This window comes from Pedobacter sp. SYP-B3415, from assembly GCF_004138205.1.
Lineage (GTDB): Bacteria > Bacteroidota > Bacteroidia > Sphingobacteriales > Sphingobacteriaceae > Pedobacter.
Genome location: NZ_RXNQ01000004.1, coordinates 1 through 57,671, shown reverse-complemented (window position 1 = coordinate 57,671; position 57,671 = coordinate 1). Strand labels below are relative to the sequence as shown.

Annotated in this window: 41 protein-coding genes, 1 tRNA gene and 1 riboswitch (1 of these 43 running past the window's edge); of the genes, 20 read left to right on the top strand and 22 right to left on the bottom strand. The window is 49.6% G+C overall.

Features of this window, described 5'->3' with window-relative positions:
* From EJV45_RS02785 to EJV45_RS02735, 11 genes are all read left to right on the top strand, one after another.
* Window positions 1-603: the 3' portion of a glycoside hydrolase family 172 protein gene (locus EJV45_RS02785; protein ID WP_129714123.1), read on the top strand. It extends 594 nt beyond the left edge of the window; the window shows 603 of its 1,197 coding nt (coding positions 595-1,197); its start codon lies off the left edge, out of view; its stop codon occupies window positions 601-603.
* Window positions 604-672: 69 nt separating this feature from the next.
* Window positions 673-3,831, top strand: coding sequence for a TonB-dependent receptor (locus EJV45_RS02780; protein WP_129714122.1), 3,159 nt, complete (start codon window positions 673-675; stop codon window positions 3,829-3,831).
* Window positions 3,832-3,841: 10 nt separating this feature from the next.
* Window positions 3,842-5,596, top strand: coding sequence for a RagB/SusD family nutrient uptake outer membrane protein (locus EJV45_RS02775; RefSeq protein ID WP_129714121.1), 1,755 nt, complete (start codon window positions 3,842-3,844; stop codon window positions 5,594-5,596).
* A 10-nt stretch (window positions 5,597-5,606) separates the two neighbouring features.
* The gene (locus EJV45_RS02770; RefSeq protein WP_129714120.1) at window positions 5,607-6,020 is read left to right on the top strand and encodes a DUF4945 domain-containing protein; all 414 of its coding nucleotides are present in this window, start codon (window positions 5,607-5,609) and stop codon (window positions 6,018-6,020) included.
* Between the two features lie 38 nt (window positions 6,021-6,058).
* A complete protein-coding gene (locus EJV45_RS02765; RefSeq protein ID WP_129714119.1) occupies window positions 6,059-7,300 on the top strand; it encodes a DUF6786 family protein in 1,242 nt (413 codons plus the stop codon).
* 41 nt (window positions 7,301-7,341) lie between these two features.
* Window positions 7,342-9,105, top strand: a complete 1,764-nt coding sequence (locus tag EJV45_RS02760; protein WP_129714118.1) for an L-fucose isomerase — start codon at window positions 7,342-7,344, stop codon at window positions 9,103-9,105.
* A 4-nt stretch (window positions 9,106-9,109) separates the two neighbouring features.
* Complete coding sequence (fucP, locus tag EJV45_RS02755) at window positions 9,110-10,444, top strand: L-fucose:H+ symporter permease (RefSeq protein ID WP_129714117.1); 1,335 nt, start codon at window positions 9,110-9,112, stop codon at window positions 10,442-10,444.
* Between the two features lie 9 nt (window positions 10,445-10,453).
* Window positions 10,454-12,148, top strand: a complete 1,695-nt coding sequence (locus tag EJV45_RS02750; RefSeq protein WP_129714116.1) for a ribulokinase — start codon at window positions 10,454-10,456, stop codon at window positions 12,146-12,148.
* The gene (locus EJV45_RS02745) at window positions 12,145-14,733 is read left to right on the top strand and encodes a GH116 family glycosyl hydrolase (RefSeq protein ID WP_129714115.1); all 2,589 of its coding nucleotides are present in this window, start codon (window positions 12,145-12,147) and stop codon (window positions 14,731-14,733) included. The genes EJV45_RS02750 and EJV45_RS02745 overlap by 4 nt, the downstream gene beginning before the upstream one ends.
* Before the next feature lie 142 nt (window positions 14,734-14,875).
* Window positions 14,876-18,019: a TonB-dependent receptor gene (locus tag EJV45_RS02740; RefSeq protein ID WP_240755174.1), complete on the top strand. Its 3,144-nt coding sequence runs from the start codon at window positions 14,876-14,878 to the stop codon at window positions 18,017-18,019.
* Between the two features lie 10 nt (window positions 18,020-18,029).
* Window positions 18,030-19,862, top strand: a complete 1,833-nt coding sequence (locus EJV45_RS02735; protein WP_240755173.1) for a RagB/SusD family nutrient uptake outer membrane protein — start codon at window positions 18,030-18,032, stop codon at window positions 19,860-19,862.
* 1,641 nt (window positions 19,863-21,503) lie between these two features.
* On the opposite strand, the gene EJV45_RS02730 is transcribed toward EJV45_RS02735, so the two are convergent.
* Window positions 21,504-22,811 (bottom strand): OmpA family protein, encoded by a 1,308-nt coding sequence (locus EJV45_RS02730; RefSeq protein ID WP_129714114.1) that lies wholly within the window; start codon window positions 22,809-22,811, stop codon window positions 21,504-21,506.
* 274 nt (window positions 22,812-23,085) lie between these two features.
* On the opposite strand from EJV45_RS02730, the gene dinB reads away from it, so the two are divergent.
* Entirely contained in the window at window positions 23,086-24,249 is a 1,164-nt protein-coding gene (gene dinB / locus EJV45_RS02725; protein ID WP_129714113.1) for a DNA polymerase IV, read from the top strand.
* 8 nt (window positions 24,250-24,257) lie between these two features.
* Complete coding sequence (gene dnaE / locus EJV45_RS02720) at window positions 24,258-27,260, top strand: DNA polymerase III subunit alpha (protein WP_129714112.1); 3,003 nt, start codon at window positions 24,258-24,260, stop codon at window positions 27,258-27,260.
* Here dnaE and thiH read toward each other — a convergent pair.
* The 7 genes from thiH to thiS are packed head-to-tail and all read right to left on the bottom strand — an operon-like array spanning window position 27,257 to window position 33,155.
* Window positions 27,257-28,384 (bottom strand): 2-iminoacetate synthase ThiH, encoded by a 1,128-nt coding sequence (gene thiH, locus EJV45_RS02715; protein ID WP_129714111.1) that lies wholly within the window; start codon window positions 28,382-28,384, stop codon window positions 27,257-27,259. The genes dnaE and thiH overlap by 4 nt on opposite strands.
* A gap of 11 nt (window positions 28,385-28,395) precedes the next feature.
* Window positions 28,396-29,163 (bottom strand): thiazole synthase, encoded by a 768-nt coding sequence (locus EJV45_RS02710; protein WP_129714110.1) that lies wholly within the window; start codon window positions 29,161-29,163, stop codon window positions 28,396-28,398.
* Window positions 29,148-29,780, bottom strand: coding sequence for a thiamine phosphate synthase (thiE, locus tag EJV45_RS02705; RefSeq protein ID WP_129714109.1), 633 nt, complete (start codon window positions 29,778-29,780; stop codon window positions 29,148-29,150). The genes EJV45_RS02710 and thiE overlap by 16 nt, the downstream gene beginning before the upstream one ends.
* Complete coding sequence (locus EJV45_RS02700; RefSeq protein ID WP_129714108.1) at window positions 29,773-30,528, bottom strand: hydroxymethylpyrimidine/phosphomethylpyrimidine kinase; 756 nt, start codon at window positions 30,526-30,528, stop codon at window positions 29,773-29,775. The genes thiE and EJV45_RS02700 overlap by 8 nt, the downstream gene beginning before the upstream one ends.
* Window positions 30,501-31,079 carry a thiamine phosphate synthase gene (locus EJV45_RS02695; protein WP_165304965.1) on the bottom strand — a complete coding sequence of 193 codons (579 nt, stop codon included), beginning with the start codon at window positions 31,077-31,079 and terminating at the stop codon, window positions 30,501-30,503. The genes EJV45_RS02700 and EJV45_RS02695 overlap by 28 nt, the downstream gene beginning before the upstream one ends.
* 11 nt (window positions 31,080-31,090) lie before the next feature.
* Complete coding sequence (thiC, locus tag EJV45_RS02690) at window positions 31,091-32,908, bottom strand: phosphomethylpyrimidine synthase ThiC (protein ID WP_129714191.1); 1,818 nt, start codon at window positions 32,906-32,908, stop codon at window positions 31,091-31,093.
* A gap of 43 nt (window positions 32,909-32,951) precedes the next feature.
* Window positions 32,952-33,155 (bottom strand): sulfur carrier protein ThiS, encoded by a 204-nt coding sequence (gene thiS / locus EJV45_RS02685; protein ID WP_129714106.1) that lies wholly within the window; start codon window positions 33,153-33,155, stop codon window positions 32,952-32,954.
* Between the two features lie 55 nt (window positions 33,156-33,210).
* Window positions 33,211-33,300: riboswitch (TPP riboswitch) on the bottom strand.
* A 241-nt stretch (window positions 33,301-33,541) separates the two neighbouring features.
* Between thiS and gyrA the strand changes: the two genes are divergently transcribed.
* The 3 genes from gyrA (at window position 33,542) to EJV45_RS02670 (ending at window position 38,539) form a co-directional block, all read left to right on the top strand.
* Window positions 33,542-36,145 carry a DNA gyrase subunit A gene (gyrA, locus tag EJV45_RS02680; RefSeq protein WP_129714105.1) on the top strand — a complete coding sequence of 868 codons (2,604 nt, stop codon included), beginning with the start codon at window positions 33,542-33,544 and terminating at the stop codon, window positions 36,143-36,145.
* Between the two features lie 31 nt (window positions 36,146-36,176).
* Complete coding sequence (locus tag EJV45_RS02675) at window positions 36,177-37,268, top strand: tetratricopeptide repeat protein (RefSeq protein ID WP_240755172.1); 1,092 nt, start codon at window positions 36,177-36,179, stop codon at window positions 37,266-37,268.
* A gap of 125 nt (window positions 37,269-37,393) precedes the next feature.
* Window positions 37,394-38,539: a lipopolysaccharide assembly protein LapB gene (locus EJV45_RS02670; RefSeq protein ID WP_129714104.1), complete on the top strand. Its 1,146-nt coding sequence runs from the start codon at window positions 37,394-37,396 to the stop codon at window positions 38,537-38,539.
* A 770-nt stretch (window positions 38,540-39,309) separates the two neighbouring features.
* On the opposite strand, the gene hemF is transcribed toward EJV45_RS02670, so the two are convergent.
* Window positions 39,310-40,203: an oxygen-dependent coproporphyrinogen oxidase gene (hemF, locus tag EJV45_RS02665; protein ID WP_129714103.1), complete on the bottom strand. Its 894-nt coding sequence runs from the start codon at window positions 40,201-40,203 to the stop codon at window positions 39,310-39,312.
* A gap of 68 nt (window positions 40,204-40,271) precedes the next feature.
* A complete protein-coding gene (locus tag EJV45_RS02660; RefSeq protein WP_129714102.1) occupies window positions 40,272-41,495 on the bottom strand; it encodes an MFS transporter in 1,224 nt (407 codons plus the stop codon).
* A gap of 75 nt (window positions 41,496-41,570) precedes the next feature.
* Between EJV45_RS02660 and EJV45_RS02655 the strand changes: the two genes are divergently transcribed.
* Complete coding sequence (locus EJV45_RS02655; RefSeq protein ID WP_129714101.1) at window positions 41,571-41,840, top strand: hypothetical protein; 270 nt, start codon at window positions 41,571-41,573, stop codon at window positions 41,838-41,840.
* A 72-nt stretch (window positions 41,841-41,912) separates the two neighbouring features.
* Here the strand turns inward: EJV45_RS02655 and EJV45_RS02650 are convergent, their stop codons facing one another.
* The 12 genes from EJV45_RS02650 to EJV45_RS02595 all read right to left on the bottom strand — a co-directional run bounded on the left by EJV45_RS02650 (window position 41,913) and on the right by EJV45_RS02595 (window position 54,542).
* Window positions 41,913-42,527 carry a fasciclin domain-containing protein gene (locus EJV45_RS02650; protein WP_129714100.1) on the bottom strand — a complete coding sequence of 205 codons (615 nt, stop codon included), beginning with the start codon at window positions 42,525-42,527 and terminating at the stop codon, window positions 41,913-41,915.
* A 476-nt stretch (window positions 42,528-43,003) separates the two neighbouring features.
* A complete protein-coding gene (locus EJV45_RS02645) occupies window positions 43,004-44,965 on the bottom strand; it encodes a glycoside hydrolase family 97 protein (RefSeq protein ID WP_129714099.1) in 1,962 nt (653 codons plus the stop codon).
* Window positions 44,966-44,998: 33 nt separating this feature from the next.
* Complete coding sequence (locus EJV45_RS02640; protein ID WP_129714098.1) at window positions 44,999-46,009, bottom strand: LacI family DNA-binding transcriptional regulator; 1,011 nt, start codon at window positions 46,007-46,009, stop codon at window positions 44,999-45,001.
* Between the two features lie 100 nt (window positions 46,010-46,109).
* The gene (locus EJV45_RS02635; RefSeq protein ID WP_129714097.1) at window positions 46,110-46,892 is read right to left on the bottom strand and encodes an SDR family oxidoreductase; all 783 of its coding nucleotides are present in this window, start codon (window positions 46,890-46,892) and stop codon (window positions 46,110-46,112) included.
* 3 nt (window positions 46,893-46,895) lie between these two features.
* On the bottom strand, window positions 46,896-47,711 hold the full coding sequence (locus EJV45_RS02630) for an amidohydrolase (RefSeq protein WP_129714096.1): 816 nt from the start codon (window positions 47,709-47,711) through the stop codon (window positions 46,896-46,898).
* Window positions 47,708-48,040, bottom strand: a complete 333-nt coding sequence (locus EJV45_RS02625; protein WP_129714095.1) for an L-rhamnose mutarotase — start codon at window positions 48,038-48,040, stop codon at window positions 47,708-47,710. The genes EJV45_RS02630 and EJV45_RS02625 overlap by 4 nt, the downstream gene beginning before the upstream one ends.
* A 12-nt stretch (window positions 48,041-48,052) precedes the next feature.
* The gene (locus tag EJV45_RS02620) at window positions 48,053-48,904 is read right to left on the bottom strand and encodes a fumarylacetoacetate hydrolase family protein (RefSeq protein WP_129714094.1); all 852 of its coding nucleotides are present in this window, start codon (window positions 48,902-48,904) and stop codon (window positions 48,053-48,055) included.
* Between the two features lie 20 nt (window positions 48,905-48,924).
* Window positions 48,925-49,689 (bottom strand): SDR family NAD(P)-dependent oxidoreductase, encoded by a 765-nt coding sequence (locus EJV45_RS02615; protein ID WP_129714189.1) that lies wholly within the window; start codon window positions 49,687-49,689, stop codon window positions 48,925-48,927.
* Between the two features lie 48 nt (window positions 49,690-49,737).
* Complete coding sequence (locus tag EJV45_RS02610; RefSeq protein ID WP_129714093.1) at window positions 49,738-50,385, bottom strand: LUD domain-containing protein; 648 nt, start codon at window positions 50,383-50,385, stop codon at window positions 49,738-49,740.
* Window positions 50,382-51,770 carry a lactate utilization protein B gene (locus EJV45_RS02605; protein WP_129714092.1) on the bottom strand — a complete coding sequence of 463 codons (1,389 nt, stop codon included), beginning with the start codon at window positions 51,768-51,770 and terminating at the stop codon, window positions 50,382-50,384. The genes EJV45_RS02610 and EJV45_RS02605 overlap by 4 nt, the downstream gene beginning before the upstream one ends.
* A gap of 5 nt (window positions 51,771-51,775) precedes the next feature.
* Window positions 51,776-52,561, bottom strand: a complete 786-nt coding sequence (locus EJV45_RS02600; RefSeq protein WP_129714091.1) for a (Fe-S)-binding protein — start codon at window positions 52,559-52,561, stop codon at window positions 51,776-51,778.
* A gap of 295 nt (window positions 52,562-52,856) precedes the next feature.
* Window positions 52,857-54,542, bottom strand: coding sequence for a sodium/solute symporter (locus EJV45_RS02595; RefSeq protein ID WP_129714090.1), 1,686 nt, complete (start codon window positions 54,540-54,542; stop codon window positions 52,857-52,859).
* Between the two features lie 416 nt (window positions 54,543-54,958).
* On the opposite strand from EJV45_RS02595, the gene EJV45_RS02590 reads away from it, so the two are divergent.
* From EJV45_RS02590 to EJV45_RS02580, 3 genes are all read left to right on the top strand, one after another.
* On the top strand, window positions 54,959-55,339 hold the full coding sequence (locus EJV45_RS02590; protein WP_129714089.1) for a nuclear transport factor 2 family protein: 381 nt from the start codon (window positions 54,959-54,961) through the stop codon (window positions 55,337-55,339).
* 179 nt (window positions 55,340-55,518) lie between these two features.
* Window positions 55,519-55,591: transfer RNA gene (locus EJV45_RS02585), tRNA-Lys, on the top strand.
* A gap of 1,041 nt (window positions 55,592-56,632) precedes the next feature.
* A partial coding sequence (locus EJV45_RS02580; protein ID WP_129714088.1) for an IS256 family transposase occupies window positions 56,633-57,671 on the top strand: 1,039 nt, incomplete at its 3' end.

Here is a 57,671-nt window from a genome sequence, read left to right as displayed (position 1 = left end):
TACTACCAGGTAGACTACACCCTCACAGATGTAGGCGAGGACGAAGCTTATTTCCATGCGCAGTTCCGCAGAAGCCGTCATAATGCCAGTTCACTGCATACGATTGTCGATGGGATAAAAGGCAAAGGCCATTATGTAGGAACCTATATGGGTATCGGAGTGACTAACAACGGCTGGTGGGGAGAAGGTGAGCTGAAGTTTTTCATGGATGGTGACAAAGATTATGCAACCATTGTTGGTACCGGTACCGAAGATTATTTCTGTGGCTCGTACAATTTTGACAGCCGGAAGAAAACAGCCTCGGGCGTAGAGATTGTTGACTACACTGAATTCACTACGCCTTTTGCCGGCCTGCACCAGGTCTTACGCGGCGACGGTCATTACGAGGTGTCACAACGATTTGGCATGTACCGCTGGCATGTTATGGATCCCATCCGCTTCGACAAAGACCTGAAGATAACGGTTCAGGACCTTGGCTGGCGGTCGGAGGGACGCTATCTCGCGCAACGATCAGATATCATTACGGTTGCCTACTGGTATCAGCGCGAGCCGCATGCGCGTTTCCCAAAACTTCCTTCGAAAGATGAGCTTGAAGTAAATTAACGGAGCCGTTGCCTGACCAGCAACACTTTTCCGGAAACCAGATACAAACAACTTAAACACTAAACCACTATGAAAAGTAAAGTACAGGCCCTGGCTATGAGGCAGTACGACGAAATGCGAAGGTTTCTGCCGGCAGCCTTCCTGCTTTTGTCGCTGCTGGTTGCCTGGCCGTCTCTGGTGCAGGCACAGGCCCAACAGGGACGAAAAGTTGGCGGGGTTGTCAGAGATGCACAAGGTGAAGCGCTTCCGGGAGTCGGCGTGCAATTGAAAGGCAGCGCTACCCGGGTGGCCACCGATGGTCAGGGACGCTTTGAAATCGGCGTGCCTGAAACAGGAGGCGTGCTTGTTTTCACCTTTGTTGGTATGCAAACCCGCGAGCTTACGCTGGGATCAGGAACGACCTATAATGTGCGTCTGGAATCGGCAGCGAACGAACTCGAAGAGGTGCGCATTTATACCGGTTACATGACGCAGAAAAAAGCAGACCTCACGGGTGCGGTGACCGCCGTTACACGCGATGACTTCGCTAAGAACCCCAGCGCAAACGTACTCCGTTCACTGCAGGGCAAAGTGCCGGGGGTAAATATTACAACAAATGGCAACCCGGCAGAAGAAATCGGTATCCAGGTACGCGGTATCACTTCAATCAACTCATCACCGCCCCTGATCGTTTTAGACGGGCAGCCCGTTAGCATCAACCTTCGCGACATCAACCCAAATGATATCGAGGGAATTCAATTTTTGAAAGACGCTTCCTCAGCTTCGATCTACGGTTCGCGTGCAGCGGGTGGTGTGATCCTGATCAACACCAAGAAGGGAAGAAAAGGTGAAAATGAAATCAGCTACGAAACCTACCTCGGTCTTCAGAAAATAAATGGTGTGCCCGATATGTTAGATGCCGAACAATATGGCCGCGGCCTCTGGCAGGCAACTGTAAATGATGGTATCGATCCCTCGACCATCCGCATTTACAATTATGACTGGACCACGAACGCGCAGGGCATTCCGGTACTCAATAGCGTGACAGCTGTTCCGTGGCTGAACAATCAGAAAACAATGCCCTCGGCAAACACAAACTGGTTCGAAGAGGGTACCCGTACCGGTTTACAGCAGAATCACCAGGTTACCATTTCAGGCGGACGGGAACGTTCATCGAGCCTGCTCTCCCTGAACTACTACAACAATGACGGCACGCAGATCACATCACAATTCAGACGTTATTCAGCCAGATTTAATAATGAGTATGACCTGATCAAAGGCAGGCTAACTGTAGGGGAGAACCTGACACTGACCAACCTGAAGGTACGCAGTGTAAACAGTACTTACCAGTTTCTCGTCATGCCGCCAAACGTTCCTGTATATGATAACAATGGCGGCTGGGGCGGTTCGGCGATGGGTCTTGGCATGGACGATTTCAACAATCCGATCCGCGAGCTTGAACTTAGTAAAGACAATGGCTTTAACTTCATGAAGGTGCTGGGTAATGCCTATGTCAACCTCAAAATTCTTGATAACCTCAACTTCAGAAGCCAGTTCGGCGTAGATTACAGCATGTCTTACCTGCGCGATATACAACGTAAATGGCAGGAAGGCGGCGGGCGCGGCAGCGATATCAACGGCGTAAGACAAACCAACAACCAAAACCTCGGCTACACCTGGACCAACACGCTGACGTATAACCTGACGCTTGGTAAAAGCGTGATTGACGCACTTGCGGGTGTAGAGACATACCGTTTTGTCGCAGAAGATGTAAATTCCTACCGCGACGGCCTCGAGGCAGAAGATCGTGACTTTGCGTATATCGGCGCCGCTACCGGCGACAGGAAGGAACAGTTCGGCGGCGGAGATGAACGCCGGCTTGCGTCTTTCTTCGGAAAAATCAACTACGCTTTCGATTCGAAGTACCTGCTTTCTGCCACCATCAGGCAGGACGGCTCATCGGTGTTTGGAGCAAATAACCGTTACGCCATATTCCCGGCATTTTCCGGTGGCTGGCGCATCAGCGAGGAGAAGTTCATGAAAGATCTGAAGATTTTTGACGATTTGAAGTTCCGCGCCAGCTGGGGACAAAATGGCAACTCAGAACCGCTGGGAGCCGGCCGCCTGGTTAACATTTATGCTACAGACTTTAACGGAACCTCATATCCCATTGCGGGAAACCCCTCGGGCAGTATCCCAAGCGGATTGCTTCGTCGCCGCCTTGGTAATGCAGATTTGCAGTGGGAGGCCACGACACAAACCAATCTTGGTGTCGACTTCGCATTGCTGAAAAATCGGTTGAGCGGCTCATTTGACTGGTTTGATAAGACAACGACCAACATGCTTTTCGAACCTCCTTATCCTGCGGCACTTGGTGAAGGCGGCTATCGTTTCATCAACGCCGGCAACATGAATAATAAAGGTATCGAACTGGTTTTGAGCTGGGCAGGACGAGCGAAAGACTTCAGTTACACGATAACCGGTAACGTAGCGGCATACAGAAACAAAATCGTTTCAGTGCCTGAAAGTTTTAAATACGTGTACGCCGGCAACGGTCTGCTTGACAACATTATAGGCCGCTCGCGAAACTCGCATTATGGCCTGGTGGCAGACGGTATTTTCAAAACACAGGAAGAAGTTGATAATTCAGCCCGTCAGAACGGAAAAGGACTGGGACGCATCCGGTATAAAGACCTTGATGGCGATGGCGTAATTAATGAAGTGTATGACCGTACCTGGCTGGGCACTTCAGACCCTAAAATGACCGCCGGTCTGAACTTCGCTGCAACTTATAAAAACTTTGACATCACCTTTTTCTTCCAGGGATTTTTTGGCAACACGGTATACAACGCCTGGAAAGAGTCGAGCGATTTCTGGAACATAGGTATCCAGAAAGACCGCAACCACCCTGTGCGTATTCTCGACGCGTGGTCGCCGCTCAATCCCGATTCAGATATCCCGGCCTTATCGCGCGGCGACGCAAACGGCGAAAAAAGGTTTTCATCCTATTATCTTGAAAACGGCTCGTACATCAAACTACGCACGCTTGATATCGGCTACTCGCTGCCGGGCCGGCTGGTTGAGCGGCTGAGTATGAAAAGACTAAGGGTGTATGTATCCGGTCAAAATCTCCTCAATATAAAAAAATCCTGGGGCGATGACCGCTTTACCGCAGGAGATCCGGAAAACCCCGGCACGGGTTACCCAATGCCAATTACCGGCTTCCTTGGTCTAAACGTTACTTTTTAAAATGCTAACCATGAAAAATATCAGATTTATACTATGCATCCTCGTTTTATTGGGGATATCAGGATTGGCGGGCTGTAAAAAATTCCTTGAAGTAAATCCAAAAGGCGTGCTTTCTGAAGAGCAGGCGCAGGATCCGGCACAGATCGAAAAATTTGTTATCGCAGCTTACTCGCACATGGCGGGGCTGGGCTATGGCGACACGCACAATCCATGGATACAAAGCGTCCGTTCAGACGACGCATACAAAGGCGGAGGTGGCCTCAACGACCAGACGCCCTGGCACGAAATGGAGCTGTTTGCACCGGTCACATCAAACACCGGAAACAACGACGGTCCCTGGTTTGCCGGCTATCGCGGTATCAGCCGTGCAAACACGGCGCTAAGCATTCTCTCCAGGATCGATGCGAACGCGTTCCCGGCTAAAGAACAACGGGTTGCGGAGATGAAATTTATCAGGGGCTGGATTTACCTCGGAATGAAGTTGCGGTGGAAATATGTGCCCTACATTACCGAACTAACGCCAAATGATGCAGACAGTGTAGCACGGGTGCCAAACCGTGTTCCCAACCAGAACGATCTGCCGCTTTGGGACAAAATAATCAAGGATTTCGAAGATGCGGCAAATGTGCTGCCCGAAACCCAGGCCGAGAAAGGCCGGCCTACGCGCTATGCTGCCCACGCTTTCGCAGCCAAAGCTCTGTTATTTCGCGCTTATGAAAAAGACGACCGGCACCAGGTTATAAACATCAACAAAGAGACGCTGAACAAGTCGCTTGCGCACATTGATCTGATCATGGCAAAAGACGGCTCGACTTACGACCTCGAACCTGATTTCGCCAATAATTTCCTGATCGAGTATGACAATAACACCAAAGAGTCGCTCTGGGAGGTACAGTACTCGATCGATGACGGCACAACTGATGGACGCCTGAATCGCGGCGATGAACTGAATGCGCCATACTGGGCACCATATTTTGCCTGCTGTGATTTTCATAAACCTTCACATACGCTGGTCAACGCATTTAAAACCGATAATACCGGGCTGCCTGATTTTGTAAATTACAACAACACCGAGATGCGCGGTAATACCTATGTTGCCTACTTCAAAAGCCACAGTTTTGATCCGCGCCTTAGTCATACCGTTGCCATTCCGGGCTATCCGTTCAAGTACAACAATCAGCTTTTATATGAAGAGGCCGCTACGCGTGATGCCGCTCAGTACGGCTACTTTAAATCGCTTAAAGAGCAGGTACAACCGGATTGTAATTGCGTATTCAAACCCTTCTTTGTCTACAATTCGATGAACAAAAAGGAAATCCGGTATGCAGAAGTGATCCTCTGGAAAGCAGAAATACTGATCCAGCTTGGTCGGGAACAGGAAGCGTTACCGCTCATCAACAGGATACGAACGCGTGCTGCCAACAGCACAGCCCGGCTGAAAAAACAAGATGGCACACTGTGGATGGATTACCGCGCCGAAACCTACAAACCGGGTGTAAACTGCACCTGGACAAAAGAGTTCGCCCTGCAGGCGCTCATCTGGGAGAACCGCCTGGAACTGGCCAACGAGGGCCGGCGCTTTTTTGACCTGATGCGCTGGGGAATCCTTGAACCGACAATGAACGCATATTTCTCAAAAGAGGGCGACCGTTTTGCCTGGAACCGCCAGGGCCGGTTTGTAGCAGGCCGGGATGAGTTCCTGCCTGTTCCGCAGCCACAAATGAATTATTCTCAAGGCAGTTACACCCAGAACCCGGGCTATTAATTTGACGACCATGAAAAAGTATCTTTCCATTTGTCTGTTGTTTCTTGCTTTCGCGGCCTGTAAAAAGTCAGACGAGTACAGCAAACCGGGTGTCAGCCTGCCGGCTGTGAACAACTTGAGCTTACAGAAAACACAGGCGCAAAAAATTACGCTGGGCTGGACAGTACCGAACGCCATTCCGGCAGAAATTGAGCAGCCGCTGAGTATCAACATACAGGTTACCGAGGTCATAAGTCCGACTCGAACCATCGTTATTAATGAATTTACCGTACCAGCGTCGCCGGCAAGTTTTGTATATGATATTCCGAACGCAACCAAAACTTATCGATTTATCGTGAAACTCTTTGGCAGAACCAGGAATAAGGATGTAAATTATGCTTCGAGTATCTATTCGCTCGGGCAGACCGTGCAATACAACCCCTGAGCCGGAAAACCAAACCGACCTATACAAAATCAAAATAAATGAACAACCTACACACAAAAACCATTGCCGCCGGCTTGCTGGGCATTTTTCTGGCCAGCTGCAGCGGCAACAAAAAAGAAAACGATCAGAAAACAATGAGCGAATTTGAAAAGGGAACTTTTGGCTACGACCTGACCTTCCTGAAAGACAGGGACAGCCTGGTGGTATTGAAAGACAGCTCAGGCCGGGGCCAGCTGATCATTTCTGCTAAATACCAGGGCAAGGTCTTTACCTCTACTGCTGACGGCATGGACGGCAAAAGTTTTGGCTGGGTAAATTACAAAGCGTTTGACCAGCCTGTAGATCCGCACATGAATGCCTACGGCGGTGAAGACCGCTTATGGCTCGGGCCGGAAGGCGGAAAGTTCTCACTGTTCTTCAAACCCGGAGCGAAGATGGACTTCGACAACTGGCATACGCCGCCGGGCATTGACAGTGAAAGCTGGCAGCTCACCGCCTCAACAGAAAAAAAGGCTTCGTTGCGAAAAGACATGGAACTTCAGAATTATGCCGGAACACCGATCAAGCTGGGCATTGAGCGTGATATTGAAGTGATAGAGACCGGAAGCATACCAGGCCTGCTGGGCATCAAACCGGCGGCCGGTGTCAAATCAGTAGCATTCCGTACAACCAATGTTCTGATCAACAAAGGGAGCAATACCTGGGATGAACAAAGCGGCGCGCCATGTATGTGGAGCCTCGATATGTTCAGCCCCTCACCGGGCACGGTCATCGTTATTCCGTATGTAGAATCTGCGGCCGGTAAAGTAGCCACAACCGATTACTTTGGTGAAATCGAGAAAGACCGTATCAGCTTCAAAGATGGTGTGTTGTTTTTCAAGGCGGACGGAAAGTCCCGCGGAAAACTCGGTATTCCTCCCGCCCGGGTTAAAAATGTAGCGGGAAGTTATGCTTCAGACAGCAAAGTACTCACTATTACGCTGTTTGACATAGACAACAACGCTAAGTATCTGAACCAGGAGTGGCGTACCGACCGCGAACCCTACAGCGGCGATGCCATGAATGCCTACAACGACGGCCCGCTTGCAGACGGCAGCCAGATGGGACCATTTTATGAGATCGAAAGCGTGTCGCCACCGGCCTTCCTGAAACCAGGTGCAAAACAGACACACCGGCATAGCGTATTCCATTTTACCGGAGACGCGCAGGGTCTTAACGCGATCGCACAAAAGGTACTGGGTGTATCACTCTCACAAATCGAACAAACATTCAAAAAATAATACGCAGCGATCATGCTGCAACCTATAGCATAAAACCTTCTATGAGCAAATATCCTAAGATTGGCATTCGCCCGATCATTGACGGACGCCTTGGCGGTATCCGCGAATCCCTTGAAGATACCACAATGAATATGGCCCGGGCTGTAGCCGAATTGTACAACAGCACCCTGAAGTATCCCGACGGCTCTCCTGTAGAATGTGTCATTGCAGACACCTGCATTGGTGGCGTGAAGGAAGCTGCCGCCTGCGCAGACAAGTTTGAAGCAAACAATGTAGGTGTCTCACTTTCTGTTACGCCCTGCTGGTGCTATGGATCTGAGACAATGGACATGAATCCGGTTACGCCGAAAGCCATCTGGGGCTTTAACGGAACCGAGAGACCAGGCGCCGTTTACCTGGCCGCTACACTGGCCGCACACAACCAAAAGGGCTTGCCGGCGTTTGGAATCTACGGCAGCGATGTGCAGGACATGGGCGACGCTGTTATACCTGACGACGTAAAAAGCAAGCTGCTTAGCTTTGCCAAAGCGGGACTCGCTGTAGCCATGATGCGCGGCAAGTCGTACCTCGCTATTGGCTCGGTATCAATGGGTATTGTCGGTTCAATCGTCGATCCAGACTTTTTTCAGCAATACCTCGGTATGCGCAACGAATATGTAGATTCTTCTGAGGTCTTGCGCCGTATTGAACAGGAAATATACGACCGCGAAGAGTTTCAGCGCGCTATTGAATGGACCCGCAGCAATTGCCGCGAAGGTCAGGATCTGAACCGGGAAGAAAAGATAAAATCCCGCGAGGAGAAAGACAGCGACTGGGAGTTCGTTGTTAAGATGACCCTGATCATCCGGGACCTGATGACCGGCAATGATAAGCTGCATGAAATAGGCTTTAGTGAGGAGGCTCACGGACACAATGCCATTGTATCCGGTTTCCAGGGACAGCGGCAGTGGACGGATTTTTTGCCGAACGGCGATTTCTCTGAAGCGATACTGAACTCATCATTCGATTGGAACGGCATCCGGGCGCCCTACATGGTTGCAACCGAAAACGATGCGCTCAATGGCGTTTCTATGCTCTTCAATTATCTGCTTACCAACACGGCACAAATCTTTGCCGATGTGCGTACTTTCTGGAGCCCCGAGGCGGTAAAACGCGTTGCCGGCTGGGAAACCAGCGGCAGGGCCAAGGATGGCTTTATTCACCTGATCAATTCAGGATCAGCAACGCTCGATGGTTCCGGCCGCCAGCAGCTTGGCGGCAAACCGGCTATGAAACCTTTCTGGGAAATCAGCGAACAGGAAGCTGCCGATTGCCTTGATGCCACAACCTGGTATCCCGCCAACCGGGATTATTTCAGAGGCGGCGGTTATTCATCAAAGTTCCTCACGAAAGGCGAAATGCCTGTAACCATGTGCCGTCTCAACCTGGTACGCGGTATCGGGCCGGTATTGCAGATTGCTGAAGGCTGGGCCATAGATCTGCCTGAAGAAGTTCATGAAACCCTGGACAAAAGGACAGACTTTACCTGGCCAACCACATGGTTTGTTCCAAGGCTTACCGGCAACGGCGCTTTCCGCGACGTGTATGCCGTTATGGCAAACTGGGGCTCAAACCATGGAGCGATCAGCTTCGGTCATATGGGAGCCGATCTGATTACAATGGCAGCGATGCTGCGCATTCCGGTAAACATGCACAACATAGACCCGGCGAACATCTTCCGGCCGTCGGCATGGGCATCATTCGGTATGGATCCCGAAGGTTCAGATTACAGGGCTTGTCAGGTTTACGGATCACTTTACAAATAGAAACATGAAAAAAAATAAACCGGCTTCTTTATTCCGTACAGAAAACGGAACAAACTATGTCGTCCCTTTTATATTTATCTGCAGTCTCTTCTTACTATGGGGTTTTGCCCATGGCTTACTTGATGTATTGGATAAACACTTTCAGGATATCCTGCACGTTTCCAAAGCTCAATCCGGATTTATCCAGTTTTCGCTTTACATTGGTTACCTCGCTATGGCCGTGCCGGCCGGGCTTTTTATGAAACGGTACGGCTACCAGCGCGGAATTATCCTTGGGTTGATCCTGTTTGCAATTGGTGCATTCCTATTCTATCCTGCGGCAAAAATTGCGTCTTTTTTGCCATTCCTCCTGGCGCTATTTGTCCTGGCCTGCGGACTGGCTTGCCTCGAGACGGCGGCAAACCCGTATTCGACAATCCTCGGACCAAAAGAATATGCTGCCCGCCGTATCAATATCTCGCAATCATTCAACGGTCTTGGCTGGATCCTCGGTCCGCTGATGGGCGGCCTGTTCATTTTCGGCGCCGAAAGTTCGCCTGAGACGAATAAGTTCGACTCGCTGCTTAAACCTTATATGATGATCGGCATGGTCGTGGTGGCGGTGGCGGTATTGTTTATGATCATCCGCCTGCCGGAAGTCAAAGAAGACAGCGATACTGAAGTGACTGAAGATCCGCCTATGCGGAACCTGTTGAAACATCCGGCCTTTGTACTCGCCGTGATCGCCCAGTTTTTGTATGTCGCTGCGCAGACCGGTGTCAACTCCTTTTTCATCAATTATGTAACAGAGACTATTCCTGATGTACGCACACCTGTTGCCGGTATCATGGAGAACCTCGGTTGGTTTGGCGAGGTGTTTATGCCCAAAAACCCGGAGCAGGCCGCTTCGCTGATCCTGGCAATAGGAGGGATGGGCCTTTTCTGGATCGGACGGCTCTCCGGCTCATATATGATGAAATTCATCCTGCCGCAGCGGCTGCTCGGGTTTTATGCCGTTATGAACACGATCCTCGTCGGAATCGTGCTGATGGAATGGGGCTGGGCATCAGTTATCGCTTTGTTTCTTACCTACTTCTTCATGTCGGTCATGTTTCCGACCATTTTCGCCCTGGGCGTCTTTGACCTGGGGCCGCTTACCAAAAAAGGTGCCTCATTCCTTGTTATGGCCGTTGCCGGCGGCGCCTTTTGTCCACCGGTCATGGGAGCTATCGGCGACAACTTCGGTATGTCGATCGCCTTCGTCATCCCCATGGTTTGCTTTGCCTTTATTGCCTGGTACGCCATCTGGGGAATCGGCAAAAAGATAGAGGCGAAAGATATGGCCGTTCATCATCACTAAAATTAAACAATGACATCAAACGATTTTTGTATAGGTGTAGACTTCGGTACCGATTCAGTGCGCTCCATTATCGTGGATGCGCACTCGGGCACCGAATTGTCGAGCGCCGTTTTTGTGTATCCCCGCTGGGCCGACGGATTATATTGCGACCCTTCGCAAAACCAGTTCCGCCAGCATCCCCGCGATTATATTGAAGGATTGGAGCAGACCATCAGAAAATGTCTGCTGCAGGCAGGTCCTGCCGTTCAAAGTAAAATCCGCGCAATATCGGTAGACACAACAGGTTCAACACCGGTTGCAGCAGATGAATCGGGTACACCGCTGGCTCTGCTCAGTGCTTTTGAGAACAACCCGAATGCCATGTTTGTGCTTTGGAAAGACCATACTGCTGTTGCAGAAGCCATGGAGATCAACCGGCACGCCCGTAGTCTCATTCCTGATTATACGGCTTATTCCGGCGGTATCTACTCATCAGAATGGTTCTGGTCTAAGTTACTGCACGTGCTGCGCCAAGACGATACGGTGCGCAAAGCCTGTCATACCTGGGTAGAGCACTGCGACTGGGTTCCATTTCTGCTCACCGGTGGAAAGCGCGCGGCAGAGATTCGCCGGGGTGTTTGTGCCGCCGGCCATAAGGGTCTCTGGGCCGCCGAACACGGGGGGTTTCCTCCTGATTCGTTTTTTTCTTCGCTGGATCCGCTTCTTTCGGGGTTTGCGGCCGGTATGCAGAAAACGCTCTACACATCTGACCAGCCTGCCGGCCGGCTTTCTGAAGAGTGGGCACAGCGTCTGGGTCTTTCCACCCAGGTGGTTGTCGGGATCGGGGCAATTGACGCACATATGGGGGCGGTAGGGGGAGAAATTGAACCGTATCACCTTAGCAAGGTGATCGGAACCTCAACCTGCGATATGCTCGTTGCGCCCGTCAAAGAAGTTGAAGACACACTTGTTCGCGGTATCTGCGGACAGGTGAGGGGCTCCATTATTCCGGGTATGATCGGTATGGAAGCCGGGCAGTCTGCTTTTGGCGATGCCTATGCCTGGTTCAAAAACCTTCTTACCTGGCCGCTGCAAAATCTGCTGGCAAAAACAGACCGGTTAAATGCAGACGAGGCGAGGATACTGATTAAAGACCTGTCAGATCATATCCTTACCGAACTGAGCCGCCAGGCAGAACAGCTTGAACCAGAAGCGGACGCAGAGATTGCGACCGATTGGCTGAACGGCCGGCGTACGCCCGATGCCAACCAACTGCTTAAGGCGTCTGTGGGCGGCTTAAGCCTTGGCAGCGACGCCCCGCGCATCTTCCGTGCACTTGTAGAATCGACATGTTTTGGTTCCCGCAAGATCAGCGACCGCTTTATCTCGGAAGGAATTCCAGTAAAAGGGCTGATCGGTGTGGGCGGGATTGCAAAAAAATCGCCCTTCGTCATGCAGATGCTTGCCGACGTCATGGGTATGCCTATCCGCATTCATCAATCAGAACAAACCTGTGCTCTTGGCGCTGCCATGTTCGCGGCTACAGCCGCCGGCATTTATCCCCGGGTTGAAGAAGCTATGGCGGCGATGGGCAAGGGCTTCGACCTTGAATACAAACCAGAACCGAAACGTGTACGGATGTACGCGGAGCGGTACAAAAAATACGAGGCGCTCTGCGCCTTTAGCGAAACGCAAACACATGGACCAATAAACATTGAACAATGAAAAATAACCGCAGATCGTTTCTCCGCAACGTAGCCATTGGCGGAATCGGAGTGGCTGCAGCGCCCACGCTGCTTTTTACCGGCGGAACGGCAAATGCAGCCGAAACCGCTGCTGCCAAATCGCTTAAACAACAGAAAAGCAAAAGCGGCCGGGCATACAATTCGGCTTATTCAGCCGAATTCAATAACCGCATAGCGTTCCCCATTGGCGGGATCGGTGCTGGTATGATCGCACTTGAAGGAACCGGTGCAATTTCACATGCGTCCGTGCGGCATAATCCGGAGATGTTCCTTGAACCAGCCATGTTCGCGGCCATTTCTATAAAAGGTCATAAAGAAGGTGCACGCGTTGTAGAGGGAATGGTACCCGAATGGAAAAAATTCGGTGCCCGCGACTCTGGTCTGGGTGGTACCGGTGGTGCAACATGGGGTTTGCCGCGGTTTGAACGCGCAGTCTTCAACGCCCGTTTTCCGTTTGGTGAAATCGCCCTGGAAGATGGAAATTTCCCGGTAAAAGCAACCGTTAAGGGCTGGAGCCCATTTATTCCGAACGATGAAGACAATGCCAGCTTACCCGTAGGCGCATTGGAATATACATTTACCAATACCGGCAGCAAAACAGAGGAGTACCTGTTTTCTTACAACAGCCGCAATTTTATGTGGCAGCCTGATACCAGAAACTACATTACAGGCATAGACAACGGCTTTATCCTTGCCGCCGAGGGCACAACAAATGATCCCCAGAAACAGGGAGAATTTGCCATCTTCACCGATGCCGGCAATGCCATTGTAAATCATTGCTGGTTCAGAGGCGGCTGGTTTGACGGGCTTACCATGATCTGGAACACCATTCAAGATGCCGAGCCAAAAAAAGTTGCGCCGGTAGATAAAGACGCGCCCGGTGCGTCGCTGTTTGTTCCTTTCAGCCTCAAACCAGGTCAGCAGCGAACCATCCGTGTTATGATGTCCTGGTACGTCCCAAATACGAAACTGCGTATGGGAATTGTTAACCCTGATGATCAGGCACGGATTGATAAAGACCCGAGCCTGCAATACCACCGGCCATGGTACAGCAGTAAATTCAAAACGGTTCAGGAAGTTGCTAAATACTGGGAGAACAGTTACAGCGATCTTTATAAAAAGACCCGCCTTTTCACAGATACGTTCTACGACAGCTCATTGCCTGATGAGGTAACCGAGGCGGTTGCAGCGAACCTGACGATTCTGAAGTCGCCAACGGTAATGCGCCAGTACGACGGCCGTTTTTGGTGCTGGGAGGGCTGCGGAGATACCTGGGGCAGCTGCCATGGCTCGTGTACACACGTATGGAATTATGCGCAGGCGGTATCACACCTCTTTCCGGCTTTGGAACGCAGTCTCAGACAGACCGAATTCAATGAAAGTCAGAATGCAGAGGGACACCAGATGTTCAGGTCAAACCTGCCCATCACGCCCGTTAAACACGATTTTCACGCGGCAGCCGACGGACAGCTGGGCGGTATCATGAAAGTTTACCGTGAGTGGCGCATCAGCGGGGATAACGCCTGGTTAAAAACCATGTATCCGAAAGTAAAGCAGAGTTTTGATTTCTGCAGTAAAACCTGGGACCCAAAAGGCAAGGGGATCGTTGAGGAACCGCATCACAACACCTACGACATTGAATTCTGGGGCCCGACCGGTTTTGCGACCAGCTTTTACCTGGGTGCCGCACAGGCGCTGGTGGCCATGGGCAAGGCCGTTAATGCAGATGTAAGAAAATACGAGGCCCTGTTGGCGAAAGGCCGCACTTATATCGAAAACGAACTCTATGACGGCGAATACTTTGTGCAAAAAATTCAGTGGAAGGATCTGCAGGCACCCGATCCGACCAAGGCCCAGTCGTTTCATACACAATATACGCCTGAAGCACTTGAGGTGCTGCAGAAGGAAGGGCCAAAATACCAGTACGGAACCGGCTGTCTGTCTGATGGTGTAATGGGTGCCTGGATGTCGCGCGTCTGCGGGCTGAAAGATCCGTTCGATAGCCAGAAGATTAAAAGTCACCTGGTCGCCGTTCATAAGTATAATTATAAACCAGATCTGCGTGAGCATGCCAATCCGCAGCGGCCAACCTTCGCCATTGGTGAAGATGGCGGACTGCTCTTGTGCTCGTGGCCAAAGGGCGGTATGCTTTCGCTTCCGTTTGTATACAGCAATGAGGTATGGACCGGCATCGAATACCAGGTGGCATCGCACCTGATGCTGGTTGGTGAAGTTGAAAAAGGGCTGGATATTGTTCGCGCCTGCCGCGACCGCTATGACGGCCGGGTGAGAAATCCGTTTAACGAATACGAGTGCGGACACTGGTACGCGCGTGCTCTGTCGAGTTATGCCATGCTTGAGGCCCTTACCGGCGCCAGGTACGATGCCGTCGATAAAACGCTGCACATCGATTCTCAGGTGGGCGATTTCAATAGCTTCTTATCTACCAACACCGGTTTCGGAACCGTTACCCTGAAAAACGGGAAAGCAAGTCTGAAGGTGGTACACGGAACTATACCTGTAAAAAAAGTCATGTTAGCCGGAAAACCGGTACGTCTCTCTTAATCTGATGCCTATGCTTAAGTAAACCTACTAAACCATAAATTCCCGGGCCAGGCCCGGGAACCTGATTAACGTTGCGGCAGGCTACCATGTCCTGAGAAAACCTGTAGCCTGTCCAAGCCTAAACATTAACCAAACTAAATGTATGAAAAAAACTCTACGCAAAGGCCGTTGGCTTTTTTGTGTCAGGTCCCTGCATCCCTATATATTCGTGTTTATGTGCGGCCTTTTTTCCGCGCTCAGCACCCGGGCAAATGTCCGGAACAATGAACCAATACATCCTTCTCCTGAAATTCCGGGCACTTCCGCCAGTTGGGTTTTGAAGGGAAAAGTCCTTGATGAAAACGGTGAAGCTTTACCCGGCGCCAATGTTCGGGTCAAGAACTCTACCAGGGCTATGGTTACCGATCTTAATGGTAATTTTATCATCGAGATTGAGAACGAAAACGAAGTTCTGGTAGTCTCTTACGTTGGTTACAAACCAAAGGAACAAGTGGTTGGTACGGCCCGAACCATCATGATCCGCCTGGAGGCAGATGAGGAAAACCAGAAACTTAACGAAGTTGTCGTGGTTGGTTTCGGAAAACAAAAGAAAGTGTCGGTTACCGGTGCGGTGTCGGAAGCGCCGATAAAAAACATCCAGCGTATTGCTACGCCCTCGCTGTCGAATGCGCTGGCAGGCAGTATGCCGGGAATTGTGACGAGACAAGCCTCTGGTGAACCTGGTTTCGATGGCGGACAGGTCTTTATCCGCGGTTTCGGCACCTGGGCCAACCGGAGCCCGCTCATCCTGGTTGATGGTGTGCAGCGCGACATCAACACCGTAAACGTTCAGGAAGTTGAAAGCCTCACTATGCTCAAAGATGCTTCTGCAACAGCCGTTTATGGTGTTCAGGGTGCAAATGGGGTGATCCTTATTACGACGAAGCGCGGTGCACTTGGTAAGCCCAAGGTGATCTTCAGAAGCGAAACCGCTGCCCTGACGGCACTTCGTATGCCCGAATACATCAATGGGGGTGAGTACGCCAGCCTGATCAATGAGGCACGCGGTAACGTTGGCCTTGCTGCCAGGTACACGCCTGAAGAAATTCGCAAATTTTACGATGGCTCAGATCCATACCTGTATCCGAATGTAGACTGGACAAATACGGTCTTAAAGAAAAACACCTGGCAAAGTCTGAACAATCTTGGCGTAAGTGGTGGTAACGAGGTTGTGAAATATTATACAAATGTTGGCTACACGCTCCAGAACGGTATTTACCGTCAGGATCCGAGCAACATTTACAACAACAACGCCCAGCTGCAGCGCTACAATTACCGCTCGAACGTTGACATCAACCTGTCGAAAACCCTGGCTATCGATCTGGGCGTGGGCGGTATCATTCAGCAGGGCAACTACCCGGGCGCATCAGCACCGGCTATTTTTGATGCGCTGAAAATCACTTCCCCTATTAACTATCCGGTGACAAACCCCGATGGAACGATAGCCGGCCGGACCACCTCATACCTGCAGAACAACCCGTATGGTCTCGTAACCCGTTCAGGCTACACACGTCAGGACCGGAACACCATCCAGGGGACCTTCGGTGCGCGCTGGGATCTTTCTGGTCTGCTAACTCAGGGACTGTCGGTGACAGGGCGTTTCGCTTATGACCACAGCTATGCGGCATCGACAGACCGGTTCAAGACCTATGCGCTCCGGCAGTACCTCGGTAAAGATGCCGCCGGAAAGGATTTATATGCCAGCCCGAACATCCGCGAGGAGCAAGCCATCGGCTACCGGCTGAATAACGGTGCAAACCGGGCTATTTACCAGGAAGCATCCATCAATTATAACCGCGCCTTCGGAAAACATACGTTAACAGGTTTGGTGCTGTATAACCGACGGGAATACATTGATTTAACCGCCGTTTCATCCATAAACAATTTACCATACCGCAGGCAGGGTGTGGCTGCGCGCGCAACGTATGCATATGACAACCGGTATCTCGCCGAATTTAACATGGGCTACAACGGTTCGGAAAACTTTCCCGACGGTAAACAGTACGGATTCTTCCCTTCCGGGTCGGTGGGCTGGGTAGTCAGCAATGAGAAATTCTGGAATCCGCGTGTCATCAACAACCTGAAGATTCGTGGTTCATATGGCCAGGTGGGTAACGACGCCATTGGCGGAAGACGTTTCCTATTTCTCACAACCATCAATAAGGGCGGTCAGTCGACTTTCTTCGGCGATAACCAGGCATTTTTCCAGGGTTATGATGAAGATCAGATCGGCAACATGGACGTAACCTGGGAGGTTTCAAACAAGGCCAATATCGGGCTTGATCTGGAGCTTTTCAATGGGGCCATCACGTTACAGGTAGACGCCTTTAAAGAAAAGAGAAACGGCATTCTTATTCAGCGCGGCGTCATTCCCCGTGTTACAGGTTTTTACCCATGGGCCATTCCTTATGCAAACCTTGGCGAGGCCAAAAATCACGGTATAGACGGAATGCTCGAGTTCAAACAGAATTTCAAAAGTTCATTCTTTTACAATGTACGCGGAACCTTTACTTACGCCCGAAGCATCCTCGTGAAAAATGATGATCCTATCCCGAAATATGCCTATCAGTCGTTCGTCGGACAGCGCATTGATCAACCGCTTGGTCTCGTGGCGCTTGGATTTTTCAAAGACCAGGCAGAGATTGACGCGAGTCCCCAGCAAAAATATATGACTAATGTGCGCCCGGGCGATATCAAATACCAGGATACAAACGGCGATGGTGTTATCGACGATTTTGACCGGGTGCCAATCGGGTACGCACGAACACCTGAAATCGTTTACGGTGCAGGTGGTACGATCGGCTACAAGGGCTTCGAACTTAGCCTGTTCTTTACGGGTGCGGCTAATGTGAGTACGTTTGTCGACGGACCGTCGATGTATCCTTTCCAGATGGGCGAAGGAACGTACAACATTCTCCGGGAATACTATGATAACCGCTGGACACCTGCAAACCAGGATGCCAGGTACCCGCGCGCCTCGCCGATGGAGAATCCGAACAACAACCGCACAAACTCGATGTACCTGCGCAATGGTGCTTATGTTCGTTTGAAGAGCGCAGAGATCGCATACGGTTTTAAAATAAATGGATTGCGAAAGGTCGGACTGGAAAGCGTTCGCGCCTTCGTGAACGGGATGAACCTGATTACCTGGGACCATATCAAGGTGATTGATCCTGAGTCAAATTATGGTACAGGGGGCTATCCGCTGCAGCGCAGCATTAATGGCGGACTACAGCTAACATTTTAATGCTTAGATTATGGAAAAGATGATATACAGTTCTTATGCAACTGTTAAACAAAAACTTATAAAAAAGCTTGTATGGTTTACCTGCTGCTTTTTCCTGCTTGGGCTTGGCATAGCCTGTAAAAAAGACTACCTGAAAAAGGCACCGGATGAAGATCTTAATATTGACAAGGTATTTAGTGAACGGCGGTATGCTGAGGCCTTTTTAACCTCTGCATATGCCAACCTGCCCACTATGGCAAACGCTGCAGACGACGCAACCAGAAATCCCTTTACGGGTGCATCAGACGAGATGGAAATTACCTTTCTCGGTGCCTACTCGCATTTGCTGAACTCGGGTGCATGGAGCGCCGATTATTACTGGCCAGACATCTGGGGTTACATGTATGAGGGCATCAGGAAAACCAACCTTTTCATTGATAACGTCGATAAGGTTCCGATGGACGAGAAGGAAAAAATGAACTGGAAAGGGGAAGCAATCTTTCTTCGCGCGTATTATCATTTTATGATGGCGCGTATCCACGGGCCGATTCCCCTTGCCGACCATACTTTCACGCTCGAAGAAGACTACAGCAAGATCAAACGGGCGCCGATTGATCAGGTTATCGCGTTCATTGCAGCTGAATGCGACCGGGCGGCACCGATGCTGGACTACCAGGTTACCGCAGACAAATTTGGCCGCGCCACCCGTGTCGCCTGTCTTGCCTTGAAGGCGCAGGCCTTGCTTTACATGGCGAGTCCGCTTTGGAATGGAAATCCAGATTATGCCGGGTTAAAAAATAAGGATGGAGAGTCGCTTTTTCCGCAGTTCAATGCTGAACGCTGGCGCAATGCTGCCAATGCAGCCCGGGCCTGTATTGATCAGAGCGAAGCCAACGGTTACGGCCTGTTCCGTGCACCCGACAATGATCCGGTGAACAATTACCAGCAGCTCTTTTTAGCACGAAACAATAAAGAAGTGCTGTTTGCAAGAAACCTCGCGGTCAACTCGCATTTTGAACGCTGTGCAAACCCGGTCGGCTATGGTGGTTTTTCTATCTTCTGTCCGACTCAGGAATTGGTAGATGCCTATGAGATGGCCAATGGCGAGCGTCCGATCACCGGCTATAACAGCAATGGCACCCCAATCGTAAATCCGGCATCGGGTTATCAGGAGACGGGGCATACCGCTACCGCGGGACCAAAGAACTATTATCCGGCGGGCATACGGAACATGTACGTAAACCGCGAGCCACGCTTTTATGCCAGCATCAATTACAACGGCGCGATCTGGAAGGGCAGGGGAATACAATTCTGGTTTACAGGTCTTGACGGCCGGCAGCGCACCGGCTCGGATTACTGTGTTTCGGGCTACCTGCAAAAGAAATACGTAAACCCGACCTCGAACATTCCCGGGAATATTTTCTCTCTGAACACATTCATCTATTTCCGGCTAGGGGAACTGTATCTAAACTACGCGGAGGCGCTGAATGAAGCCGACGGACCGGTGAACGATGTCTATAAGTATGTGAATGCCATCCGCGACCGTTCAGGTTTACCCGGACTGCCGCAAGGATTAACCAAAGAGGCCATGCGCGAACGGATCAGACATGAGCGTCAGATCGAACTGGCTTTCGAGGCGCACCGTTATTTTGATACACACCGCTGGAAAACAGCAGCCGAGGTTGACAATAAGGAGATTCATGGCATGAATATCGGTGCCGGCACAAGTCTGACCGACGAAAATTACTACAAACGTGTAGTCATTGAAAAACGTGTATTTGTTGCACCTAAACATTACCTCTGGCCGATTCAGCAGGCAGAGATCAACAAGAACCCGAACCTGGTTCAGAATGTAGGCTGGTAAACAGCACCGTATAAGACAGGCAGCTCATAGCCGGTTGACCAGCGTTGCGGAGATAACTTCGGGCGCTGGTTTTTTCTAGATTATGAGAAAGGAGATTGCTTACGCCGATCAAAGAAGAACGAACAACGATAAAAGACAAGCTAATGTAGATCAAAGAAAAAGGAAAAAGGAGGGAAGACCACGGCGCAAAACCCTAATTGACCGCTAGGCGAACCACGAGCGATGAATCAGTGAAGTTTCAAGTTGTAGGTATTAAGTTTTAAGTTGTAGGTATTAAGTTTTAAGTCTGGGCGGGGAGCCCTTCAACGAGATTAAAGAAACAAGAACCAGGACGAAAGACCACACCGCAGAACCCCACACCGTAATTCCCCCTCTGGTCATTCAGAGCGTAGCGAAGAATCTGACTTGTAATCCCCGCACGGGTCATTCAAAGCGTAGCGAAGAATTTAACAAAAAGATCTCGAGCCAGATCCTTTCCCGGCTCCATCGGGACAGGCTCGCCCGCTCCGCTCTGTCTGGATGACTTGAAGGGGAACCATGAACCATGAGTCATTGTTGTCCGGTAAAAATTGGCTGAATGAAATAGGATCCTTCTGAACAGTCTCAAAACAGTATTTGCCTGAATCTTCTGAATCAAGTCCCACTGTATGCTATGTCTGCGGGTTTTACGTACAGGCGGTGGTTTCTATGTGGGTTTTGCCTGATTACTGCCACTGATAGGTGCGGACCGGCCTTGTATCTTCTCGCCGCAGAAAAGTTCTAAAAATCTTGCACTGTCTTAAGGAGGTTGAGAACAACTAAGGAGAGGAACTCTTTGCGAATAAGGAATAACGAATCAGGAACAGGGACATACAATTGCATAACCGCTCATAACCCCGTTTCATGTCTGGAGCAGGGCAATCCGGGCCTTTTCCCGCCGCCGTCGGACTTTTGATGCTTTTATGCAAGAAGAGATTCACAGCCTTGACTTCATGCCAAACGCAGTGTAATGCGGAGGAATCTCCCTGGTGCTGGGCATTGCCGTCACCTTGATGAAAAAACTTTATAACAAGCAAAGGTGAGATTCCTCACCGCACAATTCGCAGCAGAAACAATTTGGCTTGCGGTTTCGGAAGGAGCCCCGCGGCGGTGAGCGGTCCGATACCACAGTTTCACATTTGTTGAAAGTCGAAGGGTTATATACTTTCAAACCACTTTCCCTGGACAACACTGAATCATAAGTAAGGACCTGGGCGCACAATCCGTCAGCCGTAGCTGGCCGCGGCCCCTGCCCCAAGCCGTCATCCCGAAGGGCGCCTGCGTAATCCCTTTTTTCCGGGATCGCGACGGCGAGGGATCCCCTGCGAAGAGGCAGCGGCGAAAGTTTGCGCAGACAGACCAAAAAGGATAAAGGATGAAAGACCTCGGCCCTAATCCTCAATCGCCCTACCTGGCCGAGGGGTTCTGCGCCCTGTCTAAATACGAACTACAAATACCTATATACTATTAAAGGTCTCATATCTCAAATCTCCTGAAAATGTGCCACGTCTAAATACGAACTACGAATACCTCTATACTACTCAGAAATAGCTTCTTCAGCAACCCTTAAACACAAAAAAGCCCGCGCTGATATTCAGGCGGGCTTTCTCATTGAGGTTATTTCTAGAACAAGGTAAATTCTACCCTGCGGTTTTTCTGACGACCTTCTGCAGTTTTATTGCTTGCAATTGGCTGGTTTGGTCCGTAACCGGTCGCTTCGATACGTGAAGCATTTGCGCCTTGACTAACCAGGTAAGCTTTTACTGACTCTGCACGCTCTTTTGACAAACGCAGGTTCAGCGCCATTGAACCGGTGTTGTCGGTGTGTCCTGCAAGTTTCAGGCTGAAGTTTTTCTCAACCAGCAGTGCAGCCACACGGTTCAGCGTTGGATAAGATTTAGAACGGATGGTTGCTTTACCAAGATCAAATTCAAGGTTTCTGATGGCTTCATCAACAACTTTTCTGTCTTGCTCTGTAACGATCACCTTTTCACGAACAACAGTCGTTGGTCTTGGTGTTTTAAGCGGGCAACCTGCACCGTCAACAACGGTATTGGCTGGTGTTCCCGGACATTTGTCGAATTTGTTTGCAACACCGTCACCGTCCTCATCGCCCATATCCTGCTGATATTTTTCCAGTTCGCGGCGGTTTTGCTCTTCATGTGCAGTTAACGCACGACGCAGATTTTCGTTCTCGCGGCTTAAGCCGGGGATAGGACTGTGGTTAGCCAATTGCGGTTTATCGCGGCGGCCAAGTGCAATCTCAACACCTGCATATCCGTAAGCGAAATTGTCATTTCCGTTTCCGGCATCATAACCATCAAAACTATCGCTGCGAACAAAGTTCACCTGATAACCAAGATCAATGTTTACACCTCTTGATACGGCAATTTTAAAACCTGCTCCGGCAGGGATAAACCAGTTTTCCTGGTAACCCTGATCGGCTACGCCTAAATTACGGGTTGTCGCTGCCGAAGACATGTATCCTGCACCTGCTGCTACATATGGTGAAAAAATGCTCCGGTCATTCAGGATGCTGAAGTTAGCAAGGGTGATATTGGCCTTCAATGCTGCAGACCATTCGATGTGGGTTTTGAAGCGTGAATCTTCGTAAGCAGCCGATCCGGTAGGTAAACCCGAAGCACGCATGCCTTCAACATTACCTGCAAGGAAGTCTGCCTGTAAGCCAAAGGTCGGTGTGAATTGTTTTTTCACATAACCACCGTATCCCCAGTTCTCGGTTGGTGTATTAAAGTCGTTAGTTTTGCCTCTGAAAATGGTGTACGGTGTCAAAACACCGCCGTTTACCCCGATAGACCAGGTGCGGAATTCGCGGGGCGTATTTTCTGAAGTTGTTGTTTCCTGTGCGTAAGACTGCGTTGCGAGTGCGCAAAGCGACAGCATAACGGCTGATTTAGTAATTGTTTTCATATGTTAGATCCTCTAAATATGGCGTTGTTGCCATATTCCCGGAGCGCTATTGAAAAGATCTTGCCAAGAATGGCACAATTTGAAACAAACGCGTTACTTTCAATGATTTACGAAAAATTATGATTATAATACTCGTTTCATGTTCGGAATAATTTATGTATAGTTTTCAATACAAAACACTGGGAAGCTGCCATACGGGCACGCAAATATCAGGATGTATTTAGCCTTGTAATACTAATATTTTTAGCATATCTTTGATTGATAATTCAGGAATATGCAGAAAGATAAGCAGGTCATCCACATGGATCTTGACTCGTTTTTCGTTTCGGTCGAGGTTCGCAAAAACCCGGCGCTTGTTGGCAAGCCGGTAATTATTGGCGGCAGTTCAGACCGAGGCGTAGTAGCGTCATGCAGTTATGAAGCACGTAAGTTTGGTATCCACTCGGCTATGCCATCACGCATGGCACGCCAGCTTTGTCCGCAGGCTGTCTTTGTCAAAGGTAGCATGGAAGAGTACAGCAAGGAGTCTCAGGTTGTAACAGAAATCCTTCGTGAAGAAGTTCCTGTGCTGGAAAAGGCAAGCATCGACGAACACTATATAGATATGACTGGCATGGACCGTTTTTTCGGCGCTATGAAATTTGCATCCGGACTGAAGGATAAAATTCTAAGGGAAACCGGACTGCCCATATCGTTTGGATTGTCTGTCAATAAAATGGTATCAAAAGTAGCTACCAATGAAAGTAAACCCAATGGTCAGCTCCAGGTACCGTTTCCCCAGGTGCAGCCTTTTTTAGATCCCTTGCTGATCAGTAAAATCCCTGGGCTTGGCGAATCAACCTTTCGGAAGCTTAGTGAAATGGGTGTCAGACATGTGCGAACGCTCAAAGAAATCCCGCAGGACCTGATGTTTCGCATTCTGGGTAAGAACGGTCTGAGCCTGTCGCAGAAGGCAAACGGTATAGACCTGTCGCCGATTGTGCCTTATCAGGAACGCAAATCGATCGGTACGCAGCAAACCTTTGATGCCGATACGATGGATATTCCTAAGCTGAAAGCGCTGATTGCGCGTATGGTGACTGAACTAACCTTCGAATTGCGTCAGCAGCGCAAGCTTACAGCGTGCATCACGGTAACCATCAGGTATAGTAATTTCGAAACGGTCACACAGCAGGCCATGATTCCGTATACCTCGCTTGATTCACTGCTTATTCAGAAAGCCCGCGATCTTTTTGATAAGGTCTACAAAAAAAGAATGCTGCTTCGCCTGGTTGGGGTTAAACTTTCGCACCTCGTAAGCGGGCATGAACAGATCGATCTTTACCATACGGCTGAAGAACGCTACAGTCTTTACCAGGCGATGGACCGGGTGCGCGAACGGTACGGCCTGAACAGCCTCGTCCTGGCCACTGCGCTTGATATGCCGGGTCGGAAATAGATGCGGGCATGTTTTTAAATGTACATTCATCATTCAGCCTTCGCTATGGCATTATGGATATTGACGAACTGGTCGATGAAGCCAGGCTTCATGGTATCGGCACTATTGTGCTCACAGATATTAATAACTCCAGCGGCGCCATGCGCTTGATCCGTCGGTGCGAAAAACTCTCACGCGGAACCAGACAGAGCGAAAAAGAGGATTTCGAAGAAGCATACCAGCTTAAGCCGGTAACGGGAATCGATTACCGCAATGGCGGCGCATGCAAATACATCGGTATAGCACGCAACAAAGAGGGCATGCGCGAACTCAATGAACATCTGACCGATCATAATTTAAACCAGCGTCCGTTCAGCGAACGAGCGCCCTCGTTCAGGCAGGCGTGGATCGTCTATCCCTTTGCAAACCGGCCCGGCTCAGCGCTTGCCAGTCACGAATTTATCGGTATCCGGCCCGACGAATTGAATCTTCTTTACGGCAGCCTTACGCCGGCACTGGAGGAAAAGCTGGTTTGCCTGCAGCCGGTTACAATCCGGGACAAGGTTGACTACCGCCTGCATGAATATCTCCGCGCGATAGATTGCAATACGCTGTTAAGTAAAGTTGACGCGGCTGAAAAATGCGCGCCCGATGAGCGTTTCGAGCGTGAAGCGATCCTCGAATCAAAGTTTGCCGCTTACCCCTTTATTGTGGCAAATACGAAACGCCTGCTGGCCGCCTGTGACATGTCTGCCTATTCACAAAGCCCTTCCGGCAAGAATAAACGACATTTTACGGGAAGTGCGGCGCAGGATATCGATTTACTGCGCAAACTTACCTACGATGCATTTTCCTATCGTTATGCTGCTGACAATGAAACCGCCCGGCTGCGCGTTGAGAAGGAACTTGCTGTAATTGAAAAGCTGGAGTTCGTTTCGTATTTCCTGATTGTTCAGGATATGATACGATTTTCAATGTCGCGCGGCTTCTATCATGTTGGCCGCGGGTCGGGCGCAAACAGTATTGTCGCTTACTGTTTGAGAATCACTGATGTTGATCCTATCGACCTTGATCTTTACTTTGAGCGTTTTTTAAACGAGCAACGCTCCAGTCCGCCTGATTTCGACATTGATTATGCCTGGAACGAACGTGAAGAAGTGCAGCGCTACATCTTTGAAAAGTATGGCCCGGGTCATGTGGCCCTGCTCGGTACCATGAGTACATTCAAAGACAAGGCGGTGATACGCGAAATTGGCAAAGTACTGGGTCTGCCCAAAGGAGAAATTGATGAATTCAGTGACCCGGCCAAAGCCGGACTTCATGAACAAAACCCTGTCTATCAGCGCATCCAGCGCGTTTATGAACGGCTGCGAAAAATGCCGAATCAACGTTCCATCCATGCGGGCGGCATGCTCATTTCTGAAGAGCCGCTCGCTTATTATACGGCTCTGGACCTTCCGCCGAAGGGAATGCCAACGGTACAATGGGACATGTATGAAGCCGAAGAAATTGGTTATGAAAAGTTTGACGTCTTGAGTCAGCGGGGAATCGGCCATATCCGGGAAGCCGTCAGGCTGATTGCTGATAACCGCGGCCAACAGGTTGACGTGCATAATTTCAAGGCTTTTAAGTGGGATGAGCAGGTAAACGCTAACCTGCGCGCGGCAAGCGCCATCGGCTGTTTTTATATTGAATCTCCGGCAATGCGGCAGCTGCTCGGCAAGCTGAATTGTTCCGACTACCTCACGCTTGTCGCAGCCAGCTCCATTATCAGACCCGGCGTGGCAGGCTCAGGCATGATGAAGACCTATATTGAAAATTACCACCGCCCCGAGAACGTAAAGTACCTGCACCCGGTCATGGAAAAACATCTTCGGGAGACCTTTGGCGTCATGGTCTACCAGGAGGATGTGATCAGGATCTGTCACTATTTTGCCGGTCTGGACCTGGCCGATTCAGATGTGCTGAGGCGGGCCATGAGCGGTAAGTACCGGTCGGAGAAGGAATTCAAAAAACTGGTCGAGCGCTTCTTTTCCAGTGCTCGCAGACAGGGTCATGAAGAAAGTATCATTGCAGAGGTGTGGAGACAGGTATCATCTTTTGCCGGTTTCAGTTTTTCCAAGGCACATTCGGCCTCATTCGCCGTTGAAAGTTATCAGAGCCTTTATCTGAAAACCTATTTTCCAACAGAATTTATGGTGGCGGTGCTGAACAATTATGGAGGTTTTTATCCGCGCTGGGTGTATGTGCACGAATTAAAAAGGGCAGGGGCGCGGGTCCATCTTCCCTGTGTAAACCACAGTGATCAGGAGGTTAGTATTTCAGGAAACGATGCCTGGCTGGGTTTTATCGGCGTTCAGGGGCTTGAATCAAAGGTAGCAGGGCAGATTGTAGCGATACGGAAACAGGCCGGGCCATACCTGGATCTGCCCGATTTCCTGAAACGTACAGAAACCTCGCTCGAACAAGCGCTTATCCTAACCAGGCTTGGTGCATTGCGATTTACCGGGCGCGGCAAGAAAGAGCTGTTATGGGATATTCACGACTACCTGGGCCATAAGCCGCGACTGAGCAAAGTCCCGGAACTGTTTGAGCTCGCAAAGAAAGACTACAGGCTCCCGGAACTTGAGCATTCAGCGCTTGAAGATGCGTACAACGAACTGGAATTACTTGGTTATCCGCTGGGCATGGACATGTTCAGCCTGCTGCAAACCAGTTACCGGGGCGATGTTCCCGCCGCCCGCCTGGCAGGCTGCGTAGGGCAAACCGTAAAAATGGTTGGAAACTATGTCTGTGAAAAAACGGTGAGGACGCGTAATAACGGCAAGATGTGGTTTGGTACATTCCTGGACGCTGCCGGAGATTTCTTTGATACGGTGCATTTTCCCGGCAGCAGCAATGGTTATCCGTTTAGGGGCCGGGGCTGCTACCTGATAATGGGTAAAGTAGTGGCAGACTTTGGTGTACCTTTGGTGGAAGTTACACGGTTCGCCAAACTGGATATCCGGCTAAATCCTGCTGCATTAAACTAGTACGCCTCATAACTCCGGTCCCAGTCCTTCCAGACCGGCTCGTATCCGCGTTTTCTGATCATCGCCGCAATTTGCTCCGGACTCCGTTCGTCTGATATTTCGAACTGTTCAAGCGCCTGTTCAGGTTTACTGTAGCCGCCCGGATTGGTTCGTGAGCCAGCGCTGATGCTTGTCACGCCCAGCCCGATAATGTGGTCCCGAAAGCGCTCTTCTTCCCGTGTTGACAGGGATATTTCAAGTTCACTGCTGAACAATCGCCAGGCACAGATCAGTTGCACAAGCTCACGGTCACTCATCTGTGTATCGAACGCCTGGTGGCTTGCCTGGCAATCAAGTTCGATAGGACGTAGCCGTGGAAAGGACACCGAAAAGCGCGTTTGCCAGTAAGTCTTCTCAAGATACCTGAGATGCATGGCGGTAAAAAAACAGTCGGTTCTCCAGTCCTCCAGACCGATCAGCGTGCCGAGACCGATGCGATGCACCTTTGCTTTACCCAGCCTGTCGGGAGTTTCCAGACGGTAATTAAAGTTTGATTTTTTTCCTTTGGGATGATGCTGGCGATAGTTTTCCCGGTGATAGGTTTCCTGATAAACCAGAACAGCATGCAAACCATCAGCTACAAGAACCTCATAGTCAGACTGGTCGAGCGGCTGTACCTCCATAGATAGTTGGGAAAAAACGGGGCGGAGCAGGCGCAGGGCATTTTGCAGATAAGGCAGCCCTACGGTAAGATTAGCTTCTCCGGTAACCAGCAGAACATGTTCATATCCCATCTGTTTGAGAACAGCGGCTTCATTTAGTATCTCCTCGTCAGTTAATGTTTTACGGGGAATCTTATTGTCAAGACTGAATGCGCAGTACGTGCAGATGTTCTGACATTCGTTGCTCAGGTACATCGGTACATACATCTGTACCGTACGACCGAAACGCTTCACCGTAAGCTCATTGCTCTGGCGGGCCATTTCTTCAAGGTATGGCGCCGCCGCCGGCGAAATCAGTGCTTTAAAGTCTTCCAGCGTGCGTTTCTGAGCAGACAAGGCGTGTTCAACATCTGCCGGGCGCTTTGCATAGATATCCGCCTTAATTTCATCCCAACTGCAGGCATCAAAAATTTCCGTAAACATTCTGAATCGTTTTAGTCGTTTAAAAATGCTGTCAGCGGGCTGCTCGCTTCGGCCGACCGGCGCACAGTAGCCAACCGCGCCTCAAATGCCATTCTTCCGGCCTCAACCGCAAGGCGAAAGGCAGCGGCCATCTTACCGGGGTCTCCGCTTGCCGCAATTGCTGTGTTTACAAGCACCGCGTCAGCGCCTATTTCCATAGCCTGCGCAGCGTCGGCCGGGGAGCCTATTCCCGCATCAATCACCACCGGTACCCGGCTTTGCTCAATGATAATCTCAAGAAAATCGATCGTTTTAAGACCTTTATTGGTACCGATAGGAGCTCCCAGAGGCATAACGGCAGCAGTTCCGGCCTGCTCCAGCTGCTTGCACAAGACCGGGTCGGCATGGATGTAAGGTAAAACAACAAAACCAAGCTTTGCCAGCTCCTCAGTGGCCTTCAGCGTTTCCAATGCATCGGGCATCAGGTACTTCGGATCTGGATGAATTTCCAGCTTCAGCCAGTTCGTTTCAAGCGCCTCACGGGCAAGCTGCGCCGCAAACACCGCTTCCCGGGCATTGCGGGCGCCGGAAGTGTTGGGCAGCAAATGTATTCCGGGATGCTTCAACCGGCTGGTCAGTGTGTCATTTTCTCCTGGCTCTACCCGTTTGAGTGCAACGGTGACAAGCTCAGATCCCGAAGCAAGCACCGCCTGCTCCATTTGAGCCGGGCTGCCGAATTTACCCGTTCCAAGAAAAAGCCTCGAAGAAAAGGACTTATCCGCTATTATAAAGTTTGACATAAAAAAGATTCATTTAATTGTTTAAGCGTCAAATGCTTATTTAATGAAACACTGAGCATCCCAGATACAGCTATTCCGCTGAGACCTGTCGTTGCCAGGGCAGGGACATCAGACAGGGTAATGCCGCCGATCGCATAGATTGGTGTAACTTTTTCCTCGAGGCTGAGTTGCTCAAAAATTGTTTTGTAACCGCGCAGACCAAGTATCGGACTCAGCTTTTCTTTTGTCGGCGTGAAAGCAAATGGCCCAAGGCCGATATAATCACAGCCTTCGGTTATGCGTTGCCTGATATCTTCTATGGTGTTTGCTGTTCCGCCGATAATCTTGTCGTTGCCAAGCAACGCCCTGGCTTCGCAAACCGGCGTATCATTCAGGCCGAGGTGCACGCCCGATGCACCAACCTCGAGGGCAAGTTCAGGGTAGTCGTTGATAATAAAAGTGGCTTTGTACCGGGCACAGCGTACTGCAACCACAGCTGCCAACTCGCGTAGTTCAGGGAGCGGGGCCTGTTTATGTCGCAGCTGGATCCATGTGCAGCCCGCATCGAGCACTTCGCTGATGAGTCGGATCTGCATCTGGTTATCCTGCCCCTGCGATATGTATTGTACTCTATTCATGGTGATAAGCAAGCAGGCCGGCATTACCGGCCAATCGTTTTTCTGTGTATGACTTGGCATTCCGGCATGCCTGAAACAAATCGTCCCCGTTGGCAAGACCAGCGGCAACAGCCGCAGACAGGATACAGCCAGATCCATGTTTTGGCCAGACACCGGTTTGGCCCGGGGGGAAGGTGGCGGTCAATTTTCCGCCTGCAAAAAGAAAGTCGGTTCCGGATCGCTCTGACAGGTGCCCGCCTTTCAGCAAGACAGCGGTGTGCAGGGAGAGTTGCGCCGCAGCTTTCAACGGGTCATCCCGCCGCCCAAGAATCTGAACTTCATCTGCATTTGGCGTTAAAAGAGTAATCTGGCTCAGCACATGTTCAACTGCCTCCCCGTCAGCATCAGCAAAGAGCCTGTATCCTGAGCTGCTTTGCAGTACGGGGTCCCAGATGATCGTTATGCTGTTGTTCACAGCGTGAAGCGAAGTCAGCAGTGCATCCAGCGTTTGCAGATCAGGTATAATCCCGATCTTAACGGCTTCAATCTGACAGGTTTCAAATAGCGGCGACACCTGTGCGAGTATCTCTTCGAGGCTGAACCAAAGCAGCGACCGCATTTCAGCCGGGGTTTGCACAGTTGTTGCAGTAAGCGCCGCCAGCCCCATACAACGGTATTGTTCGAAGGTTTTGACATCGGCCAGCACCCCGGCTCCGCCGGTTGGGTCGAAGCCCGCTATACTTAATGCGTACGGTCTTGCTTGTCCCATGTCTCCTTGATCGTTAAAAATGCATTGAGCGGATCGCTACTGCGCCAAACAGCCCCTAACACCGCAATACCATCGAAGCCGGCTCCGGCTGCTTCCCGGCAATTCGCGGCTTTGATGCCGCCAATTGCAATCAGCGGGGTACGCCGCGAGCCGTGTTGCGAAACCCCGGGTTTCCCGGTTGGTCCATAACCCGGCTTGGAAATACTCGGAAAGACCGGCCCGAAAAAGGCATATGCGTATCCAGCCGGAAGGCTGTTGTATTCTTCGTGATTATGAACAGATGTGGAATAAATCATTTCTGCATCAAACTGTTGCCTGGCCAGCCGCGCATTTGTATTGTCGTGCAGGCGGTTTGTACCAAAATCTGCCGCCAGGTCATGGTGCTGATGCAGCGACAGACGGGACCGGAAATGCGGACGGATGCTGTCGACATAATTCCGCATGTCGCGCGCGGTAAAAGCGCGCTTTCGCAGGTGGAAATGCGCCAGACCTGCGTCAAACATGTCGTTCAGCAGAATGGTCTCATGTACCACGGGTTCCGGATCAGCCATCAGCACAAGCATTACAAATAAATTTCGCTGCCCTGCTTTTTAAACTCCTCGGCCTTATCGAAAAGTCCTGCGGCAGCAGAGTCACGTATTTCCTGGGTAATCTTCATTGAGCAAAATTTTGGCCCGCACATCGAGCAGAAATGCGCAATTTTTGCCCCTTCAGCCGGAAGTGTTTCATCGTGAAATTCGCGCGCTGTATCCGGGTCGAGCGAAAGGTTAAACTGATCTTCCCATCGGAATTCGAAACGCGCCTTACTTAAGGCATTGTCACGGTATTGCGCACCGGGATGGCCCTTGGCCAGATCAGCCGCATGCGCGGCAAGTTTGTAAGTAATTACCCCGTCTTTGACATCTTTCCGGTTGGGTAAGCCCAGGTGTTCTTTGGGTGTAACATAACAGAGCATAGCGGTGCCGAACCAGCCTATCATGGCAGCGCCTATTGCAGACGTAATGTGGTCATAGCCGGGCGCAATGTCTGTTGTCAAGGGTCCGAGGGTATAAAAAGGAGCTTCTTTGCAGGTTGCAAGCTGCTTGTCCATATTTTCTTTGATCAGGTGCATGGGTACATGACCCGGTCCCTCCACCATGACCTGCACATCGTGTTCCCAGGCAAGCGCGGTCAGTTCGCCCAGCGTTTCCAGCTCGGCGAACTGGGCGGCGTCGTTCGCGTCTGCTATTGATCCCGGGCGCAGTCCGTCGCCAAGCGAAAAGGCAACGTCGTACACCTTCATGATTTCGCAGATCTCTGCAAAATGTGTGTAAAGAAAGTTTTCCTTATGATGGGCAAGGCACCATTTGGCCATAATACTTCCGCCGCGCGAAACAATACCCGTGAGCCGATTGGCTGTCAGGGGAATATAACGCAGCAAAACGCCCGCGTGGATGGTAAAATAAGACACGCCCTGCTCGGCCTGTTCGATCAGCGTATCGCGGAAGATCTCCCAGGTCAGGTCTTCGGCTTTGCCGTTCACTTTTTCCAGTGCCTGGTAAATGGGGACAGTACCGATAGGCACAGGCGAGTTACGAATGATCCACTCGCGTGTTTCATGAATGTTTTTCCCGGTTGAGAGATCCATAATTGTATCTGCGCCCCAGCGGCATGCCCAGACGGCTTTCTCAACTTCTTCTTCGATAGATGAAGTGACCGCGCTGTTGCCAATATTGGCGTTAATCTTCACCAGGAAATTCCGGCCTATAATCATTGGCTCACTTTCCGGATGGTTAACGTTATTTGGGATGATCGCCCGGCCGGCTGCAATTTCCTGCCTTACAAACTCCGGCGTGATTTCTTTCAGCGGGGTGTTTGCGCCAAAACTGTTTCCCGGATGCTGGTGCGCTAGCTGTCCGCGCGCACGAAGGCCATCGGCACGCTGGTTCTCACGAATGGCCACGTACTCCATTTCTGCGGTAATGATACCGCGTTTGGCGTAATGCAGTTGGGTAACGTTTGCGCCCGGGAGCGCCCGCAGCGGCCGGGTAATGTGTGCAAAACGCAGTGCATCAAGCTTCGGATCAGCGGCCCGTTCGCGACCGTATACTGAACTGATGCCGGGCAGTTCCTCCACATCGGCACGTGCCCTGATCCACGGCTCCCGAAGTTTCGGCAGACCCTGCCGAACATCGATCTGCGCGTTTTCGTCTGTATAGGGACCGCTCGGGTCATACACGGCAACCGGAGCATTCATTTCCGTTTCGCCGTTCGTTAAACGGGTAGGGCTGAGGCTGATCTCGCGCATCGCGACCCGAATGTCAGGAAAAATTCTGCCCGGCACATAAATTTTGCTGGAACCCGAAACCGGCCCGGTCGAGATGCCGTTTGATTGGGGCATCTGTTCATCTTTGCGTACTGTACGCATACTCTCTTGCTGCATGTTAACCTCCTTGCGTGGCTTTAACAATCAGAACTTTGTCGCCCGGCTGAAGCTGATAGCTGGCATGGCCTGTGCGACCGATAACGACTTCGTTAACGGCTACGGCAACGCCACGCGTATCAGAACCAAAATGTTCGGCTACAACATTCTCCAGGCTCATGCCCGGCTCGATTTCTAAAGAATTGTTGTTAAGTGTGATAATCATTCCTGTTGTTCTTAAACTTCAGGAGTGACCAGCATAAGGTATGCAGATAACATACCTCTGGCAGATTACTTTTCCCTGCGGCAGTACTAACTGCGTCAGGTTCGAAGGGTATTATCTCAGCACTATGGCACCCCTAAAGTCTGAACCAAAGGTAGGCATCCTGGAACAAGCTGCAAATACTTTTTTCAGTTTTTGAAAATTGGGGCATTCAGGCGCGAAATAAATTGACTGAAAACCATGTTTTTAAGCGATCTGAGCGACGATCTTGACTTCATCTTAGTCTATTGTAATATTTTTCAACAATACTGCATTACGGTAATAATTTGCTAAATTCGCAAGGTTATAAAAACCTTACAACATTCTCCCCTTGAGGGACCAAACAATATATGGCAGAAGATCTAGAAAATCAGGAACACGACCGCATTATCCCGATCAATATAGAAGAACAAATGAAGTCCGCTTACATCGATTATTCGATGTCGGTAATCGTATCAAGGGCTTTGCCCGATGTACGTGACGGACTTAAGCCGGTACACCGCCGGGTGCTTTACGGCATGCTGGACCTCGGTGTAACAAGTACAAAACCACATAAGAAATCAGCGCGTATTGTTGGTGAGGTACTGGGTAAGTACCACCCGCATGGTGACTCGTCTGTGTATGATACGATGGTTCGTATGGCGCAGGACTGGAGTCTTCGTTACCCCATGGTTGACGGGCAGGGTAACTTTGGCCACATTGACGGCGACAGTCCGGCGGCGATGCGTTATACCGAAGCAAGGTTTGCGAAGATTGCCGAAGAAATGCTGGCCGATATCAATAAGGATACGGTTGATTTCCAGCTCAACTTTGACGACTCGCTGCAGGAGCCAACCGTACTTCCTGCCAAAATACCGAACCTGCTTGTAAACGGAGCATCCGGCATCGCCGTAGGTATGGCGACAAACATGGCGCCGCACAACCTGAGCGAGACGATTGACGCAACCATAAATTACATAGATAACACGGAAATCTCCATTGCCGAATTGATGAAATTCATCAAAGCGCCCGATTTCCCTACAGGTGGTATCATTTATGGTTATGCAGGCGTGCAGCAGGCGTTTGAAACCGGCCGCGGCAGAGTCGTTATGCGTGCTAAAGCGGAGATTGAAACGATCCGCGACCGCGAGGTGATTATCGTAACCGAAATTCCTTACCAGGTAAACAAAGCGCAGATGATCGAGCGTACTGCCGAGCTGGTAGGCGAAAAGAAAATCGAAGGCATTTCGAATATCAAGGATGAGTCGAATAAAGATGGTATCCGGATCGTTTATGAGATTAAACGCGACGCAAACGCTTCAATTGTACTTAATAACCTGTACAAACAGACAGCGCTGCAAACCTCTTTCAGCGTAAATAATATTGCGCTCGTAAAAGGCAGGCCACAGTTGCTCAACCTTAAAGACCTGATTAAGTACTTTGTAGAGCACCGCCACGAAGTCATTGTTCGCCGTACACGTTATGAGCTGGCAGAGGCAGAGAAACGTGCCCATATTCTTGAAGGTTTGCTGATCGCCCTGGATCATCTTGATGAGGTAATTCAGCTCATCAGAAGTTCGGCTACGCCGGAAGATGCGCGCCAGGGGCTGATGGAAAAATTCGGCCTGAGCGACATACAGGCACGTGCCATCCTCGACATGACGCTTCGCCGCCTGACCGGTCTGGAACGAGACAAGATCAAGGAAGAGTATGCTGAACTGATGAAGACCATCGAGTATCTGAAGTCTGTTCTGGCAGATGAAGGGCTGCGTATGCAGATCATCAAAGATGAGCTGATCGAAATGCGCGAAAAATATGGCGATGAACGCCGTACGCAGATCGTGCATTCGGGTGAGGACATGAGTATGGAAGACTTCATCGAAGATGAGGAAGTGGTTATCACCATCTCGCACGAAGGTTATATTAAAAGGACACCCGCTACAGAATACCGTACGCAGGCCAGGGGAGGCAAGGGCGCCAAAGGAGGGACTTCGAAAAACGAAGACTTCATTGAACACCTGCTCGTTGCTACCAACCATAACTATATGCTGTTCTTTACCGAGGCCGGAAGGTGTTTCTGGCTGCGGGTATACGAAATTCCTGAAGGAAACCGCACAAGCCGCGGCAGGGCCATTCAGAATATTATCAATATTCCGAAAGAAGAAAAGATCAAGGCATATATCAAAGTTAAAAACCTCAAAGATCAGGAGTACCTGGAAAACAACTACATTATTATGTGTACGCGCCAGGGAACGATTAAAAAGACATCACTTGAGGCCTATTCAAGGCCGCGTGTGAATGGTATTAATGCAATTAATATCAATGAAGGTGATCAGCTGCTTGAAGCTTGTCTTACAGACGGCGCAAGTGAGATTGTGATGGCGCTGCGTTCAGGCCGTGCCATCCGCTTCAATGAGGCAACGGTCAGACCAATGGGCCGTACGGCTACAGGCGTACGCGGTGTAACGCTTGCGCATGAAAAAGATGAGGTGATTGGCATGATTGCTGTGAATAGTCCGGACGTAACTGTGCTGGTTGTTTCAGAAAAAGGTTACGGTAAACGTACAGATATTGAAGATTATCGCGTTACAAACAGGGGCGGTAAAGGTGTTAAAACCATTAACGTTACAGACAAGACCGGCGAACTGGTTGCCATTAAGGATGTAACTGATGCAGAAGATCTGATGATCATTAACCGGTCTGGCATTGTGATCCGTATTGCAGTTAGCGAACTGCGTGTAATGGGCCGGGCTACACAGGGCGTACGGTTAATTACCTTTAAAGGTGATGACGAGATTGCATCTGTTGCCAAAATTGAGCACGAAGATGAGCCGGCCGAAGAGACCGGTGTGGTAAACCCCGAGGCTGCGGCCGGAGGCGAAACACCTGCCTCAGAAATAAATCAGGCCGACGAAGCCGGCAATGCTGAAAATAATGACGAAATTGCCGATACAGACGAGCCAACTGAAGAATAATTTGCAAATTCATATCATAAAATAAAATACCATGATGAACAAAACACTTTTAACCATATTGCTGGCGGGGACAACCAGTCTGGCATTTGCACAGAAAAGTGAAATTACGCAGGCAAAAAACTCCTGGAACCTGTTCCAGATTTCTGCGAATAACAACGCGGTTGCTCTTGACAAAAAGCTGAATGACCTGAAGGAAGGCCTGAAACACGCAGAAGCGGCCAGTGTGCATGAGAAAACAAAAACTGCTCCTGATGCGTGGTCGCATAAGGCGCTTTTTGCCTCGGCAATTGCTGTAATGGACACGGTGAATGCTGAGAATTCGCTTTCCTTCCAGAAAGTTGCTGAAGATGCCGTAGCAAAAACAAAAGAGCTTGATACGAAGAATGCAGAAAAAGACGCTATTCAGACTGCTGAGATGAACATTCAGAATGCAATGAAAGTGCGTGCATATGCAGCTTATAACAAGAAAGACTATAAGAACGCACAGAAGTATTTTGAGGAAATTGCAACTAAAAATCCGAAAGATACGGCCATGTTTATGAACGCAGGTGTTATGGCGAATATGGCCAAAGATTACCCTGCGGCGCTGAGCAGCTTCAAAAAATATGTTGCATTCGGCACAAAAGAAGCTAAAGATATCTATACCGAGATGGTTAACATCAACATGAGCCAGTTGAAAGATACCGCTGCCGCCGTTGCCTTAGCTAAAGAAGCCGCTGCAAAGTACCCGGCAGAGGACTATTTTGTTCAGGTAGAAACGCAATATTATATCGACAAGGGTGATATTGCCAAGTCTGAAGAAATGATTGACAAGCTGCTGGCTAAAGAGCCGAACAACTCAACATATCATTATCTGAAGGGCGATGTTTATTACAAACAGGCACTTGCTGCTCAGGCTGCGAAAAACAAGCTTGATCCGAAAAAGACAAAGGAACTTGCTGCAGCAGATAAAAAGCTGAGCGGACTGATCGACCAGGCACTTCCGCACTATAAAAAAGCGGCCGAGCTGGATCCAAAAAACCGTTCGGCACTCGAGAGCCTAAAACAGATCTATGGCTTTAAGAGTGATAACGCTAACTATGAAGCGGTAAAGAAACAAATAGAAGCATTGCCAGCAAACTAACCTGCCGGCAAGGTAAAAGGAGAGAGGGACATTTTGCTTGTCCCTCTTTTTTTTTAAATTTGTTTGCACACACCCGGACACTGGGTCCAGGGCTCCGGTCCAAGACATTGAAAACTGCGCTACCTATGAAATATACCCGATACTTTTTAGTTTTGTTCTCACTTGCCGTTTCCATTCAGGCTGCGGCACAGACCACGCAGCTGCTCATTGCAAAAAATGCAGTCGGCAAGTTACAGGCAGCCATATCGAACAAGGCTGATGAGAAAACACAACTGGGCATCCTGGGCGAAGGGATCAAGGCAAGCGAGAACGCAAGCCAGGACAGGAAGACAAAAAAATATCCCGAAACATGGGCCATAAAGGCCTACCTGGCATCTTATGTCGCTATTCTGGATAAAGACGAGTCAAATGCCGACCGCCACTTCAAGATGGCACAGGCAGCGATAGACTCAGCAAAACGCCTGGACCGGTATCAGGATAATTCGGGTATGATCGCCGCTTCAGTCCACAATATCTATATCAAGAGGCAGGATCTTGGTAACAAGGCGTTCAGGGAAAACGATTTTAAAACAGCCTTTGATGAGCTGCGCACCGTGAGTGATTTTCTGCCGAAAGATACTGCACTGGCCGTGAATGCCGCCATTGCAGCACAAAATCTTAAAAATTATGATGACGCGCTGGTTTATTTCAACCGCGGTGTAGATAATGGTGTTCGGAATCCTGCCGTCTACCAGAACATGGCTTACATTTACTCGGCTAAGTTCCTCCCGGAAGACGCAGTCCGCGTCCTGGAAAAAGGCATCAGCGTAAATCCTTTCAACACATTCTTAAATAACGATTACATCAACCTGCTGCTTGACAACTCGAAGTTTGAAAAGGCCACCTCGGTGATTGATGCAACGTTGAAAGTCGAAAAGAGCAGCAAGCTGCTGTATTATCTCTACGGTTATTTACAGCAAACCACACGCAACAATAATCAGACAGCACAGCTTGCTTATAACAAAGCCATTGATCTGGACCAGAACTATTTTGATGCCTTATACCAACTTGGTCTGGCGTACATCAATAGCGCCAATGAAACGATCAAAGGCACAAACAAGAACATTGAACAGTTCAATTCACTGATTAACCGGGCACAGCTTTCGCTGATGCATGCACATGAGGTGAATCCGAATGACCGGCAGACCATTCAGCTGTTAATTGAAATTTATTCGCGAAAGAACAGTCTGGATAAGGTTCAGGAGCTGAAGCAGAAACTGCAGGAGCTCTAGTTCGGCGGACGGGAAACCCGCACTGCGGCAGGTCCCGGAAAACAACAGCCTCGCTTGATTACAACGTGATTGAAGACGGAGGGGACTTTCTGTTTGAGAAGGGGGGTAAGGTTTAACCCAATTAATCTGGTTACAGATCGCATTGGTATGAACGGTTTGTAAGTTTCGGCGCTTCGATTCATACCATCTCTAGGATAGCGGCAGCAACAAAAGGCGAACTAAATTTTCGGGAAAAAGACGCCGAAAGCTGAGCATCTACGAAGCTGCAAGTAAACTTTATAGCTTTACCATTGCCAAGATTTTTCCCTGATATCAGAACAGAAATTTTAGGGCATGCAAAATTATTTGATCGCCATTTAAGCGTAGTCGCTGCGTACCGCTTCAGTCGTTCATGATGAGCTGTAATATTCATGCAGCTGTAAATTTGAATGTAATCTATTCAGATAGCATATATGCTTTACAATTGATCTCCATAGCATAGATTCCCATTAGTCTGGCATCACCGCAGGGAAGAATAATCTTTAGCACATTTTTGAAAGAGTGCCTGGCTTGAAACAGTTACCTTAACATAATATTAATTATAGGACATTTATATGCATTTTTTCCTAAAGATGATACGTGAGCTTAGTAATCATAAGAACTCGCTTATTGCTGCCTGGTCCATTAAAAAAGCCTGGAAATCTCCAGGCTCGAATGTAATGCATCGCAGCTTCTAACGAATTTAAGTTTACGTACTGACGGCAACTTACTTAAGTGATGTGTATTCTGCATCAAATCCAATCGATTCCTTTTTTCAGGAATTCCAGGGTTTTTGCTTCTTCAGAATTTTCAGTCGGTTGGTAATTATATGCCCAGTTAGCCTGTGGTGGCAAACTCATGAGAATTGATTCGATCCGGCCATTGGTTTCAAGGCCGAATTTTGTGCCCGAATCGTAAACCAGGTTAAACTCAACATAGCGGCTGCGCCGGAGATACTGCCACTGTTTTTGCTGCTCTGTAAATTCCTTGTCGCGGTTCCTGTCAATCAACTCTGTGTATACAGGTAAAAACGTCCGGCCAACATCGACCGAAAAGTTCAGGATCTGGTCCCAGTCAAGCCCGGTATTTTCAGGTTTGAGGCGGTCATAAAATATTCCGCCGACCCCGCGTGTTTCTTCTCGGTGCCTTATATAGAAATAATCATCAGCTTGTGTTTTAAAACGCTGATAAAATGTCTGGTGATACGCATCACAGGTGTTGCGCAGCTGATGATGGAAAAACCGTGCATCGTTCTCGAACACATAATGCGGTGTCAGATCAATTCCGCCACCAAACCAGCGCGTATTTTCGTCCATCTCAAAATAACGGATGTTCATATGAATGATCGGTACCAGCGGATGTGACGGGTGAATTACGATTGAAACGCCAGTTGCAAAAAAGTCTTCCGCGTCGACTTTGAATGCCTTTTTAACGGATTCGGGCAGCTTCCCGTGAACGGCGGAAAAATTTACACCGCCTTTTTCTATGATGTTTCCGCCCTGAAGAATGCGCGTGCGGCCACCGCCTCCCCCCTCGCGGCTCCACAATTCTTCTTCAAATTTTCCCTGGCCATCGGCGAGTTCCAGACCGAGGCAAATTTCGTCTTGTATCTTGCGGTATATCTGATCGACGTTCTCTTTAAACATACTCAAAGGTAAGCGCAAAAATGGCTAAAAACTCGTTCTGTTAGCGATAATACAAATATTTGACATTGCTAATCTTCTACAAAATCCAGATCCCGGCCGTAGGTTTCATCAAGGTTATACAGTGCTATATAGGCAAGGGCAACGGTCAGGCAGGCCACGATCAACGCGGCATTAACAATACCAAAGCCGCCCCTTAGAACCTGAAATAACATAGTGACGGGAATGAGCGAGCCACGCACCACATTCGGTACCGTTGTTGTAACCGTGGCGCGAATATTCGTACCAAACTGTTCTGAAGCTATGGTTACAAAAACCGCCCAATAGCCGGTAAAGATCCCGAAAACAACGCAAAGGATATAGAAAGCCGTAGCCGTTAACTGGTTTGAAAATAAGTAAAAAAGCATAGCGAGAAAGGTGAGCGTAAGAAAGACAAAGACAATCTTTTTGCGCGTTTTAAACATCTGGCTCAATGCGCCGGTCAGGAAATCGCCCAGCGAGATGCCGATATAGGTAAACATCACCCCTTTCCCGCTGTCAAGCAAGTCGCGCGCATTCAGCGCCTTGCCAAAGTCGGGCGCTATACCGACTAAAATACCGACCACAAACCACAAGGGGACAGCAATCAAAATGCAGTTCAGGTATTTGAAAAAGCGCTTACGGGACCTGAGCAACATAAAGAAATTGCCTTTTTCTACGTCCTGGCGTTCCATGGTGCGGAACATACCCGATTCAAAGACACCGACGCGGAGCAGCAACAGCAGAATCCCCAGGCCACCGCCAACAAAAAATGCTGTGCGCCACTGAAATAAATCGCCGACAAAATAGGCCGCTACTGCGCCGCTCAATCCGATTCCTGCAACGAGCATCGTTCCGTAACCCCGTTTCTCCTTACTCATGCTTTCGCTGACCAGGGTAATGCCTGCACCGAGTTCGCCGGCAAGCCCCACGCCTGCAATGAAACGCAGTACGGCATAACTTGTCACATCGTAAGCAAATCCGTTAAGAATATTGGCTGCCGAATACATAAGGATGGAACCGAACAGGACTGACAGCCGACCCTTTTTATCGCCAAGAATTCCCCATAAAAAGCCACCGGCAAGCAGTCCTGCCATTTGCCAGTTCATAAGGAACAGACCGGTTTTTGTTATGTCTGCTACTGGCACGCCGATATCGGCCAGGCTTTTATTCTTTATGATCAGAAAGAGAAGCAGATCGTAAATGTCAACGAAATAGCCCAGAGAGGCCACCAGGATAAGAAAGCCAATGTTCCTGCGCGAAGAAGCGGTTTGCATAGTTTGGTTTTGAGGCCTGAAATTACGGATTTTCCCGGCTCATAAAAATCTGTAAACGGAAAAAGCCCCGGGTATATGCCCGGGGCTTTAAATGTTCTTCCGAATGCGAAAGACTACATTGGTGGAGTCTTGGTCGTATCTGGAGGTGTAGTTGGCGGCGTAGTCGTTGAAGACGTGTCTGCCGGAGTTGTCGTTGTTGAGGTAGAGTCCGTCATTGTGCTGTCAGAACTGTTTGACATATCTTTTGACGAACTGCATGCTGAGATGCCCACAGCCAGTGAGGCAACAAAAGCAAGACTTAACATTGTTCTTTTCATAGGTTCAAAATTTGTTACGCTTATATAAACGAACAGACATCAAATTAGTTTTAAAGCGCACAAAAAATCTGTATGTGAAAGACTTAAGAGACAAAAAATCCTATTTAGTATTCAGGACAGCATCGGTAACAAAAGCAACACCATTGCTGGAAACCACATCCGGGATGGTAATACGGGCGTCGTTGACCCACCAGTTGCCATCTTTGAGCGAAATACGAAGTTTACTGCCTCCCGCTGTGGTCAATTCCATGCCCTCTTTCAGATCGCCCGACTTATAGAGCCCCGGCACGACATGGTCATCTAGTAAGGATCTTAGTTCTTTTGCGCCTGCCGGCGACAAAAGCCGGTCGAGCTTTGCTTTTGGTAATTTGTTAAACGCTTCATCGGTTGGAGCAAATACCGTGAACGGACCTTTTTCCCGGAGCGTTTGTGCATATCCGGCAGATTTAAGCGCCAAAACGAGTGTTGTATGGTCTTTGGATTCAGCAGCATTTTCCGCGATGGTTTTTGCGGGGAGCATGATTGCGCCGCCGACCATGACACCAACGGCACTGTCGCTGCTCATGCTTGTATCGGCCATGGTCATCGTCGTATCGACAGCCGAATCGGTCAATAAGGAATCTTTCCCGCTGCTGCTGTCGCCAGAACTGCAGGCCGCGACACAAATGACGGCGGCGGCCACCGAAACTATCGCAAAGGCATGTGTTTTCGTCATGATAAATAGTTGATGCTGAGCAAACCAGACCAGGTAAAATTAACATCCGGCGACAGTTTTTGTTTTTCTCCCGTTCGTCCCTCCCGATTTGTAATCGGGATGACCGGAAAGCGGATTTTTTATCCGCCGCACCTACCCTCTTACCTACTACAATTCGGTGAAGTGTTATTGCTGGCCAAAAGGCCGGCCCGATATAAAGGCTATAAACCTGGCGAAAGAAAGCGGTCTCACTTGTCCCTCCCGATTTCTAATCGGGATGACCGGGAAGCGGATTTTTAATCCGCCGCACATACCCTCTTACCTACTACAATTCGGTGAAGTGTCATCACTGATCAAAAAGCCGGCTAGGTCCCTAAGCTGTAAAACAGCGGAGGTAAGCAACCTTTTTGCCGTCCCTCCCGATTTGTAATCGGGATAATTGAGAAGCGGATTTTTAATCCGCCGCACATACCTGTTACCGAAACAGCGAAAAAAAACTAGTTTTTTTCGAAGATCATCACTGTCCCGCCGCCTGCAGACAGAGAAACACGAATGTCATCGCCCGCCTCTATTCCAGCTTCAACACGTTTAAGAGCATTCGGATCCTTTTTGTCCTGATCGTCCTGCCACGTAACTGAACGATAGCTTCCCTGTTTAAGAAAATCAGCTTTAAAAACCACGTCAACAGGTTTATTGCCCGCCACCGCCCCGAGGTACCAGGTGTTGCCTTTGCGTCTTACTACCGCGGCATGGCTGCCGGGTTCAGCCGTCGGGACCCTTGTTTCATCCCAGGTTGTTGGCACCAGCTTCAGGAAGTCGAAACCGGGCTGCCCCTCGTAGGCCTGCGGATAGTCGGCAACCATATTCAGATAACTTTCCAGCACGACATACATGGCGAGCATATGGCCACGTGTACCACCCGTCAGTGGGCGGGTATACTGCGTTTTGAAGGCATCCGCCAGAGCAGCCCGGAACCCACCCAAATGATAATCGGTAGCCCCGGCAAGAAGGCGCGTAAATATAATATTCAGATCGTGGTCGGCATCAAGCGGCTTTTTTGACCATTTATTCTGCTCATAGTTGTGCGTCCCTTCACGCGTAAATTCGTTTGGATACGTGCGGCTCAGGCCGGTAGGCTTGTACGCGCCATGGAACTGAATAAACAGGTGATGTTTGGCGGCTTTTTTAAGAATCTCCTCCTGAATCATCACCATTTCCTGGTCATCGCGGTCAAGGAAATCGACCATCATACCTTTGATGCCCCATTTTTCGAATTGAGCGAATGCTTTGTCTATCTGCGGATATAAGGCACGCCAATGCAGCCAGACATGAATGCCTACACCTTTGCTTTTTGCATAATCGCAGATACGCTGCATATCCATTCCGGGGACACTCCGCGTGAGGTCTGAAAACGTACCCGGATTGCCATAGTTTGGCCCGTTACTCGGATACCAGGCAAAACCGCCGTAGCCGATAACCGAATGGTATTCGATCTTATTACGGGCACAGAAGTCGATATAGTACTTATTGAACTCGAAATTAGCGCCCGGTGCAAAGGTGGTATCGGGAAGGATGTCGCCATTCCACCAATGGAAACTGGTTTTACCAGGCTTCAGCCAGCTCCAGTCCTGAGCTTCCGGCGGCTCGTTCAGACTTGTCAGGATGTTTGATGCAAGTAAATCACCGGCCTTATCGCTGATCAGCATGACCCGCCAGGGACTGCTTTGCGGCAGTTTTGTACGCACCTTCACATCTTTGCTATCGGGCAGCGGCGACAGCGAGCTCTGCAGTGCAGATCCGGTTTTACGCAGGTACATTCCGGCGTAATTGCGCAGGTTGGCTTCCGTAACGGCTACATAAATTTTGCCCGGATATGTAAAAAGTGCCGGAAGATCGATGAGGCTGTCTGCACTTAACGCCTGGACATTGGAACGGCGGTACAAACCCTCGTGGCTGTTGTGTGAATTGGCGAAAGAAAGCGTGAGGCTTTGCGGATTCCCTGAAAAATTAAATGCCGTGTGTTCTTCAATAATATCCAGCTTTGCTGCCTGCTCAGGGAAGGTATACCTGAATGCAATTCCATCATCAAAAGCCCTGACTGTGAAAGTTACCCGGCGTTTGCGTCCGGTCTGCTCCTGCAAATCGACAGTCATCTCATTATAGCTGATAGCGACCGAAGAGGCCTTGCCTACATGCAACCGGTACTTATCAACGGCTCGCCGCATGCGTGGTTTGCTTATCGCGATGTTTTCACTGAATAATCCGCCATCGGCGAAATTAAAAGACAGCGTTGACCTGGAGACAAGCTCCGCTTTACGAAAGGATACAGTGTAAGCCGGTGTCTTACGGTTGTCAAGCCTGAAAACAATCTTTCCGTCTGGCGAGCGTAAGCTATGCTGCCTGCCAGAGGCGCTAAAAAATGCAAATGCCAGGCAAATGCTCAGGAAAATTCGGTTCATATCTGGTTTACGCCGGCAAACGGCAATGGTTGGTTACTTATCAGTACGTACAATGAGTGCAGAGTCTACGAAAACCTGCTCAAGGGCCGCCGCTCTGTCACTAATCTGACCGGCCAGAATCCGGATGGCCTCCTTCCCCATTTCAAGCAGGGGCTGATTCACGAAGGTTAAGGGTGCATAAAAGAGATCGAATGCCTCGCTCTCGTCAAAACAGACCACAGAAACATCGTCAGGAATGCGGTAGTTGTTTCTGTTCAGGAAACGCAGGCCACCCATAGAGAGGGCGTTGCTGCCAAAAAAGAAGGCGTCTATATCAGGATGATCTTTCATCAGTTGTCCCATTACCTCGCCAACTTCCTGCTGAATAAAGTTATAGCTGATCTCCTTAACGAGGCCCTGTCCGGACTCCATGCCGCTATCAGCAAGCGCGTCAAGATATCCCTTTTCGCGTTCTTTCATGTGCACCAGTCCACTTTTGTACGCAATCATGGCAATCTTTCTCCGGCCACTTCGAGCCAGGTGTTTGACAGCGTGATAAGAAGCCTGATAATTATTTGTGACGACGAAATTGGTGCTGATCTCAGGAAAATACCTGTCAATAAGCACAAAGGGAATGTGCTGTTCCTGCAGACTTCGGATCTGTTCTTCAGAACCTTCGGTAGGCGCAATGATAAAACCATCAACCTGCCGCTCGAGCAGGATATTGATCAGGTTTTGTGACTTGTCTGCAGCTTCGTCAGAACTGCCGAAGATCACGGTATAATTGTATTTTTTCGCTTCGTCTTCTATCGTGCGGGCAATGTTTGCAAAAAACGGATTGGAAATATCGGCAACGATAAGACCGATGGTCTGTGAACGCCCGGTTTTCAGGCTTTTGGCAATCTGATTGGGCTGATAGCCGAGTTCTTTGGCCTTCAGGCGGATCACTTCTGCAATCTTCTGCCCTACGCGTGCTTCTTTCTCCTTGTTATTAAGCACGTAAGACACCAATGCGGTAGAAACTCCCACAGCCTGGGCAATATCTTTGATAGATACTCTCTTCATTCGATAAATATAGGCTTAATCGTTTAAATCGCAAATGAAGTGCTGAAGTTTGAAAATTTATTTCTCAAAAGCCGCACTGGAAACGAAACCATAGCCGCCGTTAGCGGATGGCGCGATCTAAATGCACATAACCGCCGTCAATATGCAGCAATTGTCCGGTGGTGTGACTTGAACGGTCTGACAACAGGAAAGCCGCGGTATTGGCAATTTCCTCGCTGCTGGTCATTCGCTGTCCGAGGGGAATACGCTTCTGAATTTCCGCTAATTTTTCCTGTCCGCCTTCAAAACTATGCACCCAGGCTTCATATTGGGGTGTCCAGCATTCGCTTACTACGATCGCGTTCACCCGGATGCCATATGGCAGTAATTCAACCGCCCACTCGCGCGTCAGGGCATTGCGCCCCCCATTGGCCGCCGCATAACCCGAAGTGCCCCCCTGCCCGGTTTCTGCAGTTTTGCTGCTGATGTTCAGAATGGTGCCATGACTCGCTTTCAACGCGGGCAGCGCGGCCTGGGCAAGCAGGTAATAATGCACCAGGCTTTTATGCAGCGATGCGATAAATGATTGATAGTTGCCATTTTCGAGACCTACGCCATCGTTGTGGCCGGCATTATTCACCAAGCCGTCTATTCTGCCAAATCGCCGCATGACTTCCGCGACAACGGCTGCACAGGATTCCGGGATATTTAATTCAGCTGTCACAAAGTCTGCTTTAAGGCCCTGAGATTCCAGTTTCCGGGTCAGCGCAGCATTGTCTGCCGCATTGCGACCAACAATGACCGGTATGGCCCCTTCATCTGCAAGCAGGCCTACTATCGAAGCGCCGATTCCTTTGGCTCCACCCGTTACGATAAATATTTTGTCACGCAGGTTCAGATCCATAGCTCACGATAGTTTATAAAATGCAGTTGCGTTGTCAGAAAAAAAAGCGCGTTTATCCGGTTCTGAAAAGTCTTTCAGATAGTCCTGAAGCAAAGCAAGCCAGGCCCTGTACCCGCCGGCTACCTGCACCACGGGCCAGTCGCTGCCAAACATGAGTCGCCGGGAACCGAAACAGTCAAAAAGAACATCAAGGTAAGGAAAAATTGTTTCCGGTTTCCAGCGGGCCCAGTCAGCTTCGGTAAGCAAGCCTGACGCCTTGCAATAGATAGCAGGATGCTGCGCTATGGTTCGCATCTTTTCCGCCCAATCATCGATCAGGCCGGCTGCGATGCCCGGTTTTGCGCCATGATCAATAACGAAACGCTGTCCGGGAAACTGCTCCAGAAAGCGGATTACGTCATCAAGCTGGTGATGATAGACCAGGATATCATAGGTAAAGCCGGCCCCGGTAAGTTCGCGAATACCGTTCAGGAATTCGGGTCGCAGCAGGAAACCAGCCGGTTCGCCCTGCACCACATGACGGAAACCTCTGATAATTGGAAACTGCCGGTAATACGCCAGTCGTTCGCCTACGTCGGCAGCCCTCAGGTCTACCCAGCCAACAATACCGCGTATCACATCATCTTCTCCGGCCAGCTGTAACAGGAAGTCTGTTTCGGCCTCACTCTGGCTGGCCTGAACGGCAATGCATCCCGCCTCCGCATTTGCTGCCCGAAAATCGGCAGGCAGAAAATCCCGGCGGATCAACTGCATATCTGTGGTAATCCACGCATCCCTGACGGGGTCATAATTCCAGAAGTGAACGTGACTATCGATCATTTGTACTCAAAAATTTTGTTCATCAGCACCCATTTCTCGCCGGGTTTACTTCCGGGCAATTGCTGCTGGTAAGTCCACATCAGTCTTTCCCACTCCTGTACAACTTCATTTGCCGCATCAGCCGCCGCCTTTTCTTCGAATGAGAAATCTTCGGCGGCCTCGATGATCATCACCAGCCTGTTGCCGAACCTGTAAATAGCCATGGTCAGGATTCCTGAATGTTTGATGCTTTCCAGCACCCCCGGCCAGACTGAGGCGTGGTGCTCGTCATAAGCACGAATCAGCTCCGGATCATCGATCAGATCTAACGTAAGACAGTACCTGTTCATGCCCGGAAAGTTTTAGGTGCCGTAAGCTTTTGCTACCTGGCGACTGCTGCCCAGGCCGTCGATACCAAGTTCAACTATGTCGCCGGGTTTGAGGTACCAGGGTTCGGGTTTCTGGCCGAGCCCAACGCCTGCCGGTGTGCCGGTTGTGATCAGATCGCCGGGAAGGAGCGTCATGAACTGACTGATGTACGATACCACAAATGGAATATTGAAGATCAGGTTTGACGTGTTGCCATCCTGCATCATTTCTCCGTTTACGCTTAGCCACAGGCGCAGGTTGTGTACGTCTGCAATTTCGTCGGGCGTAGCGATGAAAGGTCCGACCGGTGCAAATGTATCACAGCTCTTTCCTTTTACCCACTGCCCGTTTCGCTCCAGCTGAAATGCGCGTTCGCTGTAATCGTTGTGCAGCGTGTAGCCGGCAACATGATTTAATGCCTCAGCCTCATCAACATAACTGGCTTTTTTACCAATCACAATAGCCAGTTCGACCTCCCAGTCGGTCTTTTCACTATTCTTCGGAATGATCAGATCGTCATTCGGACCCACCAATGCTGATGTCGATTTAAAGAACAGGATCGGCTCTGCCGGAATTGCAGCGTTTGTTTCACTTGCATGGTCCATGTAGTTGAGGCCCACGCATATAATTTTAGATGGCCTTGCAAGCGGCGCGCCGAGCCGGGCGCCCGCAGGTATTTCGGTCAGGTTTCCGGCTGCAACGGCCGTACGGAGCGATTCGAGTCCGTCGCCGCCAAAAAAGTCTTCGTTGTAATCGGCTACATAGGTGGAAACATCGAACAGTTGTTCACCAACCATTACACCTGGTTTTTCCTTCCCGGGCTCGCCGTATCTGATGAGTTTCATGCTATAAGTTTTATGCTAATTTAATTATTCAAGGTTGTAAAGCCACCATCTATCGGGTAGTCGACCCCGGTGATGAATGCAGCCTCATCACTGCAGAGGTACAGGGCCAGTGCGGCGACCTCGTCAGGCTGCGCCATACGGCCAATAGGTTGCGTTTTGCTGAGTTTTTCAAACATCTCCGGTATGCGGTCGGGATAATTTTTCTCCAGAAAACCGTCTACAAACGGCGTGTGTACCCGTGCCGGTGAGATCGAGTTGCAGCGGATGTTTTCGCCGATATAATCTTTGGCAACACTCATCGTAATGGCCTTTACGGCACCTTTAGCCGCGCTGTAGGCAAACCGGTCAGGTAAACCGATCAGGGCAGCTATAGAGGCCATGTTTAAGATTACCCCACCGCCCGCCATTCGCAGCTGCCGGATGCCGGCGTACAGGCAATTGTAGACCCCCTTTACGTTGACCTGCATAACACGATCAAAGTCAGCCTCCTGCGTTGTGTCAGCTTTCCCTATATGGGCTATCCCGGCGTTGTTGATCAGAATATTGAACGGTCCGATTGATTCGAATACACGCACAACGGCTGCCTGATCGGCTACATTACAGGCATGCGCATAAGCCTTTTGACCGGTGTTCAGAATCTTTTCAAGTGTCTGGGCGGCAGCTTCCGCACTCAGCTCAATGATATGCACCTCAGCACCCTGGGCGGCAAGAACCGATGCAATGGCCTGGCCAATGCCGCTTCCGCCACCGGTTACCACTGCTCTTTTATCTTTAAGGGAAAACATCATGTCAATATTGGTTTTTAACCTGCTTTATTCTTCAATTTATGATTTTTATTGGCTCATGTGGTTATTATGACCAGCAAACATCAACTGGTCTGCTCCGCGCGATGCGTTCCTGTTCATAAGCAGGATGGTCAGGCTTCTTGCCCCGTGCGCACCGATCACGAGCGATTGTTCGATGTCTGCGGTTTTTGAAGGTCCGGCTATGAAGGTGCCAAAACCATATGCGTCATCTGCAATTTGTGCATAGGCATCCGGCATCAACGCTACAACTTCATCTTCAGCAAGTACCAGGCACAGGTGCTGCGTAATAAACGGCAATACCCGCTGGCCCATATCCTGGTCTGTGAGCCAGATTGCGGCATTTTCTGCCACGCCTATCCTGCCCCGCAAAATGGCATATTCACAATCTTGCAGCATATGAGGCAGGCCGGGGGGAACCGGCTCTGCAAGTCCGGCAAGAACTTCCATCGGACTTATCACGCGGCCCTTGACAGGCAATTCCGTTTCCACATAGTCCCGTACAGCCGTTTCGTTATTTACCCGCAGAACCTTCGTTCCCACCGTTTCCGCCATGCGCACAAAACTTTCCACCGGATCTGCAAAAAGGTTTCGGTCGGGTTCAAATTGCGCTGGCAAGGGAAGCGATTTGGGCTTGTTCTTCCGGACATTATCAAGAAAGATTTCCCGGCGGGTCATCGGTTTGCTCCTTTCCTGTTTTTATGATACCAGGCAGCGAAGGTCTCAGCCGGAGCTGCCGGCATGTCCCGCTGCCGATACCATGGGTTTAGCGGATTGTTGATGGCCAGTGGTGCATACCGAAGGGCAAAACGGAGCGACTTTCCTGCAAAGTTCAGCAGCGCCGGCCGCGACAGCGTATAGGCCATTGCTTTCATCGCCGCAGTCTTTTTTGTATCAGTATGACCGTGCCGGACCAGTACCTGTCGCCACTTGTAAAGCTGCTCGTGAATATTGATCTTGACAGGGCACACGTTCGAACAGGAACCGCAGAGCGTGGATGCAAACGGCAGATCTTTAAACTGCGCCATATCCAGGTTTGGAGCAAGGATGGAGCCGATCGGCCCTGCGACAGCCGTATGGTAACTGTGACCACCGCTGCGCCGGTAAACCGGGCAGGTGTTCATGCATGCGCCACAGCGGATACATTTCAGGGAAGCACGAAAATCGTCCCGCCCGAGCTGTCTGCTCCGGCCGTTATCAACCAGGATCAGATGCAGCTCCTGCCCATCGCGCGGTCGCGCAAAATGACTTGAATAGGTCGTAATGGGCTGTCCGGTGGCACTTCGCGCGAGCAGCCGAAGAAATATGCCGAGCTCCTTGCGGCCGGGAATTACTTTTTCGAAGCCCATACTTGCAATATGCACGTCGGCCAGGTGAGCACCCATGTCTGCATTCCCCTCGTTTGTGCAGACTACAAACTCACCGGTTTCGGCAATAGCGAAGTTAACACCTGTTAATGCGGCTCTGCGGGTCAGGAAACGTTTACGCAGATCCTGCCTGGCGGCCTCTGTAAGCTGCTGCGGATCTGCAAGGCCTGCCGGTGTGCCCAGGTGTACGTGAAACAGCTCCCCTATTTCTTCTTTTTTCTTGTGTATACAGGGCAGCACGATATGACTTGGCGGCTCTTTGGCCAGCTGTACAATACGTTCGCCAAGGTCGGTATCGGTTACCTCCAGACCGCGTTGCTCCAGAAAGTCGTTCAGGTGACATTCTTCTGTGAGCATCGATTTGCTTTTTACCAGCTGCGAAATGTTATGCCGCTGCAGAATTTCCAGAACGGTTTGGTTATGGCTGACAGCATCGGGTGCCCAATGAATATGTATGCCATTGGCCAGGGCATTTTTTTCAAATGTTTCGAGGTAGGTGTCAATGTTGCTTAAGGTGTGGCTTTTAATGGCCGATGCAGCTTCGCGAAGGTCTTCCCAATCCGGAATGCCCTGCGAGAGGCGGTCTCGCTTCTGTCTGACAAACCACAGTGTCTGATCGTGCCAGTCGACCCGGCCCTCATCACGGTTAAATCCGGCCGATAATGCCGCATGATCTTTATACGCTGTATTTCCCATAGCTGTCAAACGGTTGCATGTATGGTTTCCGCATTCAGGATCTCGGCAATGTGCAGAACCTTTACCTGACTCTTCTGACGCTTCAGAATGCCTTCCATGTGCATAAGGCAGGATAAGTCTGCCCCTGTAATGTATTCGGCGCCGTTTTTCAGATGATCTGCAACCCGGTCTTTTCCCATTTTGGCAGAAACAGCCTCTTCGGTTACGCAAAACGTACCGCCGAAACCACAGCACTCGTCAATTCTGTCAAGTGGCACCAGCTCAAGACCTGCCACAAGCGACAGCAGCTGCGCGGGTTTTGAGAAAGCCGGCAGCGTACGTTCGCTCATTGACGACAGACCAAGACCACGTTGCCCATGACAACTCTGGTGCAGGCCCACACGGTATGGGAAATGAGCCCGCAAACTGTTCACCTTTGCAACATCCGTCAGGAACTCAACCAATTCGAAAACCCGGCTTCTGATTCTCGCGGCTTCGGCCTCCTGCATGCCATGCAAGTGTTCTTTGATGTGCAGCACGCAACTTCCGGAGGGGCCGACAATATAGTCGTAACCTGCAAACAGGGATATGAAATGGTTATTTACGGGTGCGGTAAGGTGCTCGTAACCTGAATTAGCCAGTGGTTGCCCGCAACAAGTCTGTCCTGACGGAAACCCGACGTCATAACCCAGCTTTTCAAGGAGGTTGAGGGTGGCTATAGCCGCTGATGGATAAAACTGGTCAACGTAACAGGGCACGAACAGCCCGATTTTGCCCCGCCTGCCAGCATGTGCTTTGCTCTCGGTTATCATTGGTTGTTACAAATAAAGCGGGATTTACCCACTTCGCATTGACCGGTTTTGGCTAATTATTGTACGATTTTACCGTTTCTCGATTCCAGACTGCGCTTCACCAAGGGTTGGAATTTTGCGTTTTATTGATCGCTCAGGTAAAAAGTGATGTTTCGTAAAATAGCCGGTAGCCAGCAGGCTCAACGACGGGTATTTATCGGACTGTAGTGAAGATGCTGCCTGATAAAATCGGCTAAATTGCACAAAAAAAGGCCCTGATTGCTAACCAGGACCTTTATTATGAAAGATAAAGCAGCTACCAATACACAGAATAAAGAGCAACCAGCAGCCCTACAATCAGCAGCGAGCCGACCGCAAATGAGGTTGATACTTTAAACATTGATGCATCTACTTCGAGCCCGTTCGGTTTAACTCCCCGGGCGTTTTCTACTTTACTGATAATGAACATGCCGAGAATACACAACACAAACACGATCAGCATCCGGTCCATAAACGGAATTTCGTAGACCCCTGCTGCATTTGGTACGGACCAGCCGATTTCGTAAAGAAAAGATAGGTCCATCCACATCGGAAGGAATTTGAGAAGAACTGAAAAAATGAATCCGCCTATTGTTGCAAACAGCGCTGCGTTTGAAGTCGTCTTTTTCCAGAAGAAACCAAGAATAAACATGGCGAAAATACCCGGCGATACAAAACCGGTGTACTCCTGGATGTATTGGAAACCTTGTTTACCTTCTCCCATCAGCGCATCGCCAATGACCAGCGATAGCAGAACCGCCAGAAGCATGGACACGACAACCGCTACTTTACCCACACCTACCAGGCGCTTTTCGCTGGCGGCGGGTGCGAATGCTTTTTTATAGATATCGAGCGTAAAGATCGTTGCGATCGAGTTTGCTTTACCTGCGAGTGAAGCTACGATGGCTGCTGTCAGGGCAGCAAATGACAGACCTTTGAGACCGATAGGCAGCAGACCAAGCAACGCGGGATAAGCCTTGTTCGGGTCCTGCACGCCGCCCGAAGTAAGAAGCGCATCCGGATTAATGCCACCCGTATTGTTTTTAATTATGTAATAAACCGCGATTCCCGGAATTACTACGATAACCGGCATCAGCATCTTCAAAAAGGCAGCGAAAAGAAGTCCGGAGCGTGCCACGGGCAGGCTTGCACCAAGGGCGCGCTGTGTAATGTATTGATTACAGCCCCAGTAGCTCAGGTTGGCGATCCACATACCACCAATCAACACGCTCAAACCAGGCAGATCGATATAATTCGGATTGTCTTTTTCGAAGATGAGGTGGAAATGTTCTGAAGCACCCTCCTGCAGAATGGCAAAACCTTTACCGATGCCGCCGTTGCCTGAAATGAGGTTAAGTGCCAGATAAGTAGCAACAAGGCCGCCAAGCACCAGGAAAAAGACCTGGATCACATCCGTATACCCAATTACCTTCATCCCCCCGAGGGTGATAAAAATGGCAAAAATGGCAAGTGCGAAAATACATACGGTAATGCTGATACCTGAGATACCGCTAATGGCCAGTGCACCAAGATAAAGGATAGACATCAGGTTAACGACAATGTAGAGCATAAGCCAGAAAACCGCCATAATCATGGCTACCGTGCCGTTGTACCGCTGATGCAGGAACTGTGGCATGGTGAAAATTTTGTTCTTCAGGTAGACAGGCATAAAGAAGATGGCCACAATAATCAGCGTGGCTGCCGCCATCCATTCGTATGCTGAAATAGCCAGTCCGAGTTTGAAACCCGAGCCGCTCATACCAATCATTTGTTCGGCTGAGATGTTTGAAGCGATCAGGGAAGCACCAATTGCCCACCAGGTAAGCGATCCTTCGGCCAGGAAGTAATCGGCAGAGTCGGCATGGTCTTTTTTCTTCTTTTTATAGATCCAAAAACCATAGCCCGAAACGATTATGAAGTAAAATAGGAATACAACATAATCGAGTGTTTGTAGTTTGTCCATCGAAATTATTATGTGATTAGATTGATTATTTGGTTTAAGCCTTAAACATATCATTAGTTTAACGATTTTACAAGTGATTCGCGAAACTTAGTGTGGTTGTTACACGAAGTGTTTGGAAGCGCCGGAAGGTGGGCCCTGGTTGAGCCGCGAGCCAAGGTTGGTGGGGTTTTAAGTTGTAGGTATTAAGTTGTAAGTCTGGCTCTGAGTTTAAAGTGAAAAGTTGAAAGTCCAAAGCCCGGGCGCCTAACCCCTCAATGAGATCAAAGAAAAAAGGCACCACGACGAAAGACCGCTCTGAGTTTGAAGTGAAAAGTTTAAAGATCAAAGCCCTGGGCGTCTGAATACGAACTACGAATACCTGTATACTACTGCCACGTCTCAAATCTATTTCATTACCTTAGTAAAAACCAATCCCTATGATACAGCCTCAAAACATCGCCGACCTGGAAGAAAAACTGATTGGCGCCATCAAAAACAGCGACGTAGCATTGCTTGATGAACTGCTGCATGACGAGCTGCTGTTCACCAACCACCTTGCACAGGTAATGACCAAAGAAATGGATCTCGAAAGTCACCGGACGGGCAATCTGAAGATCGAGCACATCGGGACATCGGATCAGCAGATCCGCCTGAGCAACGATTGTGCGGTCGTTGCCGTAAAGAAACGCATTACCGGCACTTACGGGGGGCAGGCGTTTGATGAGCGGGTTAGCTTCACCCGGGTGTGGAAACGGGTGTCTGCCGGCTGGAAAGTGATTGCTGCAGCGAGCGTGCGAAGCCAGGAGCTGCCCACTTGACGATAATTACTCCCGTCAAACGTATCTGACAAGCCATCGGTTTAAAAATTAATTCCCCTAAAAATCAACTCCCTATCCCCTATTTACAATAAAAATGCGGTCTTGATTTGCAGGGAATAGGCTGGCTCACTATATTTGCACCACTTTAAAGGAAACGGTTAAAGGTTACCAACAAAGTTGATTCCGTAGCTCAGCCGGTAGAGCATAACACTTTTAATGTTGGGGTCCTGGGTTCGAGTCCCAGCGGGATCACTGAAAAACACCTCAAAATGGCTTAAAACCCTGCAAATGACATCATCTGCGGGGTTTTTTGTTTTTGGACTGTGCCAGAATTTGCACCAAATCCCATCCTTGAGGTGTCTGATTCGGTGCTTCGGAACTGCGCTGATTTTCGCAGCACCGAATAGCTTTTAAGACATTGTATATCAACATGTTTTGCAGCTAAACATCTTGATGGAGATTGGCGGCAAATCGATATTTGTATCGTGCAAAAAGGTTCCCCTTGATCGCGATGCAGCTCGCTCTTGACGGTCGGGACGCGATTTGTTCACCTTTTATCGATTGCATTTATGCGAATCAATTTCCGTCTGCTCTTCTACATGAAGAAGCAAAACATCAAAAAAAGTGGCTCAGGCCCAATTTTTCTCCGTATCACTGTTCAAGGTCAGCGGATTGCTTGTCTTTTTCAACTTCTGACCTGTTGCATCAGATCAAGATTGGTTCGTCCATCTTTGGTAGCGTTCCTATTTGCATCATATACATGGTAGCTTTTAATAGGTTTGCGAATGGTCGATACAAGCTTATTGCGGCTAGCCGTAATGCGAAATAAGCCAAAAAATGTTTAATACGTTTTGGAATCTGAACACTAACTATTAAAGTTTTGAAGGAAGGTGAAAGCCGCTAATATGTCGCTGTTGCCGATGCAATTCTCATTGCAGCAAGTGGTTCAGCAAGGTTTCCGGATATGCGCAAGCTTCGTTTGAAAGGAGAAAGATAATTAAATATATTTTCTTGATCTTATCCCCGTATATCATACAGATTACTATTTGCGACGTCCCGTTGGCGGCAATTGGATTGAATTGATTAATTCAAGCCTGGAAACAATCGAGTTGGTAAAAGTATCTTTCAAAATCGAAGTGAAAATCGGGTAGATATTTGTGAAGTTTCTTTGCTTCCGTAATATGAATGTTGTGCGGCTCGTACATAAGCGGGTCATTTACTGCAGGGTTAAAAATCGTGAGGGTGTTTCCCGAACTGTGTCAATAGTGTAACTTTAAACTATCGACATAAACAATGGCAACACAAGAAGACTTTGACTTTGAAAGCTTCAAGAAAGAAGCTATAGCAGGCTTATATGCCGGCAAAAAGATGACCGGCACTGATGGTGTACTGGCTCCGATGATGAAACATTTTCTGGAATCGATGATGACCGGTGAACTGGAGCATCACATTTCCGAGAGTAAGCTGGCCGGTCAGGCTAACCGTAAAAACGGCAAAAGTAAAAAGACCGTACGTAGCCTGAGTTCAGGAGAATTTGAACTTGAAACCGGGCGTGACCGTCTGGGTACCTTTGAGCCAAAAGTTGTTCCCAAGCGCCAGCTGATCATTACCGAGGAACTGGAAGGGAACATTCTCTCGATGTATGCCATGGGCATGAGTACGCGTGCCATGCGTGATTATGTGCAGGAAATGTATGCCATGGACATCTCTGCGGCTGAGATCTCACGGATTACAGATAGTGTATTGCCTGCGGTACAGGAATGGCGTAACAGGCCATTGGAGGCCGTATATCCCTTTGTGTTCCTGGATTGCATGTTCTTCAAAGTCAGGGTAAACGGAGCGGTGGAAACCCGCGCCATCTACAATATACTGGGTGTGGATATTGAGGGTAAGAAAGATGTGCTAGGCCTTTATACCTCCGAAAATGAAGGGGCTAAATTCTGGCTGTCGGTGCTTACCGATCTGAAAACACGTGGTGTGGAAGATATCCTGATCGCCTGCATTGATGGACTCAAGGGCTTCCCTGAAGCTGTGGAGTCAATCTTTCCCCGGACCAGGGTGCAGCTATGCATTGTTCACCAGATCCGTTCGTCCATGCGTTATGTTCCTGAGAAAGACAAGAAGGCCGTAATGGCAGATATGAAACCGATCTATCAGGCAAATAACGAACAGCAGGGATATGAAAGATTGCTGGAGTTTGAAGAGAAATGGGGTAAGAAATATCCCCTGAGCTGTAAGTCCTGGCTGGACAACTGGGTCAACCTCTCGGCATTCTTTGAATACGATCAGGTAATCCGCAAGGTTATTTACACCACCAATCCGATCGAGGGTG

Excerpts from the sequence above, each read along its gene's own strand:
- EJV45_RS02655 (WP_129714101.1), top strand. The coding sequence starts at position 41,571 with ATGCCCGGGGCTTTAAATGTTCTTCCGAATGCGAAAGACTACATTGGT.
- EJV45_RS02670 (WP_129714104.1), top strand. The coding sequence starts at position 37,394 with ATGAAATATACCCGATACTTTTTAGTTTTGTTCTCACTTGCCGTTTCC.
- EJV45_RS02730 (WP_129714114.1), bottom strand. The coding sequence starts at position 22,811 with ATGAAAACAATTACTAAATCAGCCGTTATGCTGTCGCTTTGCGCACTC.
- EJV45_RS02780 (WP_129714122.1), top strand. The coding sequence starts at position 673 with ATGAAAAGTAAAGTACAGGCCCTGGCTATGAGGCAGTACGACGAAATG.
- thiS (WP_129714106.1), bottom strand. The coding sequence starts at position 33,155 with ATGATTATCACACTTAACAACAATTCTTTAGAAATCGAGCCGGGCATG.
- EJV45_RS02630 (WP_129714096.1), bottom strand. The coding sequence starts at position 47,711 with ATGATCGATAGTCACGTTCACTTCTGGAATTATGACCCCGTCAGGGAT.
- thiH (WP_129714111.1), bottom strand. The coding sequence starts at position 28,384 with ATGTTTACGGAAATTTTTGATGCCTGCAGTTGGGATGAAATTAAGGCG.
- EJV45_RS02625 (WP_129714095.1), bottom strand. The coding sequence starts at position 48,040 with ATGAACAGGTACTGTCTTACGTTAGATCTGATCGATGATCCGGAGCTG.
- EJV45_RS02620 (WP_129714094.1), bottom strand. The coding sequence starts at position 48,904 with ATGAAACTCATCAGATACGGCGAGCCCGGGAAGGAAAAACCAGGTGTA.
- EJV45_RS02740 (WP_240755174.1), top strand. The coding sequence starts at position 14,876 with ATGAAAAAAACTCTACGCAAAGGCCGTTGGCTTTTTTGTGTCAGGTCC.
- EJV45_RS02760 (WP_129714118.1), top strand. The coding sequence starts at position 7,342 with ATGAGCAAATATCCTAAGATTGGCATTCGCCCGATCATTGACGGACGC.
- dinB (WP_129714113.1), top strand. The coding sequence starts at position 23,086 with ATGCAGAAAGATAAGCAGGTCATCCACATGGATCTTGACTCGTTTTTC.
- EJV45_RS02695 (WP_165304965.1), bottom strand. The coding sequence starts at position 31,079 with ATGGCTGATCCGGAACCCGTGGTACATGAGACCATTCTGCTGAACGAC.
- EJV45_RS02640 (WP_129714098.1), bottom strand. The coding sequence starts at position 46,009 with ATGAAGAGAGTATCTATCAAAGATATTGCCCAGGCTGTGGGAGTTTCT.
- fucP (WP_129714117.1), top strand. The coding sequence starts at position 9,110 with ATGAAAAAAAATAAACCGGCTTCTTTATTCCGTACAGAAAACGGAACA.
- EJV45_RS02605 (WP_129714092.1), bottom strand. The coding sequence starts at position 51,770 with ATGGGAAATACAGCGTATAAAGATCATGCGGCATTATCGGCCGGATTT.
- EJV45_RS02775 (WP_129714121.1), top strand. The coding sequence starts at position 3,842 with ATGAAAAATATCAGATTTATACTATGCATCCTCGTTTTATTGGGGATA.
- EJV45_RS02610 (WP_129714093.1), bottom strand. The coding sequence starts at position 50,385 with ATGACCCGCCGGGAAATCTTTCTTGATAATGTCCGGAAGAACAAGCCC.
- EJV45_RS02700 (WP_129714108.1), bottom strand. The coding sequence starts at position 30,528 with ATGGGACAAGCAAGACCGTACGCATTAAGTATAGCGGGCTTCGACCCA.
- EJV45_RS02615 (WP_129714189.1), bottom strand. The coding sequence starts at position 49,689 with ATGTTTTCCCTTAAAGATAAAAGAGCAGTGGTAACCGGTGGCGGAAGC.
- EJV45_RS02645 (WP_129714099.1), bottom strand. The coding sequence starts at position 44,965 with ATGAACCGAATTTTCCTGAGCATTTGCCTGGCATTTGCATTTTTTAGC.
- EJV45_RS02650 (WP_129714100.1), bottom strand. The coding sequence starts at position 42,527 with ATGACGAAAACACATGCCTTTGCGATAGTTTCGGTGGCCGCCGCCGTC.
- hemF (WP_129714103.1), bottom strand. The coding sequence starts at position 40,203 with ATGTTTAAAGAGAACGTCGATCAGATATACCGCAAGATACAAGACGAA.
- EJV45_RS02660 (WP_129714102.1), bottom strand. The coding sequence starts at position 41,495 with ATGCAAACCGCTTCTTCGCGCAGGAACATTGGCTTTCTTATCCTGGTG.
- thiC (WP_129714191.1), bottom strand. The coding sequence starts at position 32,908 with ATGCCCCAATCAAACGGCATCTCGACCGGGCCGGTTTCGGGTTCCAGC.
- EJV45_RS02770 (WP_129714120.1), top strand. The coding sequence starts at position 5,607 with ATGAAAAAGTATCTTTCCATTTGTCTGTTGTTTCTTGCTTTCGCGGCC.
- EJV45_RS02600 (WP_129714091.1), bottom strand. The coding sequence starts at position 52,561 with ATGATAACCGAGAGCAAAGCACATGCTGGCAGGCGGGGCAAAATCGGG.
- EJV45_RS02735 (WP_240755173.1), top strand. The coding sequence starts at position 18,030 with ATGGAAAAGATGATATACAGTTCTTATGCAACTGTTAAACAAAAACTT.
- EJV45_RS02750 (WP_129714116.1), top strand. The coding sequence starts at position 10,454 with ATGACATCAAACGATTTTTGTATAGGTGTAGACTTCGGTACCGATTCA.
- thiE (WP_129714109.1), bottom strand. The coding sequence starts at position 29,780 with ATGAATAGAGTACAATACATATCGCAGGGGCAGGATAACCAGATGCAG.
- EJV45_RS02745 (WP_129714115.1), top strand. The coding sequence starts at position 12,145 with ATGAAAAATAACCGCAGATCGTTTCTCCGCAACGTAGCCATTGGCGGA.
- EJV45_RS02590 (WP_129714089.1), top strand. The coding sequence starts at position 54,959 with ATGATACAGCCTCAAAACATCGCCGACCTGGAAGAAAAACTGATTGGC.
- gyrA (WP_129714105.1), top strand. The coding sequence starts at position 33,542 with ATGGCAGAAGATCTAGAAAATCAGGAACACGACCGCATTATCCCGATC.
- EJV45_RS02710 (WP_129714110.1), bottom strand. The coding sequence starts at position 29,163 with ATGTCAAACTTTATAATAGCGGATAAGTCCTTTTCTTCGAGGCTTTTT.
- dnaE (WP_129714112.1), top strand. The coding sequence starts at position 24,258 with ATGTTTTTAAATGTACATTCATCATTCAGCCTTCGCTATGGCATTATG.
- EJV45_RS02675 (WP_240755172.1), top strand. The coding sequence starts at position 36,177 with ATGATGAACAAAACACTTTTAACCATATTGCTGGCGGGGACAACCAGT.
- EJV45_RS02765 (WP_129714119.1), top strand. The coding sequence starts at position 6,059 with ATGAACAACCTACACACAAAAACCATTGCCGCCGGCTTGCTGGGCATT.
- EJV45_RS02595 (WP_129714090.1), bottom strand. The coding sequence starts at position 54,542 with ATGGACAAACTACAAACACTCGATTATGTTGTATTCCTATTTTACTTC.
- EJV45_RS02635 (WP_129714097.1), bottom strand. The coding sequence starts at position 46,892 with ATGGATCTGAACCTGCGTGACAAAATATTTATCGTAACGGGTGGAGCC.